This window comes from Desulfovibrio intestinalis (assembly GCF_014202345.1).
In the GTDB taxonomy this organism is placed as follows: Bacteria; Desulfobacterota; Desulfovibrionia; order Desulfovibrionales; family Desulfovibrionaceae; genus Desulfovibrio; species Desulfovibrio intestinalis.
Genome location: NZ_JACHGO010000002.1, coordinates 288,358 through 346,028, shown reverse-complemented (window position 1 = coordinate 346,028; position 57,671 = coordinate 288,358). Strand labels below are relative to the sequence as shown.

The 57,671-nt window shown below is 55.0% G+C and carries 47 protein-coding genes and 2 tRNA genes (1 of these 49 running past the window's edge); 31 read left to right on the top strand and 18 right to left on the bottom strand.

The annotated features are described in order from the left end of the window. Positions 1–261: 261 nt before the first annotated feature. Positions 262–3,030 (bottom strand): DNA polymerase I, encoded by a 2,769-nt coding sequence (locus tag HNQ38_RS04330; RefSeq protein ID WP_183718177.1) that lies wholly within the window; start codon positions 3,028–3,030, stop codon positions 262–264. A gap of 163 nt (positions 3,031–3,193) precedes the next feature. Between HNQ38_RS04330 and HNQ38_RS04325 the strand changes: the two genes are divergently transcribed. From HNQ38_RS04325 to HNQ38_RS04305, 5 genes are all read left to right on the top strand, one after another. Next, positions 3,194–4,246: an MlaE family ABC transporter permease gene (locus tag HNQ38_RS04325; protein WP_246387982.1), complete on the top strand. Its 1,053-nt coding sequence runs from the start codon at positions 3,194–3,196 to the stop codon at positions 4,244–4,246. Positions 4,247–4,334: 88 nt separating this feature from the next. After that, positions 4,335–5,174: an ABC transporter ATP-binding protein gene (locus HNQ38_RS04320; protein ID WP_183718377.1), complete on the top strand. Its 840-nt coding sequence runs from the start codon at positions 4,335–4,337 to the stop codon at positions 5,172–5,174. Continuing rightward, positions 5,171–6,139, top strand: a complete 969-nt coding sequence (locus HNQ38_RS04315; RefSeq protein WP_183718176.1) for an MlaD family protein — start codon at positions 5,171–5,173, stop codon at positions 6,137–6,139. Before HNQ38_RS04320 ends, HNQ38_RS04315 begins: the two co-directional genes overlap by 4 nt. Then, positions 6,139–6,735, top strand: coding sequence for a PqiC family protein (locus tag HNQ38_RS04310; protein ID WP_183718175.1), 597 nt, complete (start codon positions 6,139–6,141; stop codon positions 6,733–6,735). The genes HNQ38_RS04315 and HNQ38_RS04310 overlap by 1 nt, the downstream gene beginning before the upstream one ends. Then, positions 6,732–7,805, top strand: coding sequence for an HD domain-containing phosphohydrolase (locus HNQ38_RS04305; protein WP_343060085.1), 1,074 nt, complete (start codon positions 6,732–6,734; stop codon positions 7,803–7,805). Before HNQ38_RS04310 ends, HNQ38_RS04305 begins: the two co-directional genes overlap by 4 nt. A 363-nt stretch (positions 7,806–8,168) precedes the next feature. Here HNQ38_RS04305 and grpE read toward each other — a convergent pair whose 3' ends face one another. Then, positions 8,169–8,792 carry a nucleotide exchange factor GrpE gene (grpE, locus tag HNQ38_RS04300; RefSeq protein ID WP_183718174.1) on the bottom strand — a complete coding sequence of 208 codons (624 nt, stop codon included), beginning with the start codon at positions 8,790–8,792 and terminating at the stop codon, positions 8,169–8,171. A gap of 334 nt (positions 8,793–9,126) precedes the next feature. Here grpE and HNQ38_RS04295 point away from each other — a divergent pair, with 334 nt between their 5' ends. From HNQ38_RS04295 to HNQ38_RS04260, 8 genes are all read left to right on the top strand, one after another. After that, positions 9,127–10,401 (top strand): hypothetical protein, encoded by a 1,275-nt coding sequence (locus tag HNQ38_RS04295; RefSeq protein ID WP_183718173.1) that lies wholly within the window; start codon positions 9,127–9,129, stop codon positions 10,399–10,401. A gap of 132 nt (positions 10,402–10,533) precedes the next feature. Beyond that, positions 10,534–11,838 (top strand): histidinol dehydrogenase, encoded by a 1,305-nt coding sequence (gene hisD / locus HNQ38_RS04290; protein WP_183718172.1) that lies wholly within the window; start codon positions 10,534–10,536, stop codon positions 11,836–11,838. A gap of 26 nt (positions 11,839–11,864) precedes the next feature. Further along, positions 11,865–12,746: a phosphoribosylaminoimidazolesuccinocarboxamide synthase gene (locus tag HNQ38_RS04285; protein WP_183718171.1), complete on the top strand. Its 882-nt coding sequence runs from the start codon at positions 11,865–11,867 to the stop codon at positions 12,744–12,746. Between the two features lie 355 nt (positions 12,747–13,101). Further along, positions 13,102–13,872, top strand: coding sequence for an enoyl-ACP reductase FabI (locus tag HNQ38_RS04280; RefSeq protein WP_183718170.1), 771 nt, complete (start codon positions 13,102–13,104; stop codon positions 13,870–13,872). A 12-nt stretch (positions 13,873–13,884) separates the two neighbouring features. Next, on the top strand, positions 13,885–14,025 hold the full coding sequence (locus HNQ38_RS04275; protein ID WP_183718169.1) for a hypothetical protein: 141 nt from the start codon (positions 13,885–13,887) through the stop codon (positions 14,023–14,025). Between the two features lie 281 nt (positions 14,026–14,306). Next, positions 14,307–14,398, top strand: a tRNA-Ser gene (locus tag HNQ38_RS04270). A 498-nt stretch (positions 14,399–14,896) separates the two neighbouring features. Continuing rightward, entirely contained in the window at positions 14,897–15,640 is a 744-nt protein-coding gene (locus HNQ38_RS04265) for a sulfite exporter TauE/SafE family protein (protein ID WP_183718168.1), read from the top strand. Between the two features lie 617 nt (positions 15,641–16,257). Next, positions 16,258–16,698 carry a hypothetical protein gene (locus HNQ38_RS04260; protein ID WP_183718167.1) on the top strand — a complete coding sequence of 147 codons (441 nt, stop codon included), beginning with the start codon at positions 16,258–16,260 and terminating at the stop codon, positions 16,696–16,698. 321 nt (positions 16,699–17,019) lie between these two features. Here HNQ38_RS04260 and pdxA read toward each other — a convergent pair whose 3' ends face one another. The 3 genes from pdxA to HNQ38_RS04245 form a co-directional block, all read right to left on the bottom strand. Further along, positions 17,020–18,009: a 4-hydroxythreonine-4-phosphate dehydrogenase PdxA gene (gene pdxA / locus HNQ38_RS04255; protein WP_221277803.1), complete on the bottom strand. Its 990-nt coding sequence runs from the start codon at positions 18,007–18,009 to the stop codon at positions 17,020–17,022. Next, positions 18,006–19,265, bottom strand: coding sequence for a four-carbon acid sugar kinase family protein (locus tag HNQ38_RS04250; RefSeq protein WP_183718166.1), 1,260 nt, complete (start codon positions 19,263–19,265; stop codon positions 18,006–18,008). The genes pdxA and HNQ38_RS04250 overlap by 4 nt, the downstream gene beginning before the upstream one ends. Positions 19,266–19,331: 66 nt before the next feature. After that, positions 19,332–20,303, bottom strand: coding sequence for a 2-keto-3-deoxygluconate permease (locus HNQ38_RS04245; protein WP_183718165.1), 972 nt, complete (start codon positions 20,301–20,303; stop codon positions 19,332–19,334). A gap of 337 nt (positions 20,304–20,640) precedes the next feature. Between HNQ38_RS04245 and HNQ38_RS04240 the strand changes: the two genes are divergently transcribed. Beyond that, positions 20,641–21,396, top strand: coding sequence for a DeoR/GlpR family DNA-binding transcription regulator (locus HNQ38_RS04240; RefSeq protein ID WP_221277802.1), 756 nt, complete (start codon positions 20,641–20,643; stop codon positions 21,394–21,396). A 118-nt stretch (positions 21,397–21,514) separates the two neighbouring features. On the opposite strand, the gene HNQ38_RS04235 is transcribed toward HNQ38_RS04240, so the two are convergent. Continuing rightward, on the bottom strand, positions 21,515–23,068 hold the full coding sequence (locus HNQ38_RS04235; protein WP_183718163.1) for a putative bifunctional lysylphosphatidylglycerol flippase/synthetase: 1,554 nt from the start codon (positions 23,066–23,068) through the stop codon (positions 21,515–21,517). A 454-nt stretch (positions 23,069–23,522) separates the two neighbouring features. Between HNQ38_RS04235 and greA the strand changes: the two genes are divergently transcribed. Beyond that, entirely contained in the window at positions 23,523–24,011 is a 489-nt protein-coding gene (gene greA / locus HNQ38_RS04230; RefSeq protein ID WP_183718162.1) for a transcription elongation factor GreA, read from the top strand. A gap of 8 nt (positions 24,012–24,019) precedes the next feature. Here the strand turns inward: greA and HNQ38_RS04225 are convergent, their stop codons facing one another. After that, positions 24,020–27,022, bottom strand: coding sequence for a glycosyltransferase family 2 protein (locus HNQ38_RS04225; protein ID WP_183718161.1), 3,003 nt, complete (start codon positions 27,020–27,022; stop codon positions 24,020–24,022). A gap of 300 nt (positions 27,023–27,322) precedes the next feature. Here HNQ38_RS04225 and HNQ38_RS04220 point away from each other — a divergent pair, with 300 nt between their 5' ends. The 3 genes from HNQ38_RS04220 (at position 27,323) to HNQ38_RS04210 (ending at position 30,666) form a co-directional block, all read left to right on the top strand. Then, positions 27,323–28,456, top strand: coding sequence for a glycosyltransferase family 2 protein (locus HNQ38_RS04220; protein WP_183718160.1), 1,134 nt, complete (start codon positions 27,323–27,325; stop codon positions 28,454–28,456). Between the two features lie 145 nt (positions 28,457–28,601). Next, on the top strand, positions 28,602–29,708 hold the full coding sequence (locus HNQ38_RS04215; RefSeq protein ID WP_183718159.1) for an AI-2E family transporter: 1,107 nt from the start codon (positions 28,602–28,604) through the stop codon (positions 29,706–29,708). 34 nt (positions 29,709–29,742) lie between these two features. Continuing rightward, positions 29,743–30,666, top strand: a complete 924-nt coding sequence (locus HNQ38_RS04210; RefSeq protein ID WP_246387981.1) for a D-alanyl-D-alanine carboxypeptidase family protein — start codon at positions 29,743–29,745, stop codon at positions 30,664–30,666. 139 nt (positions 30,667–30,805) lie between these two features. On the opposite strand, the gene HNQ38_RS04205 is transcribed toward HNQ38_RS04210, so the two are convergent. Beyond that, positions 30,806–32,071, bottom strand: coding sequence for an O-acetylhomoserine aminocarboxypropyltransferase/cysteine synthase family protein (locus HNQ38_RS04205; RefSeq protein WP_183718373.1), 1,266 nt, complete (start codon positions 32,069–32,071; stop codon positions 30,806–30,808). 550 nt (positions 32,072–32,621) lie between these two features. Between HNQ38_RS04205 and HNQ38_RS04200 the strand changes: the two genes are divergently transcribed. The 3 genes from HNQ38_RS04200 (at position 32,622) to HNQ38_RS04190 (ending at position 35,831) form a co-directional block, all read left to right on the top strand. Then, on the top strand, positions 32,622–33,578 hold the full coding sequence (locus HNQ38_RS04200) for a hydrogenase small subunit (protein ID WP_183718158.1): 957 nt from the start codon (positions 32,622–32,624) through the stop codon (positions 33,576–33,578). 11 nt (positions 33,579–33,589) lie between these two features. After that, positions 33,590–35,266: a nickel-dependent hydrogenase large subunit gene (locus HNQ38_RS04195; RefSeq protein ID WP_183718157.1), complete on the top strand. Its 1,677-nt coding sequence runs from the start codon at positions 33,590–33,592 to the stop codon at positions 35,264–35,266. A 79-nt stretch (positions 35,267–35,345) separates the two neighbouring features. After that, positions 35,346–35,831 (top strand): HyaD/HybD family hydrogenase maturation endopeptidase, encoded by a 486-nt coding sequence (locus tag HNQ38_RS04190; RefSeq protein WP_183718156.1) that lies wholly within the window; start codon positions 35,346–35,348, stop codon positions 35,829–35,831. Between the two features lie 285 nt (positions 35,832–36,116). On the opposite strand, the gene HNQ38_RS04185 is transcribed toward HNQ38_RS04190, so the two are convergent. From HNQ38_RS04185 to HNQ38_RS04170, 4 genes are all read right to left on the bottom strand, one after another. Continuing rightward, entirely contained in the window at positions 36,117–36,557 is a 441-nt protein-coding gene (locus tag HNQ38_RS04185; protein WP_183718155.1) for a 2-thiouracil desulfurase family protein, read from the bottom strand. A 2-nt stretch (positions 36,558–36,559) separates the two neighbouring features. Beyond that, positions 36,560–36,784, bottom strand: a complete 225-nt coding sequence (locus HNQ38_RS04180; RefSeq protein ID WP_183718154.1) for a hypothetical protein — start codon at positions 36,782–36,784, stop codon at positions 36,560–36,562. 74 nt (positions 36,785–36,858) lie between these two features. Next, complete coding sequence (locus HNQ38_RS04175; RefSeq protein WP_183718153.1) at positions 36,859–37,023, bottom strand: bacteriocin-type signal sequence; 165 nt, start codon at positions 37,021–37,023, stop codon at positions 36,859–36,861. 17 nt (positions 37,024–37,040) lie between these two features. Beyond that, on the bottom strand, positions 37,041–38,483 hold the full coding sequence (locus HNQ38_RS04170) for a putative sulfate exporter family transporter (protein WP_183718152.1): 1,443 nt from the start codon (positions 38,481–38,483) through the stop codon (positions 37,041–37,043). Positions 38,484–39,318: 835 nt separating this feature from the next. On the opposite strand from HNQ38_RS04170, the gene nikA reads away from it, so the two are divergent. From nikA to HNQ38_RS04145, 5 genes are all read left to right on the top strand, one after another. Continuing rightward, positions 39,319–40,953: a nickel ABC transporter substrate-binding protein gene (nikA, locus tag HNQ38_RS04165; protein ID WP_183718151.1), complete on the top strand. Its 1,635-nt coding sequence runs from the start codon at positions 39,319–39,321 to the stop codon at positions 40,951–40,953. 143 nt (positions 40,954–41,096) lie between these two features. Beyond that, a complete protein-coding gene (gene nikB / locus HNQ38_RS04160; protein WP_183718150.1) occupies positions 41,097–42,035 on the top strand; it encodes a nickel ABC transporter permease subunit NikB in 939 nt (312 codons plus the stop codon). Further along, the gene (gene nikC / locus HNQ38_RS04155; RefSeq protein ID WP_183718149.1) at positions 42,032–42,844 is read left to right on the top strand and encodes a nickel ABC transporter permease subunit NikC; all 813 of its coding nucleotides are present in this window, start codon (positions 42,032–42,034) and stop codon (positions 42,842–42,844) included. Before nikB ends, nikC begins: the two co-directional genes overlap by 4 nt. A 2-nt stretch (positions 42,845–42,846) precedes the next feature. After that, the gene (locus HNQ38_RS04150) at positions 42,847–44,499 is read left to right on the top strand and encodes a nickel ABC transporter ATP-binding protein NikE (protein WP_183718148.1); all 1,653 of its coding nucleotides are present in this window, start codon (positions 42,847–42,849) and stop codon (positions 44,497–44,499) included. A 617-nt stretch (positions 44,500–45,116) separates the two neighbouring features. Continuing rightward, the gene (locus HNQ38_RS04145; protein WP_183718147.1) at positions 45,117–46,022 is read left to right on the top strand and encodes a flagellin N-terminal helical domain-containing protein; all 906 of its coding nucleotides are present in this window, start codon (positions 45,117–45,119) and stop codon (positions 46,020–46,022) included. A 131-nt stretch (positions 46,023–46,153) separates the two neighbouring features. Here the strand turns inward: HNQ38_RS04145 and rnc are convergent, their stop codons facing one another. Continuing rightward, positions 46,154–46,885, bottom strand: a complete 732-nt coding sequence (rnc, locus tag HNQ38_RS04140) for a ribonuclease III (RefSeq protein ID WP_246387980.1) — start codon at positions 46,883–46,885, stop codon at positions 46,154–46,156. 100 nt (positions 46,886–46,985) lie between these two features. Here rnc and HNQ38_RS04135 point away from each other — a divergent pair, with 100 nt between their 5' ends. The 3 genes from HNQ38_RS04135 to HNQ38_RS04125 all read left to right on the top strand — a co-directional run bounded on the left by HNQ38_RS04135 (position 46,986) and on the right by HNQ38_RS04125 (position 50,492). After that, positions 46,986–47,327: a hypothetical protein gene (locus tag HNQ38_RS04135; RefSeq protein ID WP_183718146.1), complete on the top strand. Its 342-nt coding sequence runs from the start codon at positions 46,986–46,988 to the stop codon at positions 47,325–47,327. A gap of 88 nt (positions 47,328–47,415) precedes the next feature. Continuing rightward, positions 47,416–50,184, top strand: coding sequence for a TIGR03960 family B12-binding radical SAM protein (locus HNQ38_RS04130; protein ID WP_183718145.1), 2,769 nt, complete (start codon positions 47,416–47,418; stop codon positions 50,182–50,184). A gap of 77 nt (positions 50,185–50,261) precedes the next feature. After that, positions 50,262–50,492, top strand: a complete 231-nt coding sequence (locus HNQ38_RS04125) for a hypothetical protein (protein ID WP_183718144.1) — start codon at positions 50,262–50,264, stop codon at positions 50,490–50,492. A gap of 34 nt (positions 50,493–50,526) precedes the next feature. Here the strand turns inward: HNQ38_RS04125 and HNQ38_RS04120 are convergent, their stop codons facing one another. The 3 genes from HNQ38_RS04120 to HNQ38_RS04110 form a co-directional block, all read right to left on the bottom strand. Beyond that, complete coding sequence (locus HNQ38_RS04120) at positions 50,527–50,976, bottom strand: GNAT family N-acetyltransferase (protein ID WP_221277801.1); 450 nt, start codon at positions 50,974–50,976, stop codon at positions 50,527–50,529. 208 nt (positions 50,977–51,184) lie between these two features. After that, the gene (locus tag HNQ38_RS04115; protein ID WP_183718143.1) at positions 51,185–51,661 is read right to left on the bottom strand and encodes a chemotaxis protein CheW; all 477 of its coding nucleotides are present in this window, start codon (positions 51,659–51,661) and stop codon (positions 51,185–51,187) included. A 127-nt stretch (positions 51,662–51,788) separates the two neighbouring features. Continuing rightward, entirely contained in the window at positions 51,789–53,795 is a 2,007-nt protein-coding gene (locus tag HNQ38_RS04110; RefSeq protein WP_183718142.1) for a protein-disulfide reductase DsbD family protein, read from the bottom strand. Between the two features lie 81 nt (positions 53,796–53,876). Here HNQ38_RS04110 and HNQ38_RS04105 point away from each other — a divergent pair. Then, a tRNA-Lys gene (locus HNQ38_RS04105) sits at positions 53,877–53,952 on the top strand. Positions 53,953–54,657: 705 nt separating this feature from the next. Here HNQ38_RS04105 and hslU read toward each other — a convergent pair. Beyond that, positions 54,658–55,971: an ATP-dependent protease ATPase subunit HslU gene (hslU, locus tag HNQ38_RS04100; protein ID WP_183718141.1), complete on the bottom strand. Its 1,314-nt coding sequence runs from the start codon at positions 55,969–55,971 to the stop codon at positions 54,658–54,660. Positions 55,972–56,257: 286 nt separating this feature from the next. Here hslU and tpx point away from each other — a divergent pair, with 286 nt between their 5' ends. After that, positions 56,258–56,761 (top strand): thiol peroxidase, encoded by a 504-nt coding sequence (gene tpx, locus HNQ38_RS04095; RefSeq protein ID WP_183718140.1) that lies wholly within the window; start codon positions 56,258–56,260, stop codon positions 56,759–56,761. Between the two features lie 252 nt (positions 56,762–57,013). Here tpx and HNQ38_RS04090 read toward each other — a convergent pair whose 3' ends face one another. Continuing rightward, positions 57,014–57,671 carry the 3' portion of a metal ABC transporter permease gene (locus HNQ38_RS04090; RefSeq protein ID WP_183718139.1) on the bottom strand. It continues 209 nt past the right edge of the window, so the window shows 658 of its 867 coding nt (coding positions 210–867); its start codon lies off the right edge, out of view — the gene reads right to left on this strand; it ends in the stop codon at positions 57,014–57,016.

The following is a 57,671-nucleotide window of genomic DNA, read 5'->3' as shown; positions in this document are numbered from 1 at the left end:
ATCAAGGAGAGCGAGCCTTTTATGCAGGGAGCATACTCTACTGGTACTCGACCGGAATAAAAGGAGAAGTTCGACCCAGAGATAACTGGAAAGGCGCTCCTGTCGGCACTGTCTGGAGCACTTCAACGCCAAAAATGTTGAAGTGCTCGGCGGCGAGTAGACCGAGCCGCCCGCCGCAACGCGGCGTGGATTTAGCCGAAAACCGCGTTTTCGGCTAAATCCACGCTTTGAAATTGTAAGCAATTTCAAAGCGAATCTACTCTAATGAGCGGAGCCCCAGTTATCTCCCACCCCCCAATCAACCACAAGGGGGACTGAAAGAGGTTCATTGCCCGGCATGACCGCACCCATCAGCTCGGCGACGCGCTCTCCAGCCCTTTGTGCCGCTGCCTGCGGCACTTCCAGCAGAAGTTCGTCGTGTACCTGAAGAAGCAGGCGCGCTTTGCTGTCGCGCAGTTGGGCATCACCTGCCACAGCCAGCATGGCCAGTTTGATGACGTCAGCTGCCGACCCCTGAATGACAGTATTTATGGCCTGCCGCCGGGCCAGAGCATATGCCTGCCCATTGGCCGAATGAATGTCGGGCAAAAGGCGGCGGCGTCCCCCAAGCGTGGTGACGAAGCCCTGACGTTTTGCCGTGGCTTCAACGGACTCATAAAATTCTTTAAGGCCCGTGAGCCGTGAAAAGTACCGGGCAATGAATTCCTTGGCTTCATTTGTGGTAATCTTCAGTTCCTGAGCCAGTTTTTGCGCCCCCATGCCGTAAATAAGGCCAAAGTTGATGGTCTTTGCATTGCGGCGCTGGTCTGCGCTCACTTCTTCGGAGGGCAAATCGTAAACCAGAGCGGCTGTGCGGGCGTGAATGTCCTCGCCCTTGCGGAAGGCTTCAAGCAATGCCTCGTCCTGCGACATATGCGCCAAAACACGCAGTTCCACCTGCGAGTAGTCAGCAGAAACAAGCGCTAGATCCGGCCCGGCAATAAAGCAGGAGCGCATGCGCTTGCCAAGCTCGCCCCGCACAGGAATATTCTGCAAGTTCGGATTGCTCGATGAAAGCCTGCCCGTGGCCGTAGCTTTTTGATTAAAGGTGGTGTGAACGCGCCCCTGCTTGTCCATAAGGCGCGGCAGAGGGTCAAGATATGTGGAACGCATTTTTTCGAGTTTGCGGAACTGAAGAATACTGTCCACCACGGGATGACGGCCCGCCAGCTTTTCAAGGGTTTCCTGGCTGGTAGAAGCCTGCCCGCCCTTGGTTTTGCGCGGCGAGGGAAGCTCAAGTGTACTGAAAAGCACGTCCCCAAGCTGCTGAGCCGAACGGATATTGAACTCCTTGCCAGCCACCGCGTAAACTTCGGCTGTCAGCCTGTCCAGCTGGGACTGCACATCTGTAAGAAATGTTTCAAATGCCCCAGCGTCAATTGCTATGCCGCGCCCTTCCATATCTGACAGCACAGGGGTAAGGGGCAGTTCCAGCTTTTTATAGAGCTCCAGCAGGCCATCCTGCTGCATGCGGGACTCAAGCACCGCTGCCATACGCAAGGCAAGCTGCGCAGGACCGGGACCGTCTGCCCGCAAGGGGCCGCCCCAGTGCACAGCCAGACGCGGCCAGCCGTAATCGCTTTCTTCCGGGTTGATAAGATAGGCGGCCAGCCCAAGATCCATAAAGAAATCCGGCGATTTTTTTTGCAAAAGCTCACGCCAGCAGGGGGCAACGGACAAAAGGCTCTTTATATCAGGCGTAACAATGCACCGGGCGTCAGCGGCCCAGCGGCACAGATCGTCCACGCCGCCAGTCCAGCAAATGTCTTCGCCATCAGCCACAGCCGCATGAGGCGCAGCTCCCGTGCCCCTGGGCCACACAAGGGCCACATCAAGCCCCCGGCAATCTGAAAGGTCTGCAGCCGTGCCCACCTGAGGAGCCACTTTTTCTTCGGCCACATCAAGAAGGCTCATTTGCGCGCCCGCTCCTCTTGGAGGCTGGGCCGAAGCTCCTTGTTGCGCTGAGGCTGTGGAAACTCCACGCGCGCTTTCACTGCCTTCATTACCCTCATTCAAAGGCACGCTGGCTTCAGCGCGCCTGCTGCCATTCTGCGCATGGGTCTTTGGCGCTTCCTTCGCGTCCGCAGGCTGGCCGGAAAGCTGCATCCGCTCCAATGAAGCCATTTCGCGGCGCAAGGCATGAAGTTCAAACTCTTCAGCCAGGGCAACACAACTCTCCGCGTCAATGGGGCGCACCAGCAAATCACCCAGTTCAAGTCCGGTACAAACGTCCAGCGACAGCGTGGTGAGCTTGCGCCAGGTAAACATTTCATCCAGATGGCTGCGCAGCTTGTCTTGCAGCTTGGGCGGCAACAGAACGAAATGGTCGCGGATATCCTCAAGGCTGGGGCATATTTCAAAAATTTTGGCAGCGGTCTTGGGGCCGATACCCGGCACGCCCGGGATATTATCGCTGGTATCCCCCACTAGGGCTTGCACATCGGGCCATTGGGCCGGAGTAAGCCCGCTTTCTTCCGTAAACTGGGCCGCGGAAAGCAGTTTTTCTTCCTTGAACGCCGGGTCCCACATGAAGACGTTGGGGCCAAGACATTGCTTGAGATCCTTGTCGCCACTGACAATGATCACCGGGCGCTCTTTTGACAGGCGCGCGGCCAGGGAGGCTATGCAGTCGTCGGCCTCGCAGCCGTCGGAAATCTCCAGGTTCATGCCAAGTGCAGTGACCATGCGCTCGATAGGTTCCATCTGACGGATCAGATCATCAGGGGTGGCATCGCGGTTGGCCTTATACAAGGGAAAAATATCATGCCTGAAATTCTTGCCTCTGCCATCCTTGACGAAAAGAAAATACTGCGGTCTTTCTTCGCGCAAAATGCGCATAAGCACGCGAGTTACCACTACCAGGGCGTTGGTGGGAAACCCGTCGGAACGCTGCATGTTTCTATTGGCAAAAAAGCCCCGGTAGATGAAGGCAGAGCCATCCATCAAAAAAACAGGTTCGGCGGCAAGATCAAGGCGATTCTTTAAAGACATGACGGACCGTGGGTTGAGGGTGAAAGCCTGCATGCGCTTTGCGCATATGGCTCTTGCGTATAAACTGGGCTATGCGTATACTATATCGATGGAAACAAGTCCGCAAGTGACAGCTTCTACTCAAGGATCGCTTCTCCGCGTCAGCGTGGGGGGCTCTTGGAATATGGATACAGCATGGCCCCCTGAGGCTGTAGCCGCCATCGAAACTCTAAAAAATCAGAGCATCAAACAACTTTGCCTTGAAACCGACAAGCTTGAGACCTGGGACAGTAGCCTGCTGGTCTTTCTTGTGCAGTTGACCAAGGCAGCCAACGACCGCCAGATAACCCCGCAAAACCAGCTGCCAGACGGCCTTGAGCGCCTGCTTAAACTGGCCTTTGCCGTGCCCGCAAAAGCGGGTTCTGACCGTAAAAAAGAAGAACTCAATTTCGTGCAGCGTGTAGGGCAAGCTACCATTGACCTGCCCCCGCGCGTAACCGATTTTTTAAATTTTGTGGGTGATATAACCCTGGCGCTGGGCCGCCTGATAACGGGCCGCTCTCAAATGCGCCCGCAGGACCTGCTGACCGCCATGCAAGAGTGCGGCGTACAGGCGCTGCCTATCATTTCAATAACCAGCATGCTTTTCGGCCTTATTCTGGCCTTCGTGGGCGCAGTGCAGCTTACCCAGTTTGGCGCGCAAATCTACGTGGCGGGCCTTGTGGGCATAGGCATGCTGCGTGTTATGGGCGCTGTTATGGTGGGCGTGGTTATGGCTGGCCGGGTTGGCGCGGCCTATGCCGCCCTTATAGGCACCATGCAGGTCAATGAAGAAGTGGATGCCCTGGCTACCCTTGGCATCTCGCCCATTGATTTTCTTGTTCTGCCGCGTGTGGTGGCCCTGACGGCCATGATCCCCTTGCTGACGCTCTATGCCGACCTTATGGGCGTTGTGGGCGGCTACATCGTGGGCACGACCATGCTGAGCATCAGCCCTATGGAATATGTCAACGCCACCATGCAGATGGTGCCCTACAAGCATGTATTTATCGGTCTTACCTACGGCACTATTTTTGGCGTTATCATCGCCATAACTGGCTGCTACCAGGGTATGCGTTGCGGACGCAGCGCCCAGGCCGTAGGTCTGGCTACCACCACAGCCGTGGTGCACGCCATTGTGGGCATTATTGTGGCCACAGCGGTGATAACTGTCATCTGCAATGTGCTGGACATTTAAAATGGCCGACCACAATATGATGCCCTCCCAATCCGTCGCCTCAGGCGAAACTCCCCAGAATCTGCCGATTGCCAAAACGGAAGAAAAAATGCAGTCAGGCCAGCCCGGTCAGCAGGACTTGCGCATCAGCGTAAATCAGTTGCAAGTGGGCTACGGTTCTTACGTTCTCATGCACGATGTGACATTTGACGTGCACGCCGGGGATATTTTTTTCATAACTGGCGGTTCGGGCTGCGGCAAAAGCACGCTTCTTCGGGTGCTTATGGGGCTTAAATCCCCACAATCTGGCGCAGTTTTTTATGGTCAAACCGACTTCTGGGGCAGCAATGAAGACCAGCGCCGCAAACTGGTGCGTGAAACAGGCGTGCTTTTTCAAAGCGGGGCACTGTGGAGTTCAATGACGCTGGCGGAAAACGTGGGCCTGCCCTTGCAGCAGTATACGGACCTCAGCGATGAGGCCATACGGGAACAGGCCAAACTCAAGCTGGCCCTGGCTGGCCTTGCAGGCTTTGAAGACTACTACCCGTCAGAAATCAGCGGCGGCATGTGCAAGCGCGCCGGACTTGCCCGGGCTCTGGCCCTGGACCCCAAAATTCTCTTTCTTGACGAACCCTCTGCCGGGCTTGACCCTGTCAGCTCGCGCTTGCTGGATGATCTTATTCTGGAGTTGCGCGCCAGCCTGGGGACAACCTTTGTCATCGTATCTCATGAATTGGCCAGCATCTACGCCATTGCCAGCAATCTTATCTTTCTGGATGCCCAAACCCGTCAGGTAGCTGCCTGTGGCAATCCGCACCAACTGTTGCACGCCTCTGATACCGCGCCCAGCGCCATGCTCTTCCTGACCAGAGGCGAACGCAACCATGCCGAAACCGAGCAGACGGAAAAGACCGGTGTTTCCACGCCGGACAAAGGAACGGCCATATGAGTTCACAAAAATATAAAACTACAGTCGGAGCCTTTGTTTTGGGGGGATTGTCCCTCCTGGCTCTGGGATTTATTGTGCTGGGCGGGGGCCGTCTGTTCAGCAACGACATGGAGTATGTGCTTTACTTTGACGGCTCTGTCAGCGGCCTTTCTACAGGAGCCCCGGTTGTGTTTCGCGGAGTGCCCATGGGCAGCGTAACGCGCATCAACCTTGTGGCAAACACGCGGGATTCCAACGTTACCATCCCCGTCTACATCCGCATTGATGAACAGAGTTTTGTGCGCGCCAGAGGTTCGGCTCCCATTTCTGAATCCGTGCGCGAAGAAATTGTGCGCCGGATGGTACAGCGCGGCCTGCGTGCCCGTTTACAGTTACAAAGCCTCATCACGGGCCAGTACCGTATTGAACTGGACTTTTTTCCCGGCACGCCGGCGGTCTTCCGTTCGGGCACGCCAGACACGGAAATTCCCACCATCCCTTCCCCCATCGACACATTGCAGACCACGCTTTCACAGTTGCCGCTGGAATCAATGGCCAGAGCGCTGGACAGCATATTGCAAAACCTGGCTCAATCTCTGGCTGACGACAGCCTTGGACGCGGCCTCCAAGCCTTTACGCGAACCTTTGAAGAACTTGACGGCATTCTCAGAAACAGCGCCCTGCGCCAGAATGCCGATAGTATCCTGCAAAAGCTCAACAAGACTGTGGGCACTGTGGACAATCAACTGCCCGCCACCCTTGCCACGCTGCGCTCCGCTCTGGAGAGCATGAGCCAGGCCGCAGACCAGCTGCGTGTAGTGACGGCTTCTGCTCAAGGCTTGCTTGGGCGAGATTCGCCAACGGTTAACGACATTCACAAGTTGATCAAGGAAAGCATAGAAACCCTGCGCGCCATCCGCAATGTGGCGCAGATGCTTGAACGTAACCCTGAGGCCCTGATTATGGGCAGACAAGGAAAACGCTGATGCAACGCCGAATCCTGTATACTTTTCTGGCGCTCACGGTTTTGCTGGCCGCCTGCGGACGCAGCACGCCAACCAATTACTACCTGCTGGAGAGCCGCCTGACACCCGTTTCTGCCGACAGCCTGCCCACCAAAAGCTTGCGGGTGGCTCCCGTCAATGTGCCGGAGTATCTGGACCGTGACGGTATAGTGAGCCGCGTGGGCGAATCCACCCAGCTCATTGTTGCCCAGTTTCACAGTTGGGGCGAACCCCTGAGCCACGGCGTGCGCCGTGTCACGCGCGAGGTTCTTACCCGGCCCATGCTGCAAAGCGGCGTCAACATACTGCCCGCCGGAGACGAATCCACTGCCGACTACGTCCTCTATCTGGACATACAGCGGCTTGACGGCAATTTTGACCAAAAAGCCGTACTGGACGTGCGCTGGACCCTGCGCAACAAGTTCAACGATGTGCTCGCACGGGGCATTGTTGTTGATGAAGAAGCCGTGACTGGCAAGGGCTATGATGTGCTTACTGCCGCGGAAAGCCGCCTTGTGCAAAGAATGGCGGAACACCTGGCCCAGCGTTTACCCGGCCTTACGGGGGGCAAGCAGTGAGTTTGACGGCGGCAGCGCAACGCAGCCGCATTCTGCTGGTAGACGACGCGCCGGAAAACCTGCGTATTCTGAGCGAAACCCTGCGCACGGATTACACCATCATGTTTGCCAAAAACGGGCCGGACGCGTTGCGTCTGGCCATTGGCACGCCGCAACCGGACCTTATTCTGCTGGACGTCATCATGCCTGGCATGGATGGCTACGAGGTATGCCGCCAGTTAAAGGAAGAACGCTCCACGCGCGATATCCCCATCATGTTCATTACCGCGCAAAATGAAGAAATGGACGAGGCAACCGGGCTTTCTTTGGGGGCGCAGGATTACATCGTCAAACCTTTTCGCGCATCTCTGGTACGCAACCGCGTGGCCAATCAGCTGAAATACAAGCGCTACCGCGACCATCTCAATGAGCTGGTACACGAGCGCACCCGCCAGCTTGCCCTTACGCAGGAAGCCACAATTCACGCTATGGCCACGCTGGCGGAATGGCGCGACACTGAAACAGGCGCACACATTAAGCGCACGCAAAACTATGTGAAGGCTCTAGCCCTGCATATGGCGGAGCAGCCAAAATACCGCAACATTCTCGATGCAGACGCCATTTCATGGCTTTATCTTTCCGCCCCGTTGCATGATGTGGGCAAGGTTGCCATTGCCGATACCGTCTTGCACAAGCCCGGCCCGCTCACAGATGCCGAGTACGAGGCCATGAAGGAACACACTGCCCACGGCAGAGCTGTTCTGGCCGCTGCTGATAAATTTTTGGGCGAAGATTCCTTTCTGAAAATGGCCTGCGATATTGCCTACTGCCATCATGAACGGTGGGACGGGCGAGGCTATCCACGCGGGCTCAAAAGGGAAGAAATTCCCCTTCCTGCCCGGCTCATGAGTCTGGCAGACGTCTATGACGCCTTACGCAGCCAGCGGGTGTACAAGCCAGCCATGCCGCATGAAACTGCCGCCCGAATCATCTTTGATGGCAAGGGAACCCAGTTTGACCCAGAAATTGTGGAAGCGTTTGGAGCCATTCAGGCAGAATTTAAAGCCATTGCCGAGCGGTACAGCGATTAATGCAGTTGCGCAGGCAGGCGCTGCGAATCGACGTTCTCAACGTTTGGACCACACCTGCGGCGACGTTCAGCCGAGCAAATAAATAAACCCCGTTGCCCTGTACAGACGCATGACAACAGTAGCTGAAGCTGCACTTACGCCGCAGCCGATGCCTGCTCACGCAGTCGCAAAATCTTTTCAAAGTAAAAAACTCCAGACCGATCAAAATTTTGCGCAACAGAAAGGCCGTGTCTGCCGGAAATATCCGATGGACACGGCCTTTCTATATTTGCCTGCTCAGGCAGAGGCGGGTTTATGCTGAAGACATGTTCGCGCACCAGTTTTTATGTCGGAAACAACCCTGGTACTGCGTGTCATGCAACGTCAGGGGTTAACCATAACCTTTGCCGGGCGCAACAGGCGATCACCCAATTTGTAGCCACGTTGCAGCACACGCGTCACAGATCCCGGTGCGAATTCGGGCCGGGCATCAAAGCCCACGGCCTCGTGCAAAGCAGGACTAAATTCGTCCCCTTCTTCACCCACAGGGGTCAAACCGTGCTTGCTTACAGCTTCAAGCAACAGCTTGTGCGTCATGGCAACGCCCTGCACCATATCCTTACACACTTCATTGGTACTGCCATACTGTAATGCCAACTCAAGATTATCAAGGCTTGGCAGCAGATCGCTCAAAACCTTTTCAGCGGCGTAACGTATCTGTTCTTCGTGTTCACGCTTCAGGCGCTTTTGAAAATTATCCATCTCGGCGGCCATGCGCAGACGGTTTTCTTCAGCCTCAGCCTTGCAACGTGCTTCAATTTCTGCGGCAGAAGGCTCGGCGCTTTGCGCAAAATTTACATCGGGCATATCGTCCAGCGAGACGGAGTCCATCACGCCATTTATATCCTGAATATCATCAGGATTGCAAAAATTCAGGCTGCCCTCCGAAAATTCGTCTTCCGTCGGCGCGGCCTCTCCATAAGACTTCTGCATCTTGTGACGCTGCATGATTCCTCCCAAATCGCTCCACCCTTCGGCAGTGCGTTCATTTGAGTTAACTAAGTTCCCACTTCCCGACTGTCAAGGCTACACAGCCACTTGACGTTTTTACAATTTGAAATATAAGTTTACAAATAGACATTACAGTATTTAAATTGCACGACATCTTGAACTGCTTAAAAATTCAGCCAACTGGCTATGGTCATTAAATATTTTAGCTGTTCACGGTTTTTTTTGTTCACATTGAATGCTATTAGTTACTATTGATAAAATGGCGAACTCAATGCTCCTGACTCAGCGTGCCCCTAATTCTGCCCGTCCACTCTACACAGGAGGCTCTTCGATGTCATGGTGCGCACTTGCTTTTATCCTTTTTATTCTTCTTCCCCTACCGTTACAGGCAGAAGAATTACTATTTACGCCCAAACTAGGGCTGCAGCTGCTTCCAGAGCTTTCGTGCACAAGCAAGGACCCGGCATACTGCGTTCGTCCTCTGCCTCAAAATCTTCAAGTCACAGCTCCCGTTGTGGAAGACCCGGACTGGTACGTTGCGCCACCCGGCAGCGCCACGCCCAAACCGCAGTATGTAGGATGCCAGTCTGAAGCACAGTATCTGCTTGTTTTGACGGAGGCCCTGCAAGGCAACCCCGTGGCTATGGCCGACCTGGTCATACGCGCGCAATGCGCCTCTGCAACACCGGCAACCGCCTACCCCGGCATTCCTGCCTTTATGCGTTCCGCGGCCTTTTGGCTTGAATGGGCTACCAAATATACGTCTCCCGGCTGGGTATACTCCAGACTGGCTCTTTATGGAGAAGGCATGGGCAACACGCGCAGTGCCTACACCCGTGGAGCTTTTCTTGGTGACCCCAAATCCATGCATGCCTATGCGACCCGCTGGAACACAGGAACAAACCTGCAATGGCTGCTGCTGTCGGCTGACGCCGGATATGCCCCGGCTGCGCATGAAATCTCGCGCTGGTACCGTTTTGGCGGAGACAAATGCGGCTACACCCTGCCCGATTCACCCAATGAATCCAAGGCACGCCAGTATCTTTCCATAGCGATGAGCGAAGGATATGCCCACGCTTTTGGCGATGCTGTTTATGAAATACTGGTGTCTGGAAATGCCCAGGCACATTTGGAAGACGCCTATGCCTACACCCAGATTGGCCGTGCTCTGGATGAAGCGGATAATGGTCTTTTACTGGCAGACAGGCCGCTCCCTCAAATCAAGCCTGTGAATCTTAATGATGTTCTGAGGTACGCCAAGTGCGCGTTCATGCCGCTTCACCAGATGAACACAGAAGAAAAACACTTTGTTCAGGCGGCAAAACTCGCCAAGGATCTGCATCCTCTTGAGCCCCAGGGACTGGCTGCTGCTTCAAACAAGGCCACGGCCTGGCTGCTCAATTTTCAAAAACATCAAGAGGCTCATTTGACCGCAGAGCGCGAGCGTCGAGACGCCCTTACCACGCAGCTTCGTGAACAATGTCTTTCAGCGCTCGCCTATATTGCCACAGTGTCTAAAATGCGGGCCCAACCCCTAACCCCGCATGACGATGCCCTGGCAGCTTCGGGAATTCCATCATGCTCGCGTGCCCCGCTTTTACCCTGAGTAAATAAAAACAGATTTCCCGTACTACTTTGGAACTCCGAACCTCTGCCGCTGTTGCCTTTGCGCGTGGTGGAGCCTCGACATTCATCCGGCCCTTCTGTATATTCCTCCAACCGAGGTGAGGAAAATACTATGACATGCCGGACATTGACACTGCATAATGAGCAGGAGTGGCCCAAGCTTGCCCAATGGCTGCAAGGGCGTCACAACCCAGGTGACGGGGTGGAAAGCGCCGTACGCGACATTATAGCCGCTGTGCGCGAAAAGGGTGACGAAGCCCTGGTGGAATATACCCGCAATTTTGACTGCCCGGACTTTGCGCCGCCGCTTCTTGTAAGCGAGCAGGAAATAGCCCGAGCCGCCGCCACTGTTCCCATCGAAAACAGAGAAGTCATCAGCCAGGCTGCCGCCCATATCCGGGCCTTTCATGAGGCCCAACTGGAAAAGTCCTGGTTTACCACAAGGCCAGACGGCAGCATTCTGGGGCAGCACGTTCTGCCAATGGACGCTGCGGGGCTTTATGTTCCCGGAGGCCAGGGCGGCAACACGCCCCTGATCTCCAGCCTGCTCATGTGCGCGATTCCCGCGCAGGTAGCTGGCGTGCCCCGCCTTGCCATTTGTACCCCCCCGCGTAAAGACGGCAGCGTCAACCCGCATATTCTGGCTGCTGCGCATTTGCTGGATATTGAAGAAGTCTACCGCGTGGGCGGGGCATGGTCCATTGCCGCCCTGGCCTCGGGCACGGAAAGCATCGCCCCGGTGGATGTTATTGCCGGCCCTGGCAATATCTTTGTGACCACAGCCAAGCGCCTGGTGCAAGGCATGGTCGGCATCGACATGATCGCTGGCCCCAGCGAAGTTCTCATTCTGGCTGATTCTTCCGCCAATCCCGCATGGATCGCGGCTGACATGCTTTCCCAGGCAGAGCACGACACGCTTGCTTCTGCCATCTGCGTCACCGACGACCAGCGCTTGGCCGAAAGCATCCGTCAGGAGCTGGACAAGCAGTGCATGGCCCTGCCCAGAGCCACCACCGCTGCCCGCTCGCTTGAAGAATGGGGAACCATCGTGGTTACTCCCAACCTGAGCGTGGCTGTTGCCGTGGCCAATATGGTGGCGCCGGAGCATCTGGAAATCTGCACGCGCGATCCGTGGGCAGTGCTGCCCTACATCCGCCATGCAGGGGCCGTCTTTATGGGCCAACACAGCCCCGAAGCTGTGGGCGACTACTTTGCAGGGCCGAACCACGTGCTGCCCACCCTGGGCACGGCACGTTTTTCTTCAGCCCTTTCGGTGCAGACCTTCTGCAAAAAAACCAGCATTGTTGCCGCCTCATCGACATTTTTGCAGCAAAATATGCAGGCCATCGCCGCTCTTGCCCGTATGGAAGGGCTTGAGGCGCACGCCCGCAGCGTGGAAGCACGCGCAAAAAAATAATCCGGCTGACAGTATCAGGAGCCCTCATGAAAGTTGTGGTCAAGACAGATATCAGCGCCTATCCCTTGCTCTCTCGCGGGAAGGTTCGCGACATCTACAACGTGGACGAAAAAACCCTGCTCATTGTCACCACAGACCGCATGTCGGCCTTTGACGTGATAATGGACGAACCCATTCCTTACAAAGGTGTGATCCTGAACCAGATCACCCTGTTCTGGATGGACAAGTTCAAGCATATCATTCCCAACCACCTGCTTGAAAGCGATGTAAACCGTTTTCCTGCTGCGCTGGCCCCGTGGAAAGACGAACTTGAAGGCCGCGCCGTTCTGGTGCGCAAGGCCAGCCCGTTGCCGGTGGAATGCATCGTGCGCGGCTATATCACCGGGTCCGGCTGGAAGGACTATCAGGCCACAGGTTCCCTGTGCGGCTACACCCTGCCCGCCAATCTGCGTGAATCCGACAAGCTTGAGCCCGCCATCTTCACCCCCTCCACCAAGGCGGAGCTGGGCGAGCATGACGAAAACATCAGCGTTGCTGCCGCTGCCCGCCTTCTGGGCGAAGACATGGCCCGCAAGGTTGAAGCAACGTCGCTGGCGATCTACGAAGCTGGCCGCACTTACGCTGCTGGCCGTGGCATCATAGTGGCCGACACCAAGTTTGAATTCGGCATGATTGACGGCGAACTGCATCTTATTGATGAAGTGCTCACGCCGGATTCTTCGCGCTTCTGGCCTGCCGACCAATACAAGCCCGGCCAGGGACAGCCCAGCTTTGACAAGCAGTACCTGCGCGACTGGCTTAAAAAACAGCCCTGGAACATGCAGCCCCCGCCGCCGCCACTGCCAGAAGACATTATTAAAGCCACGGCTGACAAATACAAAGAAGCCTACGATATTCTTACAAAATAAACTTGCTTCTGGCGCGCCGTTTTTATCTGCGGCGCGCCAGCTGACAGGCTTTTGCAACGCACAGAGCTTTCGTTTCTGCGCGCACAACAAGACTGCGGCCATGTACTGTTTTTACCGTAGCATGGCACGGTAGACCTACTCTAATGAAAATCGCTATTGGGCAAGACACGCGGATTACCATGACGATTTTCTCAGAAAACGCCTCTACCAAACATATTCGGAATGCATAGCGGGCAACATACCCCACAAACGCTTCCGCAACAGTATTTATTACAACCGCCCCGCCTTCGGGCACAAAGCGGTGAAAACAACCTTATGCCGGTCATGGCTGGCCCGCATTCTCCTAGGAGGACCCATGCTGCTGCAAGGAAAGAAAGCCCTTATAATGGGATTAGCCAACAATAGAAGTATCGCTTACGGCGTTGCCGCCGCTCTCAAGGCCCAGGGCGCACGCCTTGCCTTTAACTATGTGGGCGACGCAATCAAAAAGCGTGTGGAACCTCTGAGCGAAGAACTGGGCGGAGAATTCACGTTCCAGTGCGATGTCTGTGACGACGCGCAGATTGAAAATGCCGCCGCCATTGTTAAAGAAAAATGGGGCGATCTGGATATCCTGGTACACTCCGTGGCCTTTGCCAACCGGGACGACCTTACTGGCCGTTTTATTGATACCTCGCGAGACGGATTCAAGCTTGCCCTTGATGTTTCGGCCTACTCCCTTACCGGGCTGTGCCGCGCCTTTGAGCCGCTGTTTACCGATGACGCCTCTGTGCTGACCATGACCTATCATGGCTCCACGCAGATTATCCCCGGCTATAACGTCATGGGCGTCGCCAAGGCAGCTCTGGAAGCTTCTGTGCGCTATCTGGCTTATGACCTTGGCCCCAAGGGCGTGCGCGTCAATGCCATCAGCGCTGGGCCCATCAAAACGCTGGCTGCTTCAGCAGTGTCGAGCCTCAAGGATATTTTCAACATGGTGGAAAGCAATTCGCCGTTGCGGCGCAATGTGACCACCGCCGATGTTGGCGGCGTGGCGGCCTTCCTGTCTTCTGATCTCGCCCATGCTGTGACGGGACAGATCCTCTATGTCGACAGCGGGTTCAGCAAGGTTGGCGCAACCGCCTAAAGGTGATGAATTATGGGCAACCTGACGCTCAATGCATTAGCTATCACTGTGATTTCAGCCCTGGGGCTCTGGGTTTTTTACCGTTCGGCCAAAATTGAAAAAAAACGGACGGAAGAAGAACGCAAAAAGAGAGACCACCCAAAGCAGGATTAGGCAATGTTGATAAAAATCTTGCTAACGGTGGCTGTTGTGGGAGGCCTCTTCTGGATGCTGGTCAAAACTGGCGGCGGCATCTGTTGAATGGGCTTTCGCCTGCCACCCCTCCGGCGGAGGAAAGAAAAAAAGGCTGATGGCGAAAAAACGCCGCCTGAAGAGGACTCTTCGGGCAAGTGACAAATGATTGAGCGGAATTAGCACATAATTTTACCATTTTTTACTTGCGTTCTCCGTGCATATGCCATATACAGGTTCGGCTTTGCACGACAAAGCAATGCGGAGAGGTGTCCGAGCTGGTCGAAGGAGCACGATTGGAAATCGTGTGTACGTTAATAGCGTACCGAGAGTTCGAATCTCTCCCTCTCCGCCACACTGAATGATTAGAAGGTTTCATGAGCAGTCATGAAACCTTCTTTTTTTGTTGTATCGTCACTATTCGTGATTTAATTCGTGACGCCCTCAAAAATCGTCTATTGCGTCCCTGTTCACTCCAATCCAATGCTAAGAAGGTAATTTCTGCGGCCCTCAAGTTCTTACACCCAAGGACTTATTGCGCTCAGTGTGGTTATTCAGCATGGATTGCCCCACCGCGCTGAAGGCACATGATCAAAGCTGCCACGCCAACAGGCAACCTCTACAAACTCTGCGATGCACACTTGCTTTCACATCAAACAGGACACGCCTAGCCCTCCTGCAGCGGAGCGAATTCTCGCAACCACCTCATCCTCAAAGCATTCAAGCGCACGCAGGCACAGGCCACGTTGACAACTGAATCCAACTCCATCATGTTCAGGCCGTTCAATCAGGCAACCCGGCTGACAACCCGTTAGGGTTTGTTTTTGCACGGCATTCATGAAGGCACGGCTCTATGCCCATTGACTTTCTCATCCCTTTGCTGGCTGGTGCTGCTTGCGGCGGCTTCATTAACGGATTGGCCGGGTTTGGCACCGCCCTGCTGTCATTGGGCATCTGGCTGCAAATAATGCCCCCGTGGCAGGCTGTTGCCATTGTGGCGGTAATGTCTGTGCTTAGTGGAATCCAAAGCTTGTGGCTGATACGTCATGACCTGGGAAATGGCACAACCCGTCTTCCCCGGTTTCTTTTGCCAGCGTTGATGGGGATACCGCTGGGCTCGGCAACGTTGAACCTTATTGACGCGCAAACTCTTAAATTTGCCATTGCGGGTTTCATGCTGCTTTACGGGGCCTTTTTTGCACTACGCCGCTCATTGCCACAAATTGAGCGGCAAATGCCCGTTGCTGATGCCACCATTGGCTTTTTGGGGGGAGTTCTTGGCGGGGCGGCTTCACTCTCTGGCGTGCTGCCCACAATGTGGTGCGCAATGCAACCGTGGACCAAGGGCGAAACCAGCGCTGTGCTTCGCCCCTACAATGTGACCATCCTTGGCATTACAATCGCTTTCTTCGCCTGGCACGGCTATTACTCGCAGCAGACGTTGCTGTTTATAGCAATTGCCCTTCCGGCAACACTTATTTCTTCACAAATCGGCATTGCTGTTTTCCGGCGGTTGAGTGATGTGCAGTTTCGTCGGCTTCTGGTCTGGCTGCTCTTCATCTCAGGATTTTTGCTGGCTTTGCGCGAACTGGCATGACACAAGATGTGTTTGCTTTTTTGGCGCTCTGCATGAATTTCGTTTTGTTTTGTCTGGCGCCATTGCTGTTTTTAACTGGGACCATTGCGGGCTTCAGACTGTCTTGCACGTTCCTCGCTTGGAACAGCGCCTCCGCATCAACCAGATTTTCGATTGATTTATAATTTATGCTAAATATTTGTGTATTTTCAATTGACCTGATAGTCGGCAGAGCATACGCAGCTACAGCGAAAATTTTCGCAAGACGGGCATGCGCTTGTCAGTTTTTTGTGGGAACATGAATAGGGAGACCAGCGAAAACAGACGCGGATTTCTCACTGCCTTCAAACTCCATTGCAGTGAGGCCAATCAGCCCTTCGCTTGAAAATTGAGACCGCACAAGTATGAAATCTACTCGCGCAGCACTTTTCACTCCTACAGTTCACGGCACCCATCCCACAAGTACCTGCTTCTGACGCTCGACGTAGCGCCCTTCACCGGGCCAAACGAAAATGCACGTGTTTCAGCGTTCAGGGCAGTAAAGAGCGGTTTACTCTCTTACGGAAATGATTTGCGTATACAGATGCACTCGGGGCTTCTCAAGCACCTCCTCGCTGTAGCAAGGTTGGACTCACTGATTGACCTTCAAGTACACCCTTTTGAAAAAAGGCACGAGGATGAAACTGAAACCTTTCGATAAAGTGCTGGTACGCCATGCTAAAACCGAACCGTGGACAGCAACGTTTTATTCACACCCTGAGCGCGAAGGCCATGTAACGCTGGACAGACGCGCTGTGTGGGCCGAAGGAAATATTCTTCCCTACGACGATAAAACTGGGCACCTTCTCGGCACAACAGATGATTTTGAACCGCCGATTGATGAAGCAACCCTGTTTGCGTGCGGTCAATGGGTAGAAGTTCGTTGCGGGGCAGACAGGCTTTTCGTCAAGGTTCTGTACCTCTATTGCGACAAAACGTGGGACAAGCCAGTTCATTTTGTTTTTGAACCCATAAGCAGTAAAAAACTAGGTATTACAGCAGGTGAAGGCATTCGCCCGGTGCAGAACGCCTGCGCATAATGCCCCATCTTCAGGGCTTGGAGCCTTTTACCAAAAAGGTTTTGCTGCCTACCGCAGCACGCCGTACACGGTGTTGATTCTGCAAAAAGGCTACGGCACGCCTGTTCGCCGCCAGCATGCAAAAAACCCGTGCACTGCGATGACGAATATTCTCCGGCCTGGCAGCATACTCTGAACTGGTCCTCCAAGGTCTGTCTGAAGAATCTTTGTTTATATGGCCGCACGGCAACCTTTGTTAGAAATTCAAAGCAAAAATCCCCGATCCCGGCATTAACCGGAGTCGGGGATTTTGTGCAAATTGCCTGGCGGCAGAGAGGTCTTTTATCGGGCGCTCAGCACGGCTGCCTGACGCACAGCCTCAATAAGGCTGTCTTCACTGGCTATACCCTTGCCAGCAATGTCAAAGGCGGTGCCGTGATCCACCGAAGTGCGAATCACAGGCAGCCCTATGGTGATATTCACGCCATCGGCAATGCCCATCACCTTGATGGGGCCATGCCCCTGATCGTGGTACATGGCTATCACTACGTCAAAGTCTCCACGTCCGGCGCGGAAGAAAAGCGTATCTGCCGGCAACGGACCTTCCACATTCCAGCCCCTGGCCTGAGTAGCTTTTACTGCGGGCACAATTTTGGTTTCTTCTTCGCCATTTCCGAACAGCCCGTTTTCACCGGCGTGAGGGTTGATGGCGCAGACCGCAATGCGCGGGTTGGCAATTCCTGCGCTGACGAGGGTAGCGTGCGCTCTGGCGATGGTGCGCTCCACAAGGGCGGGTTCTATTTTATTCACGGCGTCAATGAGCCCCAGGTGGGTTGTAACATGCACAACCCGCAAGGTGGGCGTCATGAGCATCATTGAAACTTCAGGCGTACCCGTAAGGTGGGCCAGCATTTCAGTATGCCCGGGAAACATGTGCCCGGCGGCATGCAGGGCTTCCTTGTTCAGCGGTGCAGTGCATATGGCCTGGGCTTTGCCAGCCTGCACAAGCTCTACTGCCTTTTTGATAAACTGAAATGCCCCTTCGCCAGATGCAGCTGAAACCACGCCGAAAGGATGTCCCTTGGGGATGACAGGAACATCAATACAGTCAATGACGTCAGCCACGTAGCGAGCCTCATCCGGGTCAGCAATGGCATTGACCGTAACTTTGCTGCCTGTGATTTTCACAGCTTCGCGCAGGCGCTCCGCATCCCCCACTACAAGAATTCTGGCCCAGGAAACAATTTCCGGGCGAGCCAAAGCCTTAGCTATAATTTCTGGCCCGATGCCGGAAGCATCGCCCATAGTGATGGCTACAATGGGAAGATTCAAGCCAATTCTCCTTTTTGATTTGCCGCGCGTATATATTCAAGGCATCGTGAGAGTGTGCGCTCCGAGCCGAACGAACCCGCTTTGGTGATAACAGGCAGAGCATGCTGCCCCAAGGTTAAACCGACGGGAACGCCGCTTTCCACTTCCGTTACAAGCTGTATGCCGTGTATGCCCGCTCGGGCCATAAGCATGGCAGCGGTTTCGCCTCCAGTGGCCACAAGCCCGCCCGAAACTTCAAGCGCCTTGTGCAACGCGACTGCCAGCCGGCTGGCCAGTATGCCGCCCCGGGAAAGATCGGGATCGTCAACTTCAACAATCTCCGCCACAACATTCTGCCCGGCAAGCAAGGCTTCCCTGATTTCTTTTCCGCGCGCTTCAAGTGCATCGTCACTGGCAGAAGCCAGCTCGGCAGGCGTAAACGGCACATGCAGCACGGGCTTTGTATCCAGAACCACGCGCAGAGCCTGGCGTGAAACCTTCACAAGGCTGCCAACCACCATAAGCACTCCCCGCGTGGTTGTCGGAAGCAGAATGCTGACGCCGCCCGGCGACGCGCTGGACATACGGGCCAAAGGAACGGCCAGTCCGCCTGTGCCCGCAAAGAAAACCTGCTCTGCCAAAGGGTAGGTGGCCTGGGCGATTATCGCAAGATCTTCAAGAGTTTCGGCATCGCACACCACGCCGTCATACCCCTTGTCCATGCTGGCCTTCACCTGGGCCATAACCTGTTCGGCCCCGCTTCTCACCACATCCAGAGTAATACTGTTTGTGTTCACCCCGGCATGCCGAAGGTTTTCAACCAGATTGCCGTCCGGGTATGTGTGATCCCTGGCCCAGACTTCTGTGGCTTCAAGAGGTTCACCATTAACCAGCACGCAACCGTTCACTGTTGTTCTGCCTGTGGCAGGAAACGCCGGGGCCATAATCACAAAGGAAGGACCGCCGAGCTTGCGCAGCACTGCAACAGTGGCTGCCGTTTCTGCCATTGGCTGCCCGCGCATGAGAGAATCAAGTTTTTTGTAAAGCAACGTATTCTTGGCAAACCGCTGCTCCAGCAGGTCTGCATGGGCTTTAGCCGCCTGTTCTGCTGAAAGCGCCCGGCTTGCAACGTCTACTGCCACTACTCCGCCAGGAATGTCCACAGCCTCGTTGCCCTCAAACAGCACCGATGAAGGAATTCCGCTTTTGGCAAAGGCAATAGCGCAGTCTGCAGCACCGGTCAAATCATCCGCAACAATAAACCATGAAGGATTCATAACGGTCTCCTCGTGCCAGCCATTTGCAGCCGCACGGTATGTCCTGCAGGCATGCAGGTACTGCCATTACTCCGCGGCATCGGGCAAGTCTTTGGGAGCACCAAATTTCTTGACGCCCCAGGCCGTAACAATGGGCGTAAGAATAGCCGTAACCACCACGCACGCCGCCACAAGCACCGTCGCATGCTGTGCGGCAGGCGCGTAGACGGGGTTGGCCTGCGCTATAATCATAGGCACTGCGGCGGCATTGCCCGCAGTGGATGAAGCAGCAAGGCCAGCCACGCCAGTGCCGCCAGTAAAGCGGTCGCCAAAAAAGAGAACTGTGCCCGTGATGGCCACAACGCACACACCGAGTCCCACACCGAGCAGCCCCGCATTCCAGACTTTGGAAAGATCAAGCCCGGCCCCGAGCGCAAAGGCAAAAAAGGGAATCAGCACAGCTGGTGCGGCTTTAAGAAATTCACGCATGTCCTTGTCGAGGTTGCCAAGAATCATGCCCAGCACCAGGGGGAAAATTGCGCCCACCATCATCTGCCAGGGAAAGGCAGAAAGCCCGGCCACGCCAAGTGTGACCATAGTAAGGAAGGGGCCTGATTCAAGACACATGATGGAATAGGCCGCCACGTCGCGAGGTTTGCCATATTGCCCCATAAGCGCCATGTACAGCCCGCCGTTGGTGTCGTTGAGGGCAGCCACAATGGCCAGGGTAGAAATTCCGGCAAAAAAGCCTTCTTCCACAGGAGCTTCACCCAAAAACTGCCCCACAGTAATGCCTATAACAGCGGCAATGCCTACCTTGGCAATAAAAAGAACGCCGCCCTTTTTGATGATATAGGGCGTTGTTTTAAAGCTGATGGTTGCGCCCATGCAGACATAGTACACAGCCAGAATGCTTGTTGCCCCGGTAAAAAGGCCGCCTGTAAAAGAGCCGAATATTTTTGGGGTATTGGGGAAAAAAGTGTTGCAAAGCGCCCCAAGCAACAGGGGAATGACCATAAGCCCGCCAGGAACCCGCTCCATTGTCCGTTTAATCTGCATACTGAGCCCTCCAATTGATTACGCGAAATCCCGTTCCCGGGCAGACAAAAAATGATAGAAATGCGCATAAAATTAACGCAAATTTTGGGCAAAAATAAGTATATTTCCCAAAACATAGCGAATATCTGCGCTATTCGGGAAAATAACAGATTGATTGAAATGAGCAAGATTTTTCTTATTTATGGTACTTTTTACATTTTATGTAATTTTTTTGATTAATCTGCGCATTTTTATCACTCAGGAAAACCTTACATTTATTCCTGCTTCACGTTATATGAGCGATTAATAATATACAGGAAGGATGACTATGCGGCGGAGCAGAGAACGACGTACGGCCATGTTGGAAGCCATCGCAGGCGGAGCCAACGATATAAAACTGCTGGCAGAAAAGTTTGAAGTTTCATTTTCTACTGTGCGGCGTGACCTGCAAAGGCTTTCCAAAGAAAAAGCGGTGGCCCGAACATATGGCGGCGCCATGCTTGCTTCTGGCATTCAGGAAGAAAACTATCCGGTGCGTGAATGGCAACACCGCGCTGCCAAGCAGGCCATCGCCCAGGCAGCGGCCGCCCAGGTGCAGGATGGAGACACCATCATTCTTGACGGGGGTTTTACCATCACCTTTATGGCCCGGTTTTTGAGCGATAAAAAGCTTACAGTCATAACCAACAACATCAAGCTCACCGCCATTCTTGCAGATGCGCCCAATATAGCGACTATTTTTCTGGGTGGCGCTGTCCGCCCCATCAGCATGAGCGCATACGGACATTTTGCGGAAGAAGCCCTGCGCTGCCTCACTGCCGACAAAGCCTTTACCAGCGCCAATGGCCTTGTGCCCGGCAGGGGCCTGTGCGAGGCAACGATGGAACAGATAGCTCTCAAGCGCCTTATGATGCGCCAGGCCAAGGAAACCTTTGTGCTCGTTGATGCATCCAAACTTGACTGCTCTTCGCAGCCCGTGTGGGCGCACCTGCCCTTGAGCTGGACCCTTGTGACAGATGCGGACGAAAGTCTTTGCCAGCCATTTGTGGATGAGGGGGCCAGGCTGCTGCAGGTCAACACAGCATGCCTGGACAGCGCGATGCAGAAGGATTGACGTTCCTGCAAGCGTTTGCCCGTGACAAGGCAAACTTCTCCTGTCATTGACGAAAACGAAAGGCCCGCGACAACTATCGCGGGCCTTTCTTCGTTATGGAAAAGACAAAACTGTCTGGCTACTTCTTTTCGTGCAGCCGTGCGCGGGTTCGCAGGGCTGTACGCCACATCCACGAAAGCACCAATCCCACGGCTATGCCAATAAATGCATAGGTATTGCGTATGGCGTTTGGCGCGGCATTGGGCCACCAGTTGCTAGAATGGCTCCAGGCCGTGTGGTACAAAGTCCAGCCAAGGGCCCCCGCAAGCACTAGCACGGCAAACGCGCCGCCCAGCCAGAACAGGGGAATGGGCTCTTGCCAGAAAAAGGATGTGCGGTAGAACCTGCGCCGGGCCATGCATATGGCCAGCAGTATCACAGCCACCATTCCTGCCGTCAGCCAGGCAAACCCGTTAAGCAGCGCCCCCGCAATGCCCAGACAAAGAAAAACGACAGCCATGCGGAAGGCGCGCGCCTGCCGCCGCTCCAGCCCATAAGAGACAAACAGCAGCGCAGCGCCAGACAGACAGCTGACAAAGTGCCCTATGGTCGTCACATGATAGGGCCCCATAATGCCCAACATGGTAAGCGCATGGTGCCGCAAAGGCAGGATGGACGAAAGCAGCAGAATAACCCCTGCCGAAAAACACATGTAGGCCGAAATGGTGTGTGAAAGCACGGAAAGCCAGCGGCCCGTGCCGCGCAGCATATCACGCCGCTGCCGCACTTCATACACGGCCAGCAGAATGGCAGCGGCCAACAGGGGAATAATAAAATAGATGAGCCTGAACAACAGCACGGCGGCAAAGACCATCTGCTCGTGCGACGTGTGTGTGAGGTGCAAAATTACCAGTTCAAATACACCCACTCCACCGGGAATGTGCGTCAAAACCACCGCCACCTGCGCCATGAGGTAGCTTGGTAAAAAGTCAATAAAACTGACGCCCATATCGCCCGGCAAAAGCACATACATGCAGGCGGCGGCGACCACAATATCAATACCGGCTACCAGCGCCTGGGCAATGGCTATACGCGGGGGCGGAAAAACGAATTCCTTGCCAAAGATATGCACTGGCTTTCGAATGAAAAAGCAAAGCGCCAGATAGGAGCAGGCGATGGCAAAAAGAATTACCCCCAGAATGCGCACATCCTTGAGGGGCATTTTTACCAGTAGTTCATCAGGAATAATGGGCGGCGCTACCATAAAGATAATACCGCAAAGGCCCAGAGCTCCCACCCAGAATGTCACGGCCAGCATGAGCACAAGGCGCACTATATCTGTGAGGGAAAACCCCCAGGCAGAGTAAAAGCGGTATCGTACACTGGTGCCGCCCAAAAGAGCGCCAAAATTATAGCTCACCGCCTGGCCTACAAAGGACACCAGAGCAACGCGGGGCAAGGCCAGTTTTTTACTGATGGCCTTGAGCGCCAGCCAGTCATAGCCCACAAGAATCATGTAGTTGACCACCATAAGCAGAAGCGACAAAACAATGCGCGTACCGGATATCTGGTCAATACTCTCACGGATCTGGGCGACGCTGTAGCTCTTGAGCTTGTGGTACAAAAGATACACCGCCAGTAGAAAGATGGCGGTGATCAATAATGGGCCAATATATCGCAAGTATTTTTTCATAAGCTGCCGTTGCTTGAATACGCCTGATGACCGGATTAGTTCATAAACATTGATTAAGCATATACGCTGCGCCAGCACTGTGCAAGTGTCAACTGCATCCCCTTAACATCGTTATCTTCCTTACAGGGCTGGAATTTTTTCTCAGGGCTTGACCGAAACCTGAGCAGTTGCTAATGTTATATCCGGGCTACGGATTTGATCCCGCCCCGTTCGGCCAGAGTGGTTTAGCTGTTACAGGTGTAGCTGCTCGGCGTGAATTTTCCGGCAAAATTCACGCCGCGATATTGTCGCAAGGCCTGCAAATTTTGTCCTACAGTGGCTCAAGCGTTCAATACGCTCTCACGGGCATAGCTGAAACTTGCCGGGCAGCCTGATCTAATCGAAAAAACATTTTTGTATAACGCATGCTCCGCTGCCTGGGCAGCGGCGTTTTTTTTGCGTTGCGAGGTTCAACATGACGAGTATCCCTATTTCCGTGCAGGGCTATAAGGCTCTGGAAGACGAATTGGCCCGCCTGAAGAGTGAACGCCCGGCCATTATCCAAGCCATCAAGGAAGCCCGTGAAGAAGGCGACCTGCGTGAAAACGCCGGCTATGATGCCGCGCGCGAACGCCAGGGCATGGCCGAAGCGCGCATCAAGTACATTGAGTCGCGCATGGCCCTCTATCAGGTTATTGATCTGGACACCCTCAAAGGCGAAAAGGTCATTTTTGGCGCCACCGTTGAAATGGAAGATGTAGACAGCGGCGAAGCCAAAACCTACACCATTCTTGGTCCCGACGAGGCCGATCCCACCACGGGCTCCATTTCTTTCCTTTCTCCTGTGGGCCAAGCTCTTCTGGGCCGTGAAGAAGGCGACGAAGTTTCCGTGGAAATTCCGCGTGGCCGCGTCACCTATGAAATTACAGGCATCAGCTTCAAGGGCAGCAAGGCTCTCAAATAGCCCTCAGGCTAAAAATTTTCTTTCATCATCAGGGCCCATCCCTGATCGGGAGCTGCTCGCAGCATTGCATTGCGCAAGCCGCTTCCACGCACTGTGCCGCCCCAGCGCGCGAGAAAAATCTCCCGCGTCTGGGGCGTAATGCGTTGCCGTTCCAGAACATCGCCCACATGGTCCACATGTTCAAGAGCACTTCCTGATCCCGGCGGAACATGCCACTGCCCCCACGGACAGCTCATGCTGTGCAACCCGGCCGAGGCCAGCCGCAAGCCAAGGTCTGCCCCGGCCCAAGGCCCCATTGCAAGGTCATAGCCGCCCTGCTCAAGAAATACCGCGCGCTGTACAGCCATTGCCTGTTCAGAAACAGCCAAAACCCGGCGTGTCAGCAAAAGCTGGCCCCAAGCGATGGAAGACAACAGTTCGCTCTCTGCACCCCGTTGCGACGCAAAAGGCAAACCTGTCACATCTGGCATCAGGCCTGCATGCCATAGCCGGCCGCCGCGCCATAACGTTCCCCCCACTGTTCCGATGCCCTTTTCAAGGGCCAGAGCCATAAGCTGTTCCGGCAAACTGCCCGGCAGGGGAAGAATACGCGCATCCAGAAAAAACAGCACCTGACCAGAGGCAGACTGTGCGGCTTGATTACAGGCTGCATGCCAGTTTTCTTTCTTTTTTCCCTCTAGTGGCGGCAACAGACGCACGTTCAGTGCAGAGGGCGGGGGTGATTTTTTAAAGGCTTCGGCTGCCGCAGCGTTCACGGGCTGACAGAGCACTTCCAGACAAACCAGTTGAGACAACCTTTCCAGATCATTCCACAGAGCCGTCGGTACGGGCGTGGCGTCCGCGGCCAGGAGCACCACACTGCACCGGGAGCATGCGTCCAGCTCATGACGCAGCACAAAAAAATTGTTGCGGATGGTGGGCACAGCCGTAGCCCTTAGCCCCCTGCGGCAGGCGCTTTCATCAAGGGCGCGCCGCGTGGCTTCAAGAACATAGGGTTTGGCCCCCAAGGAACCACTGGCGCTCTGGGCGTGAACGCGCCAGTGATAGAGAATCTGGGGAATATGGGCCACACACTCTGGCCGCAGGTTTTCGGCAACCCGCAGGCTGAGGTCAAAATCCTGCGAACCTTCAAATCCCGCTCTCAGGCCGCCGACCTGACGCAGCCTTTCGGTGGCATAGACAGAAAAATGCCACACGGCGCAGACCCAGGGGTCGAAATCAGCCTTAAGGATGGGCGTACGCCGCACGCCTCTGGCGTCCACCTTATCCTCGTCGGAATACACCAACACCAGGTCGGGGTTTTGCCGCACAAGGGCCGCCACCTCTCGCAGTGCGTGTGCAGGCAGCAAATCGTCGTGGTCCAGAAATCCCGTCCAGGGAGCGTCCGACAGCTCCAGTGCCGTATTGGACGCTCTGGCGATGTGGCCGTTCTGCTCCCGCACGGTCAGGCGCATTCGTCCTTCCTGGGCTGCATATCCACGCAGTATTTCAGGAATTTCATTTATGGTTGACGCATCGTCAGCCACACAGAGTTGCCAGTGCGGGTACTCCTGGGCCAGAACCGAATCCAGAGCCGCACGAAGATGCTCTGGCCGGGGATTATACACGGGCATAACCACGGCAATGGTAGGCCAGGTTCCGCCCACGTCCAGACGGTCAAAGTCCTCCACCTCCTGCCGCGTGTTTACCGATCTTTCTTTTTCGGCCAGCTCTATCCAGGCGTCGAAGGACGCAGGGCAATTGTCCAGTCCGCTGCTGTAAAGTCCTTCATCTGAAAGGGCCTGCAACCCCGGTTGCAGGTCATGACGTTGAAAATCTTCGGCATGGGCCAGCCAGGACGCAGCGCTGGCCGTGAGCAGGGGTAAGTCGTCTCTTTTGCCGCAGTCCAGCAGCTTTTCAGCCGCAAAAAGATACCAGGGCAAGGTGCTGGGCAGACTGGAGGGAAGTTCTCGGCAAAGCTGTACGGCGAAGGCGCGCTGCCGTGGCGGCATACTCTCAAGCAAGGACAACAGGGTGCGGGGTTGCGGATCGTGCCGCCAACGCAGCCAGTCCGCCAGACCGCTCCCCTCTTCATCCAGCGCGGATTCGTCCATTGTGCCTGTAGACGGCCACGCCTGCCCACACAGCCAATGCGAACAGCCGTATTCCACACCGTCTGCCCGGACAAGGGCCGCGTGGTCGGGGCGCAACAGATCGGGGCTCAGCCGCTCACGCTGAAGCAGGCTGTTCCAAAGTCCACAGGTTTTCCAGGCGTCAAGATCATCAGTCAGAACTGCCAGCGATGCAGGCTCGCTGCTGAAGGCCCTAAGGGGTTTATCCGGCGCAGGGGCTGTCAATTTCAGGCACAAATCCATATGGGCAAGGCTGTCCAGCGCAGCATTGAAGCCGCCTGCGGCCAGAAAATCTTCACGCCGCAGCAGCAGGGCTCCCGCATGTCCCACCTGAAAACGGCGGCGCTTTCCGGCCAGAGCATGGCCCAAGGGCAAACCTTCATAAAGATAGTGCAACTGGCCGAGATAGTCGGCCACGCAGCCCATATGAGCGATGCGCGCCCTTTGGCCCGGCTGACCGCACGCAGACGGGCAATCTTCACCAGAAGAGCTGAAAGCTTTTTGACCGTAAAGAAAGAGCGGATTCACCCCCGCGAGGTCGGGTTCTTCAGCCAGCCTGCTCAACAAAGGTGGCAGGCTGCCGGGCGCAAGCAGAACCTCTGACGACAAAAGCAGAAGATAGGGAGTTCGCGCCTGATGAGCAGCGCGGTTGGCTTCTTCCAGCAGATGTCCCCCGGCTTGCGGGCTGTTACAGCGAAAAGCGCGCAACACTCCACGGCGCACCAATTCCCGCCCTGCAACCATTGCTCGCTCGCGCTCGCTTTCGTGGCAGAGCACCACTAGGTTTTGCCCGCCAGCACCAGCGGCTTCAAGAGCGGCGCAGCACGCCTCTGGCGAAAACTGCGTCCACACCCGGAGCAAAACGGTCAGCCAGGGCCTATTTTCATGCTCTGTACTCATGCGATCACCCTATAACAGAGCCTGATGCTGCGCAACGCACCAGCCGCCGGGCAAGGCTGCAATCGGCCTGGCTTTCTTGACCCGGCGCTGCAACTCTGCTCTACTTGTTTAAGGAAGCACTGATTAAAGAGCTCCTGGAAGCGCGCAGTTATTTCATTTGGCAAGGCGCGATCTTTTTTTGAAGCAGGAGTGGACTCTTCCGTCCCCGACTGTTTCAAAAAAAGCGAAGCGACACCGCCAACCGGAATAAATCAGCGTTTCCTTAAAGTATGCCATTGCACCACCGCTCGGAGCCCAGCCATGCCGCCCCTTGTTTCAGTGATTATTCCCGCCTACAACAGCCGCGCTCATGTGGCTCGCGCTTTGTCCAGCCTTGAAAGGCAGAAAGAAAACAATCTTGAGGTGGAAGTCATTGTGGTGGACGACGGCTCCACAGACGGAACCGCCGACTTTGTGCGCAGCCGGTTTCCCCTTGCGCAGTGCATCGCGCAAAATCATGCCGGACAGGCCGCAGCCCGCAATACAGGTATTGATGCCGCCACAGGAGATTATATTGTATTTCTTGACGCCGACGACCTGCTATGCCGAGGCTGTCTACGCTCAGGAATTGACGCCCTTGCCCGCCACAATGCTGACATCAGCGTGTGCCTGTGTCTCAATTATGTAGAAGGAAAGGACGAAGGCCATTTCTGGCCCCTGCGTCAGGATCAGTACCCCCTGCACCTCTGGCATTCCAATATTTCTCCTGTCCACACGTTCATGTGCAAGCGCCCCGTGTTCACCAGCCTGCGGTTCACTGACCTTCCCGCCTGCGAAGACTGGTTTTTCTGGTTTCAGTGTGGCCGGGCGGGTTTTCAGTTTACCTGCAATACAGACGGTATGGCCGTATACATTCACCGAAGGGAAGGTCTTGCGCAAACCGTAGGCGGGCAACGCACAGATATGCGCGTGCATCTTGACGTGGGCCGCCATTTGCGCCAGGCCGGCGGTCTGCCCCCGGAAGAGCTGTTCACAGCCGCCGTGGCGCATCTTGCAGGGGCGCTCACCTGCGCCTCAAACCCCAAGCAGCATCATACCGACAATGTGCGCCAGTTGCTTCAAGAAGCCGAACACACATTGGGGCTGGCACTGGAAAGCAGAGACTCTGCCCGGCGCCCAGACCCGGCTGACCCGGCGGGATTGGCGGTACAGTGCCACATACTGCAAGCCTGCGCCCTCGCCTGCGGCCTGCCCGGCGAGGCTGTGGAGCTGACACGGGGCATCCGCGTTCTCGGCCAGCATCTCTGCCCCGGCATAAATGATTTCACCGACGGTAAACAATTGCACGCTGCATGGCGTGAAGCCTTTGCCCGCACGGCTGTGCCGCCTTCCGTCATGGCCCAGACACTGCACGCGCACTTTGATTCAGCCGACCTTGTTGTACCCGCGCTCTGATACATAACGGCAACTCAGGACATCAAACCGCGCCCCGCGCATCACAGAAGACTTGGCAGACCCCGCATGTATTTGCTAGGCTTGCAGCCGCCTGGCCTTTTGCTGGGCAAACTTCCCAAGGCTTACGCAACTCAAGGCTCATTGCATGACACAGACACTGCCCCGTTTGCTCTATCTGCTCGCTGTATTGGCCTGCTACCTGTTGCTGATGCCCAATCCCGTGACAATCTTCATGGCCGCCTGCCTGTCTTGCCTTACCCTGCCTCAATATCGCAAGCTACGCCAAAAAGCGCGGTCCTGGCGCATTGTACTGGAGCGTAACGAGCCTGACTCGCGCGCGCGCAGCACAAAACTGGCCCTCTCGAACGCCATGCCCCTCTATGCTTACATAAGTATGCTGGTGGCGGCCCTTGTGGTGCCAGTGGCCGTATTGGTGCTTCTGGTGTCGCCGCAGGCAGCCGCGGGCTTTACACGCCTGCGCGAGCTGCAGGCCAACAACTTTCAGCTGCCGCTGGAATGGGTAAACTACATCCAGCAGTGGCGGCAAAGCCTTACCGAGCACCCGCGGCTGGAGCGTATTTTTAATGATCTGCTTCTGAAACTCGACAGTTTCTTTGACAGCGCCATGAGCGTACTGCTGTCGCGTGGGGTAGACTTTCTGGGCGGCACTATGACCGTGCTGTGGACCAGCTTTCTCTTCATAAGCCTCACAGTGATCTTCACTATCTACTCCCGCCGTATCCGTAAAATCGCAGGCAGGATCTTTCATATTTCGCAACCCATGCTGCGGCGCTTTATTGCTGCCATCCACAAGGCTTTGCGCGGTATTATGCTCGGTATCGTTCTTGTGGCCCTGGCTCAAGGTCTTCTTTGTGGCCTGGCTTTTGCCGTGGCTGGCGTCAATCAGCCCGCCTTCTGGGGACTGCTGGCCACACTGGTGGCCCCCATTCCGATGGTAGGCACGGCGCTGGTGTGGGTTCCCCTGTGTATTTCTCTTTGGTTTACAGGCAAAACCATGGCCGCTGTGGGCCTGGCATTGTGGGGCACGCTGGCAGTCGCTGGCGTGGATAACGTGCTGCGACCGCTATTTTTGCGGCAGGGTATCAAAGCTCCATTTTTTGTATTGATTATCTCCATTCTCTGCGGCCTTTCAAGCTTTGGCCCGGTAGGACTTATTGCAGGTCCTGTGCTGCTGGCCTTTGCAATGCAGGCGGTGGAGGAAGCCAACCGTACATATAGGTATAATGTTTAATACAGACTTTTACGCCATTCCCCGGGTTGCAGATATGCCACGCACCCGGGCCAGTGGGCGCGCCTTACGCGATACAGATCACGGCCACACTACGCAACGCCGCCATTTCAAGTGCATGACCAGCATCTTTCTGGCCTGCCTTGTCATTTTTTGCGCCCTGCCCTGTCAGTCTCTGGCGGCCATGCCTGTGCGTGCCGCCATTCTTATCAATATGGACACGGGCGCGGTGCTTTATTCCAGAAATCCCGACCTGGCCATTCCTCCGGCTTCGCTGACCAAGGTCATGACCATGTATCTGGCTATGGACCAGATACAGGCGGGAAAAATAAAGCTTGGCGAAAAAATAAGAATTACGCCTGAAGTGGCTTCTGTGGGCGGTTCATCCATGCATTTGCGCGCTGGCGAACGGGTTCCCTTGCCGCAACTGCTGACTGGCATGGCTGTTGTTTCCGGCAATGATGCAGCCACAGCGGTAGCCCGCCGTGCTGGCGGCAATGAGCGGCAATTCGTGCGCGCTATGAACCAGAAGGCCAAAGCCGTCGGTATGAAGCAAACGACGTTCAAAAATCCCACCGGGCTGCCCGCTGCCGGACAAAAAACCACAGCCAGGGATATGGCCCTCATGACGCGCGCCTATCTTCGGGCACATCCGTCAGCTCTGCGCTATCATAACGTGACCCTGTTTACCCACAGAGACAGAAAAACCCGCAACACCAACGCGTTGTTGGGGCAGGTTCCCGGCGTCAACGGGCTCAAAACCGGGTGGACAGTTGCCTCGGGCTACAATCTTATTGTCACGGCCCAGAGAGGCAAAACCCGCATGCTGGCAGTGGTGATGGGCGGCACCAGCAGAGTGGGACGCGACAATGCGGCCCGCCGCCTCATTGAGGCAGGATTTCGGTACCCCACTTCGCCCAAAAAGATACAGCAGATGTTTGCTGGCAAAAGAAAACGCTAACGCAAACTGAGCTTCACATGACGCATAAAGGCGGCGGGAATAACTTCCCGCCGCCTTTCATTTTGTCATTCAGCTTTTGTGTTGAACTTCTGAACTAGAGCAAATTAACTTTGAAATGTATTCTCAAAGTTGAAATGCACTATGCCTGCTCAAGAGCCTGGGCAAGATCAGCAAGAATGTCGTCGATATGCTCAAGCCCCACAGACAAACGGATAGTGCCGGGGGTAATGCCCGCGTCATGCAGTTGCTCATCGGTCAACTGGCGGTGCGTTGAACTGGCCGGGTGCAGAACGCAGGTACGAATGTCAGCCACATGTACTTCAAGAGAAATCATTTTCAGGCTGTCAATAAAGCGCACCCCAGCCTCACGTCCGCCCTTCAATGAAAAAGAAATGACGCCGCTGCACCCATCGGGCAGATATTTGTCGGCCAGAGCCTTGTTGGCGTTATCGGGCAGGCGTGGGTAGTTAACTGAAGCCACCTTGCTGTGTTCCTGAAGAAAGGAAGCGGCCTTTTCTGCATTGCGGCAGTGGCGCTCCATCCGCAACGGCAGGGTTTCAAGCCCCTGATTGATGTAAAAAGCGCCCTGTGGGCTTTGGCAGCAGCCCATATCACGCATGAGCTGCACCCGGGCCTTGACGATATAGGCCGCTTTGCCAAAGGCCGTGGTGTAAACAAGGCCGTGGTATGAGGGATCGGGTTCGGTAAATTCGGGGAACTTTCCGCTGGTCCAGTCAAAATTTCCGCTGTCAACAATAACGCCGCCCATTTGCAGGGCATGGCCGTCCATATACTTGGTGGTGGAATGGATAACGATGTCTGCCCCATACTCAAAAGGACGGCACAGCACGGGCGTGGCAAAGGTGCTATCCACAAGCAGCGGAAGGCGATGCCTGTGCGCCAGCCGGGCAAAGCGCTCGATATCCAGCACATCCATAGACGGATTGGTCAGAGTTTCGCCAAAAACAGCGCGGGTATTGGGTCTGAAGGCTTTTTCCAGTTCCGCATCAGAGGCATTCTGGTCTACAAAGGTAAATTCAATGCCGAGTTTTTTCAGGGTGACGGCAAAAAGATTGAATGTGCCGCCGTAGATACTGGAAGCGCTGACAACGTGGTCGCCGCTCTGCGCGATATTGAGCAGGGCGAGCATGCTGGCGGCCTGGCCGGAAGAGGTACACAAAGCCCCTACCCCGCCCTCAAGGGCGGCAATCTTGCGTTCCACAGCATCCACAGTGGGGTTACCCAACCGGGTATAGAAAAATCCTGCGTCCTCAAGATCAAAAAGCCTCGCCACGGCCGCCGTGGATTCGTATCTGAATGTGGTGCTCTGGGTGATGGGCACAACGCGGGGTTCACCGTTTTGGGGCTCATACCCAGCGTGCAGACAAAGAGATTCCGTTTTCATGCCATCCTCGAATATACGGTGGTAAGGAAAAATATCGGCCAATGCCTGTATGCCAAGAGGCTTGAAAAAATAGCGCAAGCTTGTGCTGGTGGCAACCATTCGCATAGAGGTAGCCTTCACGCCAACCCGGGTCGCTGCCGTTAAGCCCATATGCCAACAGGTATCACAGGTAAATGCTTTTGACCGCGTGCAGAGTTGAAATTTACCACTTTTTTCAAGGTTATCTTATGGTTCATGCGCCAGCAAAAAACCACAGCCCTATTGACCGCTCACCGTTTACAGCGTATAATTTTCTGCAAATGACGGCTGGTTGACGGTGCGGAAACATGAGGGGCATGAATACCGCACATGCCAAGGTCAGCGGCCTTCCGCATCACATTAGTTCCTGAATTTTACATCGACAGCGCCGCCGGGCGCACGGCCTGGAGCCGGACGTTTCTACGCCGCTGTCCCGAAACGGACGGCGTGATTTTTGTCGCGCCGCACAGCAGACCCCAGTGGCAGGGGGACTGCGCCGCAGTTGTTCATTCACTCTTGCCAGGAGGCTATTATGCGTATTGCCGTGGGTCTGGGCAAAGAAGGCGGAGACGATCGTTTGGAGCATTTGGAGCGCCAAGGCATCAGCCGCCGCGATTTCATGAAATTCTGCACAGCCGTGGCCGTGGCCATGGGCATGGGACCGGCTTTCGCCTCTGAGGTGGCCGCCGCCCTTACCGGGCGCCGCCCGTCGGTTGTGTACCTGCACGCCGCCGAGTGCACGGGCTGTTCTGAAGCGCTGTTGCGCACCTATCAGCCCTTCATTGACACTCTCATTCTCGACACCATTTCTCTCGACTATCACGAAACCATCATGGCCGCTGCTGGCGAAGCCGCTGAAGACGCCCTTCATGCCGCTGTCAACAGCCCCGAGGGTTTTGTCTGCATTGTCGAAGGCGCCATTCCCACCGCCATGGACGGCAAGTACGGCTACATCGCCGGCCACACCATGTATGACATCTGCAAAGACATTCTGCCCAAGGCCAAGGCTGTGGTCAGTGTGGGCACCTGTGCCTGCTACGGCGGCATTCAGGCTGCCAAGCCCAACCCCACCGGCGCCAAGGGCGTCAATGACTGCTACGGCGACATTGGCATCAAGTCCATCAATGTGCCTGGCTGCCCCCCCAACCCCGTCAACATGGTTGGAGCCCTTGTGGCCTTTTTGAAGGGCCAGAAGATCGAGCTCGACGAATTGGGCCGTCCCGTCATGTTCTTTGGTCAGAGCGTGCACGACCTTTGCGAACGCCGCAAACATTTTGACGCTGGCGAGTTTGCGCCTTCCTTCAATTCTGAAGAAGCGCGCAAGGGCTGGTGCCTGTATGATGTGGGCTGCAAAGGACCAGAAACGTACAACAACTGCCCCAAGGTTCTCTTTAACGAGACCAACTGGCCTGTTGCTGCTGGACATCCTTGCATTGGTTGCAGTGAGCCCAATTTCTGGGACGATATGACGCCGTTCTACCAGAACTAGGGGGATAAGAGATGAGCCAAGTTACCAAAACGCCCCAGAGCAATTACACCGGCCCCATTGTGGTGGACCCGCTGACCCGCATCGAAGGGCACCTGCGCATTGAAGTTGAAGTTGAAGGCGGCAAGATCAAGGAAGCCCGCAGCTGCGGTACACTTTTCCGTGGTCTTGAAACCATTCTCAAAGGGCGCGATCCTCGCGATGCGCAGCACTTCACCCAGCGTACCTGCGGCGTCTGCACCTACACGCACGCTCTGGCCTCCACACGCTGCCTTGAAGACGCCATCAACAAGCCCATTCCTGCCAACGCCACCTATATCCGCAACCTTGTGCTGGGCAACCAGTTCATGCATGACCATCTGGTACATTTCTACCACCTGCATGCTCTGGACTTTGTGGATGTGACCAGCGCGCTGCAGGCCGACCCGGCCAAGGCCGCCAAGCTGGCGTCTTCCATTTCGCCCCGCAAGGCGACCACTGAAGACTTCGCCGCGGTGCAGGCCAAGCTGAAAACGTTTGTGAACAGCGGCCAGCTCGGCCCCTTCACAAATGCCTACTTCCTTGGCGGACATCAGGGTTACTACATGGACCCCGAAGCCAACCTCGTGTGCACGGCTCACTATCTGCAAGCTTTGCGCGCACAGGTTGAAATTGCCAAGGGCATGGCCGTATTTGGCGCCAAAAATCCCCACACCCAGTTCACTGTGGCTGGCGGCGTGACCTGCTACGAAGCCCTTACGCCTGCGCGTATCAAAGAATTCCGCGACCTTTACACCAAGGGCCGCGCGTTCATTGAAGAGGTCTACATTCCTGACCTGCTGCTTGTGGCCAGCTACTATAAGGATTGGGCCAATATCGGTGGCACCAACAACTTCATGGCTTTCGGCGAATTCCCCGCTCCTGGTGGCGAACGCGACCTCAACAGCCGTTGGTACAAGCCCGGCGTCATCTATGACCGCAAGGTCGGTTCCGTGCAGCCCTTTGATCCCAGCAAGATCGACGAACAGGTTCGTCACAGCTGGTACGAAGGCGACGCCCGTACGCCTTATAACGGCGAAACCAACCCGCACTTCACCTTCATGGGCGACACGGACAAATACTCCTGGAACAAGGCCCCGCGCTATGACAACCATGTCATGGAAACCGGTCCTCTTGCCCAGATGCTTGTGGCCTATGGTCACAACCACAAGACCATCAAGCCCACCATTGACGCTGTGCTTGGCAAGCTGAACCTTGGCCCTGAAGCTCTGTTCTCCACCTTGGGCCGCACCGCTGCCCGCGGCATTCAGACCCTGGTGATTGCCCAGCAGATGGAAAACTGGATCAACGACTACGAAAACAACATCGTCAAAGACAAGCAGATTGTTGAAGACTACGCCGTGCCGACTTCTGGCCGTGGCGTTGGCTTCCTTGACGCCCCCCGTGGCGGCCTGTCCCACTGGATGACCATCAAGGACAGCAAGATCGACAACTTCCAGCTTGTGGTGCCCACCACCTGGAACCTGGGACCGCGGGACGACAAGGGTCAGCCCAGTGCCGCTGAAGCCGCCCTTGTGGGTACGCCTGTGGCCGATCCCAAGCGCCCGGTGGAAATCCTGCGCACCATCCACTCCTTTGACCCCTGCATCGCCTGCTCGGTGCACGTCATTGACGGCGAAACCAACGAAGTCAATGAATTCAAAGTACTGTAGTATATTGTAATCACGACGGACGAGGGCGGGAGATTTGCTCTCCCGCCCTTTTTCTATCATTAAGCAAGCGAGCTGGTACATGAGCATGCAGAACGTACTTATCCTTGGGGTAGGCAATATCCTGTTGACCGACGAGGGCTTTGGCGTGCGCGCCGTAGAATATCTTGAGGCGCACTATCGCTGGCCTGACAATGTGACCCTTATGGATGGCGGCACTAACGGCCTTATGCTCATGAGCAATTTGATGGACTGCGATTTTCTGGTAGTGCTCGATGTCGTGCTTGGCCCCAAGGAACCAGGCACCATCTACAGGCTTGAAGGCGAAAATTTACGCCAGAGCCTGAGCTTCAGAGATTCAATGCACCAGACAGACTTGCTGGATACCCTTGTGACCTGCGAACTGGCAGGTCATCGCCCCAATGCTGTGGTTTTCGGCATACAGCCTTACGACTACAAGAGCATGGAGATAGAGCTCACCCCCGAACTTCAAGCCAAGTTGCCTGAATTTTGCGAAAAGGTTGTGGCAGAGCTGGCCCGACAGGACATTTGCGCTGAAAAAATCTGACACTGACTCCACTTTTATAAGAAAGCCCGGATCAGCGATAACGCGCTAATCCGGGCTTTCTTTCATTAAAATTGCTTGTCTGTCGCCAGCCGAGCTTGCTGATACCTGCACGCTCAACGCCGTAACTCCGGCTTTTTTTAGAGCATATTAACTTTGAAAAAGTTTATATGTTCTAAGGCTGCACAAGAGTTCAGCACACTGCAATGCGGCGTGGATTCTTTCGAAAACCGCATTTCCGGCAGAACGACAACTTTGAAATGTAATACATTTCAAAGTTAATCTGCTCTAGTCCAGATCCTCAGGCAAATTTTCTTCACTATACAGAGCAATTCCTGCCTGCCGCAGCAGTGCAGCCCATATGCCGTCCCCCTTCACAAGAACGCCACCAAAGGTGCCGTCATAGATTTGCCCGTAACCGCATGAGGGGGAACGGCTTTTCAGTATGGCCGCCGTGCAGCCCTGCTGTATGGCAAATTCAGTGGCAGCCTGTGCTCCTAGCAAGAAGTGCTGTGTCACGTCTTGCCCATTGGAGTTAACAACTTTGCCCTGCACAATCTCGCAGGGTGGTCTGGGCATCCCCAGGCCGCCAAGAAATTCCGGGCAAGCCGGAATTGCCCTGCCCTCTGCAACCAGTTGCTGCACCTCGGGGCAGGTATTAGCACGGCCATCATACCGGCAGGCAATACCAGCCAGGCAGGCGCTGACAATGTAGCGTGTCTGCGACACGGTTACTCACTCTCCGGCAAAAGCGCAGCTTCCCACATTTCCTGATAATACACGCAGGTCCCAGGATTCCAGGCCGTTGCTGTGGCGTGGTCATAGCTTTCAGTGACGGGCCAATCGGTATGAGGGGCCAGTGCTTCTTTAAAAGAAGGCGCTTCAACTACAGCCTCATATTCGAGATTAAGCGTGTAGTTTGGCCCCTTCATAAAGCGCAGATGATAGCGAGGCATAACAGATCCTTATTAACGCGAACACCGGGAAGAGATGGCTCTTCCCGGTGTGTAGTATTACGCGATGGCAGTGCCTAGTGCGTCGTCATGACAAACTTGCTGACGAGGAACAGAACCACCAGCAAAAAGATACCGAGACCTATGCCCCCTTTAATGAGCTTCATTTCAACGGGGTCCAGGGGCTCATACTCCATTTTTTCAATTTCTTCGTGGAGTTTTACTTCATTGCTATTTTCCATATCTCACTCCGTATATGCTAGCCGCCAATAACAGGCGGGGTCATGCCGTGGAAGAAGGCATAGGAAATGAACAGGCCCACCCAGATGATGAAGCCAAACAGGCACACCACGTACACAACAGCCAGACGACCAATGCCTTCTTCGCGCAGCTTGCGGAAGTTGGACACTACACCAATGGTGAAGAAGGTCATGAGGAAGAACAGCACGCGGAAGCCGTTGATGGTGCCGGACAGGCTCTTGCCGAGCTTGTGCAGTTCGGGCGAAGAGAGGCACATGAACAGCAGGATCAGGAAGGTGCCGATGTAACCCAGCACGAAGCGGGGGAAGCGGTCCATAACGTCGCCCCAGGTCATGGTGCGTTCGCCACGGGTCTTGTCGAACTTGGCGGTCCAGACGTAAGCGAGCACAAGAGCCCACACGCCGATGAACACGTCAATGAAGATCTTGACGGTGGTGGTAACCATCACGATCCAGCCCGGCTCCCAGTTGATGCCCTGACCGGCCATTTTGGCCAGAATGAGAGATTCGGTGATGGCACCGCTGGCGATGGCGCCGCCGTCAGACTTAACGGCAAGGCCCATCCAGGCACCGGCCACAAGGGGCTCGGTGGAAAGGAACTGCTGCGCCACGAAAGGCAGAATCAGCATTTCGATGCAGGTGAATACCACGACCAGCGAAGAAACCATGATGGGCACCACAGGCCGGGCGCGGATGGCGCCGCCGGTGGCAATAGCCGCGGAAACGCCGCAGATGGAGATACCAGAAGCAAGAGGAGCAGCCCATTCTTTGTTGAACTTGAAGTACTTACGGGCAACGTAGTAAACCACGCACCAGTACAGCAGGTAAGCTTCAACAATGGCGCAGAGACCGCGGAAAATGATGTGACCGGCAAAACCGGCGGCATCAGCGGCTTTCACGCCCAGTTCGGCGCCCATGATAACAATGGCGATTTTAACAAAAAGTTCGGGCCGGCAGGCTTCACGCAGGCTCTCGGCAAACTTGGGGGTAATGTTGCCCACAAGAATACCAACAACAAGAGCCACGATAAGCCCGGCTTCGGTGCTAAGGCCCAGCGCCCACGGAATGCCCTGTTTGGCAAGCTGCGTGGGGTTGGCCGCGATGTAGGCGTTGGCGCCGATAGTGTAGCAGGCGATGGCCATGAAGAAGATGATGGTGAAGCCACGCACAAAGTTGGCTACATTGCCTTTAATAAGCTTGATGCCCACGGCCATCATGGCTGTGATAATGGCGTAGCTCAGCAGCAGCGAACCCCAGCCGGGCAGCCACTTCCAGGTTGCGGCCTTCCAGGCGGTAAGCGGGTTATCAACCCACATGCCAACACGCACGACCCAGCCCATCATGTCCAGGCCAACCATTTTTCCGAGCGCTAAAACGAAGACAAGGCAGCCGATAAGCAGGGCAACTTTGTCTTCGTTAAATGCTGCCTTTGGTGATGCCATACCCATAGTCCTCCATGCGAATGATGCAAGTAATCACTGACACACCTCCCTCATCGACACCTAGTGCCCTCACGCGAGCTTGTACCAACTGGCACTATCGCGCAAAAAGGCAAAATTTGCCGTAGTATCTGATGAGGAGAACCAAATACCAAAAGGTGCCGCTCTATAGAAAAAAACAGCGGCACCTCTTGTAAATTTACCTGTCTGACTAAGATTGTCAAGCATAAGTTCAAAGTTTAACAATACGTCGTCATGGCTGATTTTGTCTGGTTAATTGACATGTATAATCTAATTTTTGTGAACAAAATTGTGCATTTTCAAAAAAAAGAAGTGCCCTGCTTTTTCTCATTATTGCCTCAAAATGAACTAAGGTGTCAGAAAAATTACACCTCACGCGCAAAAAAGAACAGGTTGAAAAAAGCATTTTAAATGTACCCAGCTCTGAGCACTTTATCTTGAACAGTTCAACCCCTGGAAACATCTTCTGCAACGCAACGGCCCGATGTACATTCTAATCGCCTATAAAAATAGAACTATTTTTCTTTTAAATTTACAAATATTTTCATTATTGCTGATTCAGAGTGTCAAAATAACAACCTGAAAATATTTTATAAATTTTTTATTTAATAATAACCTTCGATACTGCGTTATGCATACCTTTTGGTATATGTTAAAGCCCGTTCAATAAACCATATTGCCCAATTGCGGCGGTTCTAAAACAGACATCATTGCTAGCCTCCCATCCTATCCGGTAGCACGTTTTTTAAAAAGTTGACACCAGCCCCTCTTGTCAGTAGGTTTGCTGTCATCCCCCAACTCTACCCAGGATGAAAACATGAGTAACCCAGGTGTAACTTCTCAGCCATTTGGCCGCTGCGTCTGCTGCTGTTTTCTTACGGTATTTCTAGCACTGTATACTTTTTCGCCAGCTCTGGCGGCAAACAGTTGGAGCAAAGACACACTGGTCTACGCCTGGAGCAGTAATGTGGGACCACTGAACCCGCATGCCTACGGAGCAAACAAAATGTTTGCACAGGCTTTGGTTTATGAGCCACTTGTGCAGTATGGCGAAGGCGGTAAAATCATTCCCTGGCTGGCTGAAAGCTGGCAGATATCTTCTGATGGCAAGGTGTATACCTTTACACTGCGGGACAACGTGCTTTTTTCTGACGGTACGCCCTTTACCGCTGATGCTGTTGTTAAAAATTTTGATGCTGTGCGCAAAAACATCAAGCGTCACGACTGGCTTGCCACGGCTGATATGATTGATTCCTATCGTGCCCTGGACGCCCGCACCTTTGAGCTGACCCTCAAACAGCCTTACGCAGCGGCGCTTCAGGAACTCACCCTGGTGCGTCCCCTGCGTTTTCTGTCGCCTGCTGCCATGCCGCACGATGGCAATACTGGTGAAGGCATCAAGGCCCCCATCGGCACCGGCCCCTGGATTCTGGCAGAAAGCCGTAAGGGAGAGTTTGACCATTTTGTGCGCAACGATAATTACTGGGGCGAAAAGCCCCGCATGCGCCAGCTTGTTATCAAGGTTATTCCTGACGCGGAAACACGGGCCGTGGCCCTTGAAACCGACGAGGTGGACCTGATCGCCACAGCCATTGCCGATCATGGTTCTGCAGGAGTGAACCCGGACGCCTACGCAGCCCTTTCAAAAGACCCTGCCTACTCCACCAGCCAGTCCGCCCCCCGCAACACCCGCCTGCTGGCAATGAATACCGCGCTCTTTCCTACAAACGAGCTGGCGGTACGACAGGCAATTGTGCGCGGCATAGACCGCCAGGCCATTCTCAAGGGCGTACTGCTTGACCAGGAGGCACCGGCTGAAGAGTTGCTGGCCAAGGATATTCCGTTCTGCGACGTGGCGCTGAAACCCTACCCGCATTCGCTTGATGAAGCCGCCGCCATTTTGGACAAAGCTGGCTGGAAGCTCAAACCCGGCGAAAAATACCGTACCAGAGACGGCAAGACACTACGCCTGGATCTCAAGTTTATTGCCAATGAAAACATCATGCGGTCCATAGCCGAAGTGGTACAGAGCAATCTGGCAGGCATTGGCATGGACGTGCAGTTGATGGGCGAAGAGCCCAACGCCTTTGGCGCTTCACAAACAGGCGGCGGATTTAACATGATTTTCTGCGAATCCAACGGCGCGCCGTACGACCCCTTCTCGTATGTGGCAGCCATGCGCGTGGCGGGGCACGCAGATTTTCAGGCACAGCGCGGCCTGCCTCAAAAAAAGGAACTGGACACAGCCATCACCAAAGCTCTTGCCACAACAGACGCAAAAGAGCTGCAGGCCCTCTTTACCACCATTCTGACCATGCTGCACAACGAGGCGGTCTACGTTCCCGTAAGCCGCACTATCGACAAAGCGCTATTCAAAAAGAAGAATATACAGGATTTTTCCTTCAGTCCTGTATCGTACGAATTGCCTCTGGGCCGTGTTGCACGGCCATAGGGCTAAATTGCTCATAATAAGCTGCCCCCAAGGCTTGTCCAAACCGTGCGGAACACACTCCATCCGCACGGTTTGGACAGGCCCGTGACGAGGCCAAGGCGACAACAGCTATACTCTGCCAATACCTTGAAGTGAAATTCGCGATGTTACGATTCTTATGCCGCCGCCTGCTCTTGCTATTTCCCCTTTTGCTGGGCGTATCAGTCTTTGTTTTTGCTGTACTGCGCCACGGCAAAACAGACCCTGCCATGGCATATCTACGGCTGTCAGGCCTGCCCCCAACCGAAAGCATGCTTGCTACTGCACGCGAGAATCTTGGCCTCAACAATCCACTCTGGCGGCAGTACCTGGACTGGCTGACCTCCGCCCTTCAGGCAGACATGGGCCAGTCCTATGTGACGGGCAATTCCGCGCTGCACGAAATACTCTACTACCTTCCCGCGACGATAGAGCTGACCATGTGGGCCATGGCGGCCACCATCTTTATCAGCGTGCCCCTGGGTATTGCGGCGGCCTTGCACAAAGACCGCTGGCCCGATCACCTCACGCGGATTTTTGCTTTCAGCGCTGTATCCATGCCTTCATTCTGGCTGGGCTTTCTGCTCGTGCTGCTGTTTTCGCGCCATCTGGACATTTTGCCAGCAATGGGCCGCGGCGGACCCGAATTTCTTGTCCTGCCCGTGCTGACGCTTTCTTTCATGTCTATGGGAATCAACATTCGCCTTGTACGGGCAAGCATGCTGGAGCACATGCACAGCCGCAGCGTGACTTATGCCCGGTCACGCGGGCTTAAAAGATGGCGCATCATAGGCCAGCATGTGCTGCGCAACGCCCTCATACCTGTACTGACATCTTTGAGCATGCACTTTGGTGAACTGCTGGGCGGCGCAGTTATTGTTGAAAATATTTTCAACTGGCCCGGCGTTGGCCGCTATGTCGTTTCGGCCATCTATAATCATGACTACCCTGTTATCCAGACTTTCACGCTCGTGACCACATTTATCTTTGTAATAGTCAACCTGATCACCGATGTGCTGTACGCGCGCATTGATCCACGCATTCGCCTGGGAGAGGCCCGATGAGCAAGAAACTGATTGTCGGGTTTTGTATTCTGCTGCCCATGCTGGCCTGCGCCCTTTTGGGGCCGTGGCTGGCCCCGCACGATCCCGAAGCAATTGACCTGACCAAAAAATTTCTGCCCTCCGGGACTACCTACCTTCTTGGGACAGACCATCTGGGCCGCGACATTCTTTCACGCCTGATGGTCGGCGCGCGGTATTCATTGTCCACCGTGCTGTACATTATCGCCGGCCTTGTGGTGGTCAGTTTGTTCCTGGGGTGCATGTCTGGCTACCTTGGCGGCAAGACAGATTCGGTCATCATGCGCGTTTGCGATGCCATGATGACCTTTCCCACCATTGTGATGGCGCTTTTTCTTATCGGTATTTTAGGTGCCGGATTGACCAACCTTATTATCGCCATCGCCGCGACGCATGCGGCATGGTATACACGGCTGGTGCGCAGTCATGTGCTCAGCCTCAAAAGCCGTGGGCATATTCTGGCCGCGCGGGCTATGGGGCTCAGCCGCACGCGCATTGTCCTGCGTCATTTTTTACCGGCGATTCTTGTGCAGATTCTTGTGCTGGCCACACTGGATGTGGGCCATATGCTGCTGCACGTCGCGGGGCTCTCCTTTCTGGGATTGGGAATCCAGCCGCCCACGCCCGAATGGGGTCTCATGATTTCCGAGGCGCGCAACTACATACGTTCGCAGCCAATGCTCATGTTCTATCCCGGCCTCATGATTTTTATGGCCACCGCCGCCTGCAACCTTATGGGCGACGCCATGCGCGATCGCCTGGACCCGGCGTTGCGCGCCGCAGGAGCCTGATCGTGAGCGCCACCCCTGATACGCATCCAGCCTCGCCCATAGTGGAGGTGCGCAATTTGTGCCTCACGGCAGCAGGGCACGAAGCGCCGCTTCTTGTGGACAGTGTTTCCTTCAATATAAACGCCGGGGAAACCTTTGCCCTTATGGGCGCCAGCGGATCAGGAAAATCCCTCACAGCTATGGCAGTCATGAATCTGCTTCCATCCGGCATTGTGCAGGAAAAAGGCGATATCGTTCTGCACCGGGGCGCACCCGCGCTGATTATGCAGAACCCCGGCGACTGCTTTGACCATCTGTTCACGGTGCGGCACACCTTTCGCGAAACCTTTCGTGATACAGGCTGCGTGCCGCGCAAGCGGGAAGAGGCCGCCATGCGACTGCGCTTGCGTGAAGTGGGCTTCGCCCGCCCTGAAGCGGTTCTGCCGCTCCACCCCTTTGAACTGAGCGGCGGCATGCTGCACCGGGTGATGATCGCTCTGGCCCTGGCCCGCAAAAGCCAGTGCATCATTGCTGACGAACCTATTTCCAGTCTTGACCTGCCCGGTAAGGCGCGCATTCTTCGCTTGTTGAAAAATTTGCAGGCCAGGCACGGTTTTGCCTTGCTTTATATTGATCATGATCTGACCACCGCTGCCTGTATGGCCGACAGAATTGCTGTCATGCAGGATGGCAGGATTGTGGAGCAAGGTGAGGCAAACGCCCTGCTGCACGGCCCGGCACATGTCTGTACCAAGGAACTCCTGCACGCGTTCAAAACTTCCCGCATCCCCACATTGCAAGCTATTCCTGAAAAGGAGCGCAAACCGGAGCCACAAAATACAGTGGTTCCAGACACGGCAGTGAAGAATGCTCAAAGCGGACGCAAGGTTCTGCTGGAATGCCAAGGATTACATAAGAGCTACGGCGCATGCCGCTGGCGAGGCAACGCTGGGTACGAGGTTCTTCGCGGTATCAGCCTGCGCTTGTATCAGGGGGAAAGTCTGGCAATTATGGGGCGCAACGGCGCGGGAAAAAGCACGCTCTTCCGGATGCTGCTTGGCCTGGAAAAACCAGACAGCGGCAGTGTTTCAGTGATGGGCGAAGATATCAGCTTGCTGGAGACCCACAAAAAGGGCTGGCGAAAACACATGCAGACGGTTTTTCAGGATTCACGCGGCGCTGTGAATCCGCGCCTCACCGTCGGCGACATCATTATGGAGCCTTTGCTGGTCCACAAAGAAAACGCTACTGCGCAAAAAAAGCGTATTGAGGAACTTCTGTCCCTGGTAAAGCTGCCTCTTTCTTTTAAGAACAAGTATCCAGGCCAATTGAGCGGCGGCCAGTTGCAAAGGGTTTGCATAGCGCGGGCACTTGCACCAAAGCCGGATGTACTGCTTCTTGATGAAGCCCTCACAGATCTGGACGCTGTCGTGCGCGCCCAATTACAAGATCTGCTGGAAAACCTGAAAATGAATCTTGGCCTGTCGCTGCTCTATGTATCGCACGACATGGCATCGGTCTTTCGTCTTTGCGACCGCGTGGTTGTGCTTGATCAAGGCCGCATCGTGGATGAATTTCTTCCTGGGCAGCACATGAGCGCACAACGGCACCAAAGCTTCGGCAGCCTGCTTGAAGCCGCAGCCGGACTGGCGGCGGGTTACCCTCTGACGGTCTGAGATCTCAACCTATATTATTGATAACTCCCCCACCTCCGAGCAAATGAGCTTTGAGAAGGTGCATCCTCAAAACTCACAGCACTCTCGCCACAGTGTTTAACCGCATCAAAAAATAGCTGCGCCGTCCTCACAGCGGGCCTTGTCCGCAGGGCTGCCAGAAGCGACTGAAGCCGGGGCAAGGCAGTGTCCTCACTCCTCGCAGCGACCTTTGCCCGCAAGGCTTGCCTGAAACTGCGCTTACCCGCCACTGCAGATCTCTGCTCACGCAGCTGCCAGAGTATTTTCAAGATGAAAATACTCCAAAGGCAGGCTTCGCCTCCATCAGCTCCAGCCCACTGTGGCTTTGCCCCCTCCCTTTCAACCTGCTCAAAATAGCAGTCCAACTTTTTCAGCCGCACAAACGTCGCATCCTAAAAAAGCCAGCACCCAAGGAGGTAAAACTCTGCCGGGTTAGCCCGTTATTTTTCACTTTTGAGCGTCAAAATTTTCGCACCGCAGGGCGGAAAAAAATTCCCACAATCATTTTTTTATCTCAACATACTAATATAAATATATATTTTTTTTTGGCACATGGATTGCAGATTGTGGGCAGCTAGTAACCACCCAGGAGGTGTCCCATGTCTTTGGTTATTAACCACAACATGATGGCTGCAAACACAGCCAGAAATTTGAACTCACACTATGCTCAGTTGAGCAAGTCGGTACAGCGTCTTTCAACAGGTTTGCGCGTAAACAGCGCTGCGGACGACGCCGCAGGTCTGGCCATTCGCGAACTGCAAAGAGCTGACATAGCAACTCTGCAACAGGGTGCGCGCAACGCCAACGACGCCATTTCAATGATTCAGACCGCTGACGGCGCTCTGGGCGTTATTGACGAAAAGCTCACCCGCATGAAGGAACTGGCCGAACAGGCCGCCACGGGTACCTACGACTCCACCCAGCGTCTGATGATCGAATCCGAATATCAGGCAATGGCTTCGGAAATCACCCGTATCGCCAATGCCACCGACTTCAACGGCATTCATCTGCTCAACGGCTCCCTGTCGTCCGATACGCATGACGGCAGCGGCATGACGGCCACCGGCAAGATGAAGGTTCACTTTGGCACAGGCAACGACTCTGCAGAAGACTATTACTACATCAAGATCGGCACCAGTACGGCCTCGGCATTGGGCGTGGGCAACCAGGCCATTGATGATGACGGCAATCTGCGAGACGGTGGCACCGTTTCTACGCAGCAGGCCGCCCAGCGGGCTCTGGACGCCATCACCAACGCTATTATTTCTAAAGACAAGATCCGCGCTCATCTGGGCGCCATGCAAAACCGCCTTGAAAATACGATTACCAACCTGAATACTCAGGCGGAAAACCTGCAGGCTGCCGAATCGCGCATTTCAGACGTGGACGTCGCCACGGAAATGACGCAGTTCGTGCGCAACCAGATCTTGAGTCAGGCTGCGGTGGCCATGCTGTCGCAGGCGAACTCGCTGCCGCAGATGGCAATGCAGCTCATCGGCGGCTAGGCTTTCTTATCATAGGTTGTGGTAGACCAAAGATGGGAGGTCCGGGGGCCGTGCCCCCGGACCAAGCCAAAATAACTGGCATGGCCCATCCATACCGCGACCCCTTACCCGTGCAGATGCCCGCAAAGGGCCTAGTTCGTGTGCCCGAGCGCTTCCAGCGCGGCGCGCGCTGCTTGCTGTTCGGCTTTTTTGCAACTGCTGCCGCTGGCCACAAACAGGCTGCCGTCAGGCATACGCAAAGAAACTTCAAAAACCTTGGAATGCTCAGGCCCGTGGCTGCCTGTTCTGGTATACAGGGGAGCCTGCCCAAAACTTTGCTGCGACGCCTCTTGCAAACGGGTTTTATAATCTTTTGAGGCTTTTCCATCACCGGCCCTGCTGGGCCACTGCTCGGCAAATATGTGCGCTACAGCCTTTTGGGCCGCCGCAAAACCACCGTCTTCATAAACAGCCGCCAATACTGCTTCCAAAGCATCGCTGAGTACCGCGTCGCGTTTGCGTCCGCCCTGGTTTTCTTCTCCCCTGCCCAACTTGATAAGTACATCAAGCCCCAGAGCGCGGGTTCTTTCAGCTAGGCTCACCGCGCTTACAAGGTGTGACCGCATCTTTGTGAGTTCGCCTTCGCGTGCCGAGGGAAAGCGCTTGTAAAGCTCCCACGAAACGCAAAGCTCCAGCACGGCATCGCCAAGAAATTCCTGCCGTTCATTGTGCTCCTGCCCTGCGGCGCACTCATTGGCCCATGAGCTGTGCGTGAGCGCCAGTTTCAACAATTCCCGCCGAACAAAGCTGTGCCCAAGCTGCTTTTTAACAACTTCAAAAGCAGCATCCATAGTATTTTCTGATGGAGTGTCAAAATTTTGCATGTCGGTATTTTAGCTTTTTCAGCAGCCAAGGCAACAGAAAATGCCTTGACATGTGCTGCTCCAGTGCCTACCTAAAGCCATCAACACCCAGGAGCAAAGCATGGCTTACGATATTCGTTTGATGAAGCTGGTAACGGGCGAACTTGCCATTGGCAAATACGATGCCGAAAAAGATTGCCTCAATGAAGTGGCCGCCATCCAGAGCATTCCCACACAGCAGGGCGTGCAGATGATGATGTTGCCTTACGGCTATCCCTTCGAATCCGAATTCAGCGGCAGCATTGAGGGAAAAAGTTTCCTCTATCGCTACACCAGCACCCCCAAGGAACTTCAGGACAAGTACATCGAAGCCTGCACCAACCTTACCGTGGCCGGTGGCCTTGGCAGGATGCAGTTCAGCTCCGAACCCTTCGGTGGTTCCGGCAGCGGCCTGATCAAGTAGTCAGGTTTCCAGTACTGGCTTTTTTCAAGGGCGGCGCGCAAGGCCGCCCTTTTCGTACCCCCCCGCCTTTTGCCCCATAAGGAAGATCATGCGTTCCCTCCTGCCACTTTTGCCAAAACCAAGCCGTTACGCGGGTATAGAAGACAACGCCTGCCGCAAAGATCCTCAGCAGGTACGCTTGCGCGTGGCTCTGGCATTTCCTGATACCTACGATGTCGGCATGTCCTATCTTGGGCAAAAGATTCTGTATAATATTGTCAACAGCCGCCCTCACTGGTGGGCTGAAAGAGTCATGGCCCCGGAACGCGAAGCGGGAGACATCCTGCGCGCCCATGACACTCCGCTGGCAACGCTGGAATCAGACACGCCTCTTGCGCAGACGCACTGCCTGAGTTTTTCCATCACGCATGAGCTTTGCTACACCAACGTTCTTTATATGCTTGATCTGGCGGGTATTCCCCTGCGCACGGCTGACCGTCCGCAGGATCTCACTGCCTGCCCCCTGATTATTGCTGGCGGCGGCGCGCTGCTCAGCGCAGAACCGCTGACGCCCTTTATTGACGTCATGGTGCTTGGCGACGGCGAAGAAAGCCTGCCTGATGTGCTTGAACTGCTGGAAAAGGCTTTGGACGCAGGCTGGACCCGCGAGCGCATGCTGCTTGAGGCCCGGCACATTCCCGGCGTTTATGTGCCCTCGCTTTTCACTGCCCGGCCCGAAGCGCCTACCGCGCCGCCCGTGCCCCTGCTGGACGACTATACCCGGCCCGCACGCCGTATTGTGGCAGACATCAATAATACCCCGTACCCGGCCAAGCAGGTTGTGCCCGTTGGGGCCGTACACAACAGGCTGTCGCTTGAAATAGCACGCGGTTGTACACGCGGCTGCCGGTTCTGCCATGCGGGCATGGTCTATCGTCCAGTGCGCGAGCGTTCGCTGGAGACCATCCATAACCTGCTGGACGACTGCCTCGGGGACACGGGATTTGACGAAATTTCTTTTCTGTCTTTGAGCACGGGCGACTTTTCAGCATTGAAAACCCTGTGCTTCGGCGCGATGGATCGCTGCACCCGCGAGCAGATTGGTCTTTCCCTGCCCTCGTTGCGGGTGGGTTCCATTGACGACGAAATCATCGAGCGCATGTCCGATCTGCGCCGCACAGGCTGCACCCTTGCCCCCGAGGCTGGCAGCCAGCGCTTGCGCGACGTCATCAACAAGGGCGTCACAGAGGAAGACCTGCTGCTGCACGCCCAGAAGCTGCTTGAGCATGGCTGGCGGCAGGTGAAGCTCTATTTTATGATTGGCCTGCCTACTGAAACGGACGACGACCTTGCCGCCATTACAGAAACCTGTCTCAAGGTTCGCGACGCGGCAGGGCGCGGCAGCCCGCGCCTGCAGGTCACAGCCGCACTTTCTCCCTTTGTGCCCAAGCCTTTTACGCCCTTTCAGTGGGTTCCCCAGATCAGCCAGGAAGAAATTCAAAGGCGCGTGTATCTGGTGCGCAATCAGTTCAAGGGGCAAAAGTTCCTCAAACTGCGCTGGCACGAACCTGCCATGAGTCACCTTGAGGGCATTTTGTCCCGCGCAGACCGCCGCATGGCCGATGTTGTGGAAAAGGCCTACCGCAAGGGGTCCATCTTCACCAGCTGGATGGAGCATTTTGAACTTGCTCCCTGGCTTGAAGCTCTTGAAGAATGCGGCCTGAGCGCGCAGGAATGCACGGGCGAACGCCAGCCCGGCAGCCCTCTGCCCTGGGGCCACCTTGAAGCTGGCATTTCTGAAGAGTATTTGCTGCGTGAATGGCAGCGGGCCCTTGGGGAAAAAATTACCGACGACTGCCGCTACGGCGCTTGCCGTCAGTGCGGCGCGTGTGACACCAAGGCCGGGCCATCGCGCATGCCGCACACGCCCTCGCCTGGCTGCGCTGGCACGCCGTTGCAAGAACCCGCCGTGGAAACACGGGCCGCTTCTGATGCCCAGACGCAGGATGCCGGTTCTGAACCGGACGCCACTTTGCAAGCAACAAATCTGCCAGACGGGCATCTGCACCGTAATCGGCTGATTTTTTCGCAACGCGACCAGCGCGCGCACCAGCCAAGCCGGGATGAAGAAGGACGTCTTGTGTGCCGTCCCCCGGCCAGCCGCCCGCCCAAAATCACCACCGAGCTGACCGTCAAGGCGGCCCAGTATCGTATATGGCACAGCAAAGCAGGCGGCAGCGCCTATTTGAGCCAATTGGAGCTACAGGCAGTTCTGGACCGCGCCCTGCGCCGCGCCGGGTTGCCAATGGCCTTTTCGCAAGGCTTTCATCCCATGCCGCTCATGTCGTTTGGCCGTGCCCTTCCTGTTGGCGTGGAAAGCCACGCGGAATGGTTTGCCCTGACCCTGCACAAGATACTGCCCCCCAAGGAAATTGCAGACCTCCTGAATCCTCTGTTGCCGCCCGGTATGGAGGTCATCCGCGTAGAATTTGTGGACAAGAGCCACCGCACGGAACAGGCATTTGCCGAAGCTTTTCGCCTGACGCTGCCCACCCAGGATGAAACCCGTCAGGCTGCCCAGTGCTTCACAGAGTTTGCTGCCTTGCCGGAACTGAATTTTACCCGGGATACAAAAAAAGGCCCCCGCACTGCAAACATCAGGGCCATGCTGCGCCAATGGGAACCAATTGTAGATGAGCAGCACAATAATGCCATTGAGGCCGTGACATTTGTGGCTGACTGGAGTAATGGTTACCTGTCACCCCTGCTTTTTGGAATGGCAATATTGCAACCTCTGGGAACGCCAGACACATTACGCCCCAGAGTGCGGCTAGTAAAAACCGCGCAATTATTTGCTGATGAAAAACTGTATCCGTAGGGGACGCCCCCTACGGGGTCTGTTTACGTTCGCTGGCCTTTGCGCCAGCTTTTGCCCTTGCCCACGGGAGAGAAAGTATGGCTTCCTGTATCCCCTTTGCCGATGAAGAACCTTTTGCCGAGCGTGTCAAAACCCTGGCTGACGACGAACTGTTGGAAATCTGGGAAGAAACGCAGCAAATTGAAAATATGATCTGTGCGGAGCTGCACGCTGATTTTTCGCTGGCTCCGGATTATGAAAAAACCATTGTGGAAGAATTGAGCCTGCGCTCCAGCCGCCGCATAAACGCCCGGCCCGAAGCGAAATAAGACCAATTGGACGCCCCAGAGGCTCCACAAAAAGTCACAGGGCTTTTTTCAAATAGATCATGTCTTTCAGAAGAACGCCGTCTTCCACAATTGGCTCACGGTAGTTGTTCACAAAAAAGTCTTTAAGGCGGTGCGAATACTCAAATCCGCACCGCCTGTAAAAACGTATATGGCGCGGGCTTTCTCCCGTGCCCACCAGCAAAATGCGCCCGCAGCCCTGGTAGTGGCCGCTTACATGCTCCATCATTCTGGTCCCGTAGCCCTGCCCCTGGTATCTGGCTTCTGTGGCCAGATTTTTTATTTCAACCACGCCATCCGCTTCCTGCGTGACCACGCAGACGCACTTGACCCCGTGGTCGCGCAAAACAAAAAGATCACCCTGCTCAAGGTAGCGGTCAATCATGTCTTCCTGCTCATCACCGAGCAAAAGAAGATCAAGAAAATCCTTCTTTCTTTCGCTGACAATTGAAATGGATATGGGCATATATCCTCCGCTGTGTGAAATACCGTAAGAGGCGCATATGCAAAATGGGCGAAAGCCGTTCAGCTTTCGCCCAAAAATTCTTTATGCGCCACCACTTTTGAGCATCTTCACCGCGCCAATATACTGGCAGACGGCCCAAAGATGCCTGTACAGTTCTACGCGTTTTTTGCAGAAAACACTGTTTCTGCAACATCACCGTTAGTCTGCTCTATATGCCGCCAAGCATTTCCATATCATCGTTGGAAAGCAGCTTGTCCAGGTCCAGCATAATAAGCAGACGGTCCTGAAGCTTGCCTACGCCGCTGATGTAGTCCGAATCAACTCCGGCAACCACTGGTGGCGGCGGTTCCACCGTGCTGGCGGGAATGCGCAGCACTTCGGAAACAGCATCCACCACAAAGCCCACGATGATATTGTTGATTTCAATAACAATGATCCGCGTGTTTTTGTCGTGCGCTTTGGGCGCAAGACCAAAACGGCGGCGCAGATCAATGATGGGAATCACCTTTCCACGCAAATTGATGACGCCTTCCACAAACTCGGGAGCGCGGGGCACCCGGGTGATTTCCATAGTGCGGATAATCTCCTGCACTTTCAGGATATTTACCCCGAATTCCTCTTCACCGATGCTGAAGGTCACCAGTTGCAGAAGTTCGTCTTCCTGCTTTCTCTGACTCAAATCCATGTGCGCTCCTTATTGCAACCAGCCGCTCAACCTGTAAAGGCCGCCAGCCTCAGCCTCGGCCCAACCAGTACCTACTGTAGGGCTTATCGGCAAATTGGTAAAGCACCATAGGCCCGATAAAAAAACTCTACTGCCCGAATGCGTCACGCATGGCCTGCTCAAGGCTCTCACTTCCGTACACATCGCGCAGCACCAGCGGCGATGTAGACATGTCGCCTGCAGGAAAAAGCGCTGTCAGGGGAATGCTCTTGCTGCCCAGCGCCTCCAGAAGGCGCACGGCATAGGCATTGGCGTTGGTAAGATCCACGCGCACAAGCTCCATACCATATAGGGCTTGCAGGCGGCGTAAACGCTCGTCCGTCAGCACGGTGGCTTCCATAAATTTACAGTTGGGGCACCAGTCGGCAGTAAATTCCAGCAGCAGCGGCTTTTTACCCAAAGTTGCCTCAAATGTTTGCGGATTAAAATCCCGCCATTGCGGCAAGGGAGCCACGGGGCGAAGAACCCACACAAAGGAAGCCAGCAAAAGCCCCAGGCAGGCAAGCCCCACAACTCGGCGGCGCAGAGGCGGCGCAGATATGCTGCAATACTGCCCCCAAAGCCAGGCGCACAACGCAACCACCAGCAGCACGCTCAAAACCTGCATGTGCTTTTCCACCGGAAGAATGGAAAGTAGGTACAAAGCGGTGCCCATGAGAAAAAATCCCACCACGCGTTCAAAAACATGCATCCATGCCCCAGGCTTGGGCAAAATGCGCGCCAGAACGGGCCATATGCTAAAAAGTACATATGGCAGGGCCATGCCAAGACCCACAGCCCAAAAGACGACTACAACCACCATGAGGGGCTGTGTGAAGGCCCACCCCAGTACGCCACCCAGCAAGGGGCCGCTGCACGGTGTTGCCAAAAAGGTGGATACAAGCCCGGTAAAGTAAGCCTGAAGACAAGGGTTCTTGGTGTTCGAGCCCGCTTTCAGGTCAATGACAGGCAAAGTGAAGACTCCCAGCATGGACAAGCCCATAAGAAATACCAGCAGCAGCATGACCAGCAACACGGCCTGATTCTGATACAGCTGCCCCCACATGAGATCCGCCAGCCCCAGCACCAGGGCCAAGGCACTGAACAGGGTCATGACACCGGCAGCAAAGCAGATATTGTGCCGCCTGAAATGCTTGAGCCCTTCCTTGTCACAGCCGCCCACCATAAGCAGGCCGCTTACCTTGAACGTCAGCACAGGCAGCACGCAGGGCATGGCGTTCAGCAGCAGTCCGGCCAGTATGCCAAAAAGCAGGGCCTTGCCGAGGCCTGATATTTCCACAGATTCATTCATGTACCGTGGGGTCAGGCTTATAAAATCATCCATAGGGGGCAGGGCCTTTTGCGCCTGCTCCATACCCATTGCGGGTTCGCCGTCCTTCTGGCCCAGCGTTTCACCCTGAGATTCAAGCCAGCGGGCAATGCCCTCTGACCTCCCTGCCTGTCCCGCGCCCGACTGCGAATCCAAGGGAACGGCCACGGCTGAAGGCCCGCCAAACGCGGGCAAGGCCTGCGCGGTATCACCTTCAAAAAACTTGGGCGGCATTTTTTTCATGCTGCGCCATTGCGCGCCCCAGGGCATCGCCTCAAGAGATTGCGTTGCGCGGGGCACTGCCCCTGCCACCTGCTGATTAACGGGCATGCAGTTGCGCGTGGAACACAAAAGCATGCTTATGTCTGCCGTGTAGGGCTTGCCTTCGTCTGCGCGAGACAGAAGCACGTAAAGGGTCACTTCATCTTCATAGACAAAAATGGTTGCCGAAGGGTCATAAAAATCCCGTTGCACAGCGCCTTCAGGGTACCATACGGCTTGTGGAGCGCCGCCATCGACACTGAAGCGCAGGGTTGTGGGGCGGCCCGCGTCGCCTGGGTTGTGCGCGTAGGCATGAACGTCCTTGGGCAAAGTCAGGTGCAGAGCGCCAACAACGGTGTCACCGTCCAGGGCCGTTTCAAGCCGGGCTGCAAGGGTATTTGCCCCTGCCTGGCAAGAAAAAACAAGGATGAACAAGGCGATATATAAAGGCGTCAGCCGTAAAAGCAGCGGATTTGGTTTTGGACTAAAAAGCTTTTCTAAAAATAAACTCTTTAATTTCAACATATTAACTCTTTGTGCTCATTTTTTTTATAAACTTGCTTGACAGAGGGTACCCATAAGCGTAAACCCTTTTTCACGCAATGCGGGTCATTAGCTCAATTGGTAGAGCAGCTGACTCTTAATCAGTTGGTTCGGGGTTCGAGTCCCTGATGGCCCACCAGATAAAAACAAGGTTCGTGGTTAAAAACCGCGAACCTTTTTTTGTATTTGCAACACAGCACACCAGTTCTTCAAGAATACAAGTACACGCAGCAGCGCATGCCGCAGCCACATACAGCATGTATGCGCGTACAGACGCGCATACAAAAGCTCTACCACAGTGCATATTCTTCTGTATGGGCTGCTCAAAAGAGGCTTTCATACCTGGCACAACCTGAGGCACAGGGCTATTATTCCTCGCGATGAAGCGGGCAATGGCCGCACAGGCGACAGGCGGTATGTGATCCCAGAGGGAAGGCGTTAAGTAGCTCAGCATTAGCAACATTTTATCCCTACTGTAGGCGCAAGTCCATCATTCACTTGTCCCTGCGCCATAAAGATACCCCATCAATTATGGATAAATCCATACATCCCGGCCAACAAAACACGTTTGGCGGTATTCTCAAATAATGGATTTTACCCCGGCAGCAAGAAAGGACGCCCTTTTCATGCCGGACGCGCTGAAAGCACCAGCCTGTAAAGAGCAGCAACGCAAGGCGCATTACCGCCACATTTGTCCCTTGCGGGCAACGCGCAGTTTTGTGCCAAGCAGAGCGCCAGACGAATCAGCGGCCAATATGACTGTCGTCCAATGCCCATCTGTCAAAAAAAAGTGAGCCTCTTTTTGACAAAAAGGCTCACCTACACTGATGTTCAGTAACAGATATTAAAGAATGTACTGCGTCAAATCCTGATCGTTGCGCACGTCTTGCAGATGCTCCACCACATAGGCCTTGTTGACCACGATCTGCGCTCCCGGCATTTCCGGCGCGTCAAAAGAAATGTCAGACAGAATTTTTTCCATAATGGTGTACAGACGCCGCGCCCCGATATTTTCAGTGCGCGAATTGATGTCCTCGGCAAAGGCGGCAACTTCTTCCAGCCCGTCTTCGGTGAAGCTCAACCGAATCTGCTCTGTACCCAACAGGGCTTCATATTGCTTGGTGAGGGCGTTGTCAGGCTCCGTAAGAATGCGCAAAAATTCCTCGCGGCCCAGAGCCTGAAGCTCCACACGCAGGGGAAAGCGTCCCTGAAGTTCGGGAATCATGTCCGAAGGCTTGCTGAAGTGAAACGCGCCCGCCGCAATAAACAGGATATGGTCTGTGCGCACCATACCGTATTTGGTATTCACGGCGCTGCCTTCCACTATGGGCAACAGGTCACGCTGCACGCCTTCACGCGAGATGTCCGATGTGCGGTTTTGAGACGAGCTGGCTATCTTGTCTATTTCATCAATAAAGATAATGCCCGTCTGCTCCACCCGTTCCTTGGCGCGCTCAACCAGGGCATCCTGATCCACAAGCTTCCCCGATTCTTCCTGTACCAGCACATTAAAGGCATCTCTGACTTTCATTTTGCGGCGGCTGCGCTTGGGCGGAAAAGCTTTGCTGAACATGTCCTTGACCTGCCCACCCATCTGCTCCATGCCGGGAATGGCAAAAATGTCCACTCCACCGCCGCCCATTTCCGTCACTTCCATTTCCACTTCGCGGCTGTCCAGAAAGCCAAGCCTGAACTGCTGTAACAGCTTTTCGCGCGTGGATACACGGTCTTCCGGCCCGAAGGAACCGGGCAGCAAAAGGTCCATAAGGCGTGATTCCGCTGCGGCTTCGGCAGCCTTGCGCACGCGGGAGTTTTCTTCGTCGCGCACAAGATTTATGCCGATTTCCATCAAATCCCGCACCATAGATTCCACGTCCCGTCCAACATAGCCCACTTCCGTGAACTTGGTGGCCTCCACCTTGATAAAGGGCGCGCCCGAAAGCTTGGCCAGACGGCGTGCGATTTCGGTTTTGCCTACGCCAGTCGGCCCCATCATGATGATGTTCTTGGGGGAAACTTCGTCTCGCAGTTCAAGGGGCAGATGCTGCCTGCGCCAGCGGTTTCTCACGGCAACGGCAACCATTCGCTTGGCCTGTTCCTGGCCCACGACAAATTTATCCAGTTCGGCCACAATTTCACGGGGTGTCAAGGTGCTCATCAATCGCTCCTGCTAAGTTTGCTCTATCTATCAATATAGGCACTGTAAACAGTATGGCAATGGCGTTAAGAAAATTTGGCGCACAATGAAGTGTCACTGATATGACGCAAAAATTGCGGCATTATTCGCTCGACGCCTTGACCGGGATTTGCCATTATGAAGCTCTGCCCGGTTGCCTGGTTTTAACCTTGCCCCGGCAGCCGCACACTGTTGTTGAGAATAATTATTGACTAGGTAAAGCTCTTGTAGCACAATGGTTCTACAAACAAAGGCACAAGGAGTTTGTATGAATACAGTTACTTTCAAGGGCACCCCTTTGCATCTGATCGGCAATCAGCCCACCGTCGGGCAGAAAGCGCCGGACTTCACTCTGGCCGCCAACGACCTGAGCCCCCGCAGCCTCAAGGATTATGCGGGCAAGGTGCTGGTACTGGTGAGCGTGCCCTCTCTTGATACTCCTACATGCGATATGGAAGTGCGCCGCTTCAACAAGGAAGCAGCAGCTCTTTCCGACAAGGTGCGCATCGTGGCTGTAAGCTGCGACCTGCCCTTTGCCCAGGCCCGCTGGTGCGGCGCTGCTGGCGTTCAGTCTGTTGAAACCCTTTCTGACTACAAAGAAAGAGATTTCGGCAAAGACTACGGCCTGCTTATTGACGAACTGCGCCTGCTGGCCCGCGCCATCGTGATCGTGGCTCCTGACGGCACCGTGGCTTATACCCAGCTTGTTCCTGAAGTTGCCAGCGAGCCGGATTATGACGCCGCCCTGGCTGTTGTTAAAAAACTAGCATAAAGCGCAGGCACACTGCCCTTCCGTGCCAGTGCACAATGAAAGCCTCCCTGCCAAGGCAGGGAGGCTTTCATAATGGAAAAACAGACTATTGTAAGCGGATACAGCTTGAAATGAGTGCGCAACGGCGAATAAAACCCGCTTGCATCAATTTTGCGGCGATGATTTGAGAACAAATGATCGCAAGCAGTTCAAGCTGTAAAGCGCCAAAATACCAAAGCAGTAAAGCTTAAAGCGCACGCCACAAATTCTGCGTCAGGCGGCCTTGCGGCTTCCGCGCAGGCTTGCCACCAGGGCGCTTACGCCAAACCAGCAGCACGCCACAAGAATCACCGTGGCCCCGCTGGCAGTGGCCATCCATTCCTGCGCAGAAAGAACAAGGCCAATAAAGGCCGAACTCAAGCCCACAACAAGCGCCCACCAGAACATGCCGCCCGCCGTGGTTGCCAGATTACGCGCCGTGGCCGCTGGCACGATGAGTAGCGCGGTCACAAGCAGCACGCCTACCGCCCAGACGGAAAACATGACCACCAGAGCCAGCAGGGCTGCAAAACTGTATTGCCACAGTGCAACCCGCACCCCGTGAACGCGGGCCATAACGGGGTTGAGGGCGATATACAGCAGCCGGTTGTATCCAATTACCTGAAAAAGCATCATGACGATAAAAAGCAAGACCAGAAAGCCCGTTTCGTCTTCCGTAATGGTAAGGATATCGCCGTATAAAAAGCGCTGCATGTCGCGTCCCACGCCGGGAGCACGACTGACCACAGCCAGCCCGAAAGCCACCACGGCAGAGAACACGATGCCGATAACCGTATCACCGGAAAGATTGCTCCGCCGCCGCACGGCCATTATGCCCAATCCCACCAGCAGGCCGAAAAGAGGCATGGAAATTCGCGGGTTAATGGCAAGA

Excerpts from the sequence above, each read along its gene's own strand:
- HNQ38_RS04250 (WP_183718166.1), bottom strand. The coding sequence starts at position 19,265 with ATGAATCCTTCATGGTTTATTGTTGCGGATGATTTGACCGGTGCTGCA.
- HNQ38_RS04115 (WP_183718143.1), bottom strand. The coding sequence starts at position 51,661 with ATGGATTTGAGTCAGAGAAAGCAGGAAGACGAACTTCTGCAACTGGTG.
- HNQ38_RS04275 (WP_183718169.1), top strand. The coding sequence starts at position 13,885 with ATGGGCAACCTGACGCTCAATGCATTAGCTATCACTGTGATTTCAGCC.
- HNQ38_RS04315 (WP_183718176.1), top strand. The coding sequence starts at position 5,171 with ATGAGTTCACAAAAATATAAAACTACAGTCGGAGCCTTTGTTTTGGGG.
- hisD (WP_183718172.1), top strand. The coding sequence starts at position 10,534 with ATGACATGCCGGACATTGACACTGCATAATGAGCAGGAGTGGCCCAAG.
- HNQ38_RS04180 (WP_183718154.1), bottom strand. The coding sequence starts at position 36,784 with ATGCCTCGCTATCATCTGCGCTTTATGAAGGGGCCAAACTACACGCTT.
- HNQ38_RS04215 (WP_183718159.1), top strand. The coding sequence starts at position 28,602 with ATGACACAGACACTGCCCCGTTTGCTCTATCTGCTCGCTGTATTGGCC.
- HNQ38_RS04225 (WP_183718161.1), bottom strand. The coding sequence starts at position 27,022 with ATGAGTACAGAGCATGAAAATAGGCCCTGGCTGACCGTTTTGCTCCGG.
- HNQ38_RS04235 (WP_183718163.1), bottom strand. The coding sequence starts at position 23,068 with ATGAAAAAATACTTGCGATATATTGGCCCATTATTGATCACCGCCATC.
- HNQ38_RS04130 (WP_183718145.1), top strand. The coding sequence starts at position 47,416 with ATGCGTTCCCTCCTGCCACTTTTGCCAAAACCAAGCCGTTACGCGGGT.
- hslU (WP_183718141.1), bottom strand. The coding sequence starts at position 55,971 with ATGAGCACCTTGACACCCCGTGAAATTGTGGCCGAACTGGATAAATTT.
- HNQ38_RS04135 (WP_183718146.1), top strand. The coding sequence starts at position 46,986 with ATGGCTTACGATATTCGTTTGATGAAGCTGGTAACGGGCGAACTTGCC.
- grpE (WP_183718174.1), bottom strand. The coding sequence starts at position 8,792 with ATGCAGCGTCACAAGATGCAGAAGTCTTATGGAGAGGCCGCGCCGACG.
- HNQ38_RS04205 (WP_183718373.1), bottom strand. The coding sequence starts at position 32,071 with ATGAAAACGGAATCTCTTTGTCTGCACGCTGGGTATGAGCCCCAAAAC.
- HNQ38_RS04320 (WP_183718377.1), top strand. The coding sequence starts at position 4,335 with ATGCAGTCAGGCCAGCCCGGTCAGCAGGACTTGCGCATCAGCGTAAAT.
- HNQ38_RS04330 (WP_183718177.1), bottom strand. The coding sequence starts at position 3,030 with ATGTCTTTAAAGAATCGCCTTGATCTTGCCGCCGAACCTGTTTTTTTG.
- HNQ38_RS04245 (WP_183718165.1), bottom strand. The coding sequence starts at position 20,303 with ATGCAGATTAAACGGACAATGGAGCGGGTTCCTGGCGGGCTTATGGTC.
- greA (WP_183718162.1), top strand. The coding sequence starts at position 23,523 with ATGACGAGTATCCCTATTTCCGTGCAGGGCTATAAGGCTCTGGAAGAC.
- HNQ38_RS04125 (WP_183718144.1), top strand. The coding sequence starts at position 50,262 with ATGGCTTCCTGTATCCCCTTTGCCGATGAAGAACCTTTTGCCGAGCGT.
- HNQ38_RS04110 (WP_183718142.1), bottom strand. The coding sequence starts at position 53,795 with ATGTTGAAATTAAAGAGTTTATTTTTAGAAAAGCTTTTTAGTCCAAAA.
- nikA (WP_183718151.1), top strand. The coding sequence starts at position 39,319 with ATGAGTAACCCAGGTGTAACTTCTCAGCCATTTGGCCGCTGCGTCTGC.
- nikB (WP_183718150.1), top strand. The coding sequence starts at position 41,097 with ATGTTACGATTCTTATGCCGCCGCCTGCTCTTGCTATTTCCCCTTTTG.
- HNQ38_RS04325 (WP_246387982.1), top strand. The coding sequence starts at position 3,194 with ATGGATACAGCATGGCCCCCTGAGGCTGTAGCCGCCATCGAAACTCTA.
- tpx (WP_183718140.1), top strand. The coding sequence starts at position 56,258 with ATGAATACAGTTACTTTCAAGGGCACCCCTTTGCATCTGATCGGCAAT.
- HNQ38_RS04265 (WP_183718168.1), top strand. The coding sequence starts at position 14,897 with ATGCCCATTGACTTTCTCATCCCTTTGCTGGCTGGTGCTGCTTGCGGC.
- rnc (WP_246387980.1), bottom strand. The coding sequence starts at position 46,885 with ATGCAAAATTTTGACACTCCATCAGAAAATACTATGGATGCTGCTTTT.
- HNQ38_RS04120 (WP_221277801.1), bottom strand. The coding sequence starts at position 50,976 with ATGCCCATATCCATTTCAATTGTCAGCGAAAGAAAGAAGGATTTTCTT.
- HNQ38_RS04210 (WP_246387981.1), top strand. The coding sequence starts at position 29,743 with ATGCCACGCACCCGGGCCAGTGGGCGCGCCTTACGCGATACAGATCAC.
- HNQ38_RS04170 (WP_183718152.1), bottom strand. The coding sequence starts at position 38,483 with ATGGCATCACCAAAGGCAGCATTTAACGAAGACAAAGTTGCCCTGCTT.
- HNQ38_RS04190 (WP_183718156.1), top strand. The coding sequence starts at position 35,346 with ATGAGCATGCAGAACGTACTTATCCTTGGGGTAGGCAATATCCTGTTG.
- HNQ38_RS04200 (WP_183718158.1), top strand. The coding sequence starts at position 32,622 with ATGCGTATTGCCGTGGGTCTGGGCAAAGAAGGCGGAGACGATCGTTTG.
- HNQ38_RS04295 (WP_183718173.1), top strand. The coding sequence starts at position 9,127 with ATGTCATGGTGCGCACTTGCTTTTATCCTTTTTATTCTTCTTCCCCTA.
- HNQ38_RS04220 (WP_183718160.1), top strand. The coding sequence starts at position 27,323 with ATGCCGCCCCTTGTTTCAGTGATTATTCCCGCCTACAACAGCCGCGCT.
- nikC (WP_183718149.1), top strand. The coding sequence starts at position 42,032 with ATGAGCAAGAAACTGATTGTCGGGTTTTGTATTCTGCTGCCCATGCTG.
- HNQ38_RS04280 (WP_183718170.1), top strand. The coding sequence starts at position 13,102 with ATGCTGCTGCAAGGAAAGAAAGCCCTTATAATGGGATTAGCCAACAAT.
- HNQ38_RS04310 (WP_183718175.1), top strand. The coding sequence starts at position 6,139 with ATGCAACGCCGAATCCTGTATACTTTTCTGGCGCTCACGGTTTTGCTG.
- HNQ38_RS04145 (WP_183718147.1), top strand. The coding sequence starts at position 45,117 with ATGTCTTTGGTTATTAACCACAACATGATGGCTGCAAACACAGCCAGA.
- HNQ38_RS04195 (WP_183718157.1), top strand. The coding sequence starts at position 33,590 with ATGAGCCAAGTTACCAAAACGCCCCAGAGCAATTACACCGGCCCCATT.
- HNQ38_RS04285 (WP_183718171.1), top strand. The coding sequence starts at position 11,865 with ATGAAAGTTGTGGTCAAGACAGATATCAGCGCCTATCCCTTGCTCTCT.
- HNQ38_RS04175 (WP_183718153.1), bottom strand. The coding sequence starts at position 37,023 with ATGGAAAATAGCAATGAAGTAAAACTCCACGAAGAAATTGAAAAAATG.
- HNQ38_RS04240 (WP_221277802.1), top strand. The coding sequence starts at position 20,641 with ATGTTGGAAGCCATCGCAGGCGGAGCCAACGATATAAAACTGCTGGCA.